The organism is Enterobacter sp. SST3 (genome assembly GCF_000286655.1).
GTDB lineage: Bacteria > Pseudomonadota > Gammaproteobacteria > Enterobacterales > Enterobacteriaceae > Enterobacter > Enterobacter roggenkampii.
The window spans coordinates 172,192-228,903 of record NZ_ALNS01000014.1; the positions used below are offsets into that span (position 1 = coordinate 172,192).

Below are 56,712 nucleotides of genomic sequence, written 5' to 3' on the forward strand. Positions count from 1 at the left end.
GCAGTCCGCGCTGCGTATTCGTATTCAGGCATCAGACGTCTCGCTGGTGCTGCAGCCGCCGCTGCAAACCAGTATTCGAAATATCCTGCGCGCCAAAGTCGCGGAGTGTTTTGATGATAACGGCCAGGTGGAAGTGAAGCTCGAGGTGGGAAGCCGGACGCTCTGGGCGCGCATCAGCCCGTGGGCCAGGGATGAGTTAGGGATCAAACCCGGCCTGTGGCTTTACGCGCAAATTAAGAGCGTCTCGATCACCGCCTGATTACAGCAGGTGGGTATAAATATACTGCGCGATGCTGTCGGTGGTGTTGTCGCCAATCACCACGTTAGCGCGCGCTTTTACCGCGTCGTCGGCATTGCCCATCGCCACGCCCGTACCGACGGCTTCCAGCATGCTGATGTCGTTGTAGTTGTCGCCGAAGGCGATCGCGTCCTGCATTGACCAGCCCTGTGATTCCACATACTGCGTCAGACGCTTGCCTTTGCTGTTGCCTTTGCGGGCAATATCTACCTGATCGTGCCAGGACCACTCGCACTCCAGCCCCAGCGTTTCCTCGACGTGCTTCGCGAAGGTATTCAGTTTGGTCGTGTCTTCATCCGTCAGGGCGAATTTCCAGATAGCCTCAACGTCCTGGGCTGCCTGACGCAGGGAGGATACCTGGGTAAAGACCGGACGCTGCGCTTCAGGCAGGGACAACGCCCAGTTGCTGGTGCGCACCACGTGGCCGGTAGGGCGCTCGTAGACCATTGCGTTATCCACATACATCAGGCCGTGAATGGCATGCTCATCCAGCAGATCAATCAGTTGCAGCGCCTGAGGAACCGGCAGCGGGTCGGAGGCTAAAACCTTTTTTGCCTGATAATCATACAAATAAGTGCCATTACAACAAATTGCAGGTGTATCTAACGCCAGTGCCTGATAAAAAGGGTGAATGGCTACGTGATGTCGACCCGTTACGATAAGGAGTTGATATCCCGCTTCCTGCGCGCGTTTAAGCGCTTCAAGGGAGGAGGGGAGAAGGGTTTTTTGCGGCGTCAGTAAGGTACCGTCTAAATCCAGAGCAATCACACGCGAGGTCATCTGTTTTCCCGGGTTAATATTGAATTTACGTTTTGATGGGATGGTACACCGAGAGGCGAATGCTTCAAAATTCCTGTCGACAATTCAGCATTCACCGTCAAAAGTTAATTACTTTCATGCGCAGTGAGGAGTGAATATTCATGAAACAAACCGTTTATACCGCCAGTCCTGAAAGCCAGCAGATCCACGTCTGGCGCTTAAATACCGAAGGGACACTCACGCTGGTTCAGGTTGTTGATGTGCCAGGCCAGGTACAGCCGATGGTCATCAGCCCGGATAAACGTTTCTTGTACGTGGGTGTGCGCCCGGAGTTTCGCGTGCTGGCCTATCGCATCTCTCCGGACGACGGCGCGCTGACTTACACTGCCGAAGCGCCGCTGCCGGGCAGTCCAACCCATATCTCAACCGATCGTAAAGGCAACTTTGTCTTCAGCGGCTCGTATAATGCGGGCTGCGTCAGCGTAACGCGTCTGGAAGATGGCATTCCGGTCGAAACCGTGGATGTGGTGGAAGGGCTGGAAGGCTGCCACTCGGCGAATATCTCTCCGGATAACCGCACGCTGTGGGTGCCTGCCCTGAAGCAGGATCGTATCTGCCTGTTCACCCTGAGCGACGATGGTCACCTGGTGGCGCAGAATCCGGCTGAAGTCACGACGGTAGAAGGCGCGGGCCCGCGTCATATGGTCTTCCATCCGAACCAGCAGTACGCCTACGTGGTCAACGAACTGAACAGCTCCGTGGACGTATGGGAGCTGAAAGATCCAAACGGTCAGATTGAGTGCGTGCAGACGCTGGATATGATGCCGTCTGATTTCTCCGACACCCGCTGGGCGGCGGATATTCACATTACGCCAGATGGTCGTCATCTGTACGCCTGTGACCGTACCTCCAGCCTGATCACCGTATTTAGCGTTTCTGAAGACGGCAGCGTGCTGGCGATTGAAGGCTTCCAGCCGACGGAAACCCAGCCGCGCGGCTTTAATATCGATCACAGCGGCAAATACCTGATTGCGGCGGGGCAGAAATCCCACCACATCGCGCTGTATGAAATTAAAGGCGAGCAGGGGCTGCTGGAAGAGAAAGGGCGCTACGCCGTAGGCCAGGGGCCGATGTGGGTGGTGGTTAACGCTCACTAAGCGGCTTAAACAAAAAACCTCGCGAATGCGAGGTTTTTTTATGCCCGGTGGCACTGCGTTTACCGGGCCTACATAACCTGTAGGCCGGGTAAGGCGAAGCCGCCACCCGGCAAAAGGACTGCTTACTGCTTCGGCTCAGCAACCACTTTGCTGCCCAGACCGCGGTTGTTGTACTCCCACATGCGGTTGAAGTTAGCGTCGTTCAGGTTGCGCTGCACGTTCCCTTTATCGTCCACCGCACCGGTATTGCCGGAGAACGGACGTTTAGAGATCGCCGCATCCGCCCACGGCTTCGCCATGTTGAAGCCTTCGTTGATCACGCTGTCGCGGATCACCACCTGACCGTTGGTGGCCGCGTCCACGTCCAGGGAGCGTCCCAGTTGCGCCACGCCGTCACCGGCAGCGTTAAAGCGGCTGTTCACGGCCAGGAAGCCGAAGAAGAGGTTCGACGGGGTTGCCGGAGCAAACACGTAACCTTCCTGCTGGGTACGTGAGTTCACTACGCGGAAATCGGTGTTATCAAATACCACCGCGCCGCGGCCGGAGACCAGATCCACGTCACCTTCAACGTAGCTGTTGGTTACCAGCGTACGGGTCAGACGGTTATTCTGCAGGGTGTTCTGCACGCCGCTGTTGGTCACGAAGAAGGTGTTCTGACGACCCAAAATGTTGACGTTGTTAATCTGCACCTTATCGCCATCGCTGCGCAGCGCGACGGCCTGGTGGTTACCGGCGTCAACGCTGTCGCCCAGGGTATTCTGGATGGTCAGGTTCTGCAGCTGCAGACCGTTATTCTGGGACCAGAACACCGCAGAGCACATCACGCCAACCGTGGCGGAACGCTTGCTCTGGCAGTTATCAAACATGTACCACGCCGGTTTGCCCGGCATATATTTACCGGCCGGGTTCACCAGGTGACGCCAGGTGTTGCTGTCGATTTCAGAATCAATCGCCAGGCCAATTTTTACGTCGATTGCTTTTTCGCCCAGACCGTAAAGCGTAATGCTGCCCGGTGCCGCCGGAACATACACGGTGCCTTCATATTCGCCTGGCAGGATCGCGATGTACTGGCGAGACGCGCTGTGTTTAGTGATGGCAGCATCTACCGCAGCCTGAATCGAGGTATGCGTTACGCCCTGCGCACCTGCCGGGCCAACCACGAAGTCAGGCTGTTTCGGCAGGTTAATCGAAGACGGGGTCCACGGCGCAGCGTTAGGATCCATCGACGAGAAGTAGTGCGCACGGTCGAAGTTCTTCGCTTCATCAGCGGACAAAATCGGGCGGGAGGCGGTACCGGGCGCGACCTGCTCAGAAGGGCGCTGATCCGGTGGGGTTGAACTGCATGCGGATAAGGTCACGCCAAAGGCGAGCGCTAACGCCAGACGGGAAATCCTGGAAATGTTCAAGGTGAAGCTCCTGGGTATGCAAGTCTTTACGGGATAGACGAAATAGCCTGCTTTTTTATACTAAGTTGAGCGAAACGGGAAGATAAAAAGGGTAAAAGTTGCATTTTTAGCCCTGGAGCGGCGGGTAAGTGATCACAAATAAATAACATTTTCCGCAAAGTCGGTTGACAGCAGACAACAGATGAAAATAAATGTCTATACAACCCATGACAAGTGGAAAGCCCATGCAGCAGATTCATCCTGACGATGTGATATGGCGAAATGCGCGACTGGCTACGATGGCGCCGGACGTCCGTGCGCCCTATGGACTGAAAGATCAACACGCCCTGGTTATACGGGGTCAAACTATCCTGGCCGTGATACCTGAATCTGACATTCCGGCCGGACACACTCACTGTGTCGATCTTCAGGGTCGTCTGGTTACCCCGGGCCTGATTGACTGCCATACCCACCTGGTGTTTGGCGGCGATCGCGCGGCGGAGTGGGAGAAGCGTCTGAACGGTGTCTCTTATCAAACCATCAGCGCCCAGGGGGGCGGGATTAACGCGACCGTGACGGCGACGCGCAGCAGTTCACCCGAAACCCTGCTTAAGCTGGCACAGCAGCGGCTTCAGCGTCTGATAAATGAAGGCGTCACCACGGTTGAAATCAAATCGGGATACGGCCTCAACGCCGAGGCCGAAGAGAAAATGCTGCAGGTCGCACGCCAGCTGAGCCTCAATAATCCGATCGATATCAGCCCAACGCTGCTGGCGGCCCATGCGGTTCCGCCGGAATACCGACAGGATCCGGATGCCTACCTCACGCTGGTCTGCGAGCAAATATTGCCCACGCTGTGGCAAAAAGAGTTGTTTGAAGCTGTCGACGTGTTCTGTGAAAACGTCGGCTTTACCCCGTCGCAAACCGAGCGCCTCTTCAAGGCGGCAACCGCGCTCGGTATTCCGGTGAAAGGGCACGTCGAGCAGCTGTCGAATCAGGGCGGTGCGGCATTGGTCAGCCGGTATAAAGGACGCTCTGCCGATCATATCGAATATCTCGACGACGCAGGCGTTCAGGCGATGGCGCAAAGCGGTACGGTTGCGGTTCTGCTTCCCGGCGCGTTCTATTTTCTGCAGGAGCGCCAGCGTCCGCCGGTGGAACAGCTCAGAAAACACGGCGTGCCGATGGCGGTCGCCACCGACTATAACCCCGGCACCAGCCCGTTTGCCAGCCTGCACCTGGCGATGAACATGGCCTGCGTCCAGTTTGGCCTGACGCCCGAGGAAGCCTGGGCTGGCGTCACGCGCCATGCCGCGCAGGCGCTGGGCCGCGGTGAAACCCACGGACAGCTGCGGGCCGGGTTTGTCGCTGATTTCATCGTCTGGGATGCGCATCATCCGGTAGAGATGGTCTACGAGCCGGGACGCAATCCGCTGTATCAACGTATTTTCCGTGGGGAGGCAGTATGAGGTTATGGCGGCCCGTCGCCGAAACGGTCTGGCAGGGGCGCGACGACAGCGCCGAGGCCAGCAACGCAACGCGCATTTTCCAGACGATACGGCAGCAGGGGGCGTTCACGCCGCTGGCATCCGGCATTGCGATGATAGGCTTTGAATGTGATGCAGGGGTAAAACGCAATCAGGGCAGGCCCGGCGCCGTGCAGGCGCCTGATGTGCTGCGCAAGGCGCTGGCAAATATGGCAAGCCATCTGGGACACGAGCGGCTGGCGGATATGGGGTCGGTTTACGTTGAAGGTGACGACCTGGAAGCGGCACAGCAGGCGTTAAGCGATGCCGTGACAGCCTGCCAGCGCTCCGGGATGCGCACGCTGGTCTTTGGCGGCGGACACGAAACCGCGTGGGCGCACGGTCGCGGCGTGCTGGACGCCTTCCCGAACGAGCGGGTGGTCATTATCAACCTGGATGCCCATCTCGATCTGCGCAAGGCCGACCGGGCGACGTCCGGCACGCCGTTTCGCCAGCTGGCGCACTACTGCGATGAGCGCGGGCGGGCATTTCAGTACGCCTGCTTTGGCGTGAGCCGGGCGGCGAACACGCAGGCGCTGTGGGATGAGGCTGAACGCCTGAACGTCACGCTGGTGGAGGATCTCCATTTCAGGCGCGATGCGCTATCCGCGCTGGAAAAGGTGCTGGCCCAGGCCGATCGCGTCTACCTGACAATCGATCTGGACGTCCTGCCCGCCAGCGAAATGCCTGCCGTTTCCGCTCCGGCTGCGTTAGGCATACCGGCACTGGATCTCCTCCCCGTTATCGAACAAATCTGCCGTAGCGGTAAGCTACAGGCCGCCGATCTGGTAGAGTTTAACCCGCAGTTCGATCGGGACGGGCAGGGCGCAAAGCTTGCCGCCCGTCTGGCCTGGCAAATTGCTCACTGGTGGGCATAACACTATTCAAGGAGTCACGATGTTTTCACGCTCACCCCTGCCGCCGTCGAGCCCTCCCGCGCCTTTCTACGAAAAGGTGAAGCAGGCGATCAGCGAAAAAATCGCCACCGGCGTCTGGCGGCCGCACGACCGCATTCCCTCGGAGGCCGATCTGGTGGCCCAGTTTGGCTTTAGCCGGATGACCATCAACCGGGCGCTGCGCGAGCTGACCGACGAAGGGCTTCTGGTGCGCCTGCAGGGCGTCGGGACGTTTGTGGCGGAGCCGAAAGGACAGTCCGCCCTGTTTGAAATCCGCAGCATTGCGGACGAGATTGCCGCGCGTAATCATCAGCACCGCTGTGAGGTGCTGGTGCTCGAAGAGACCCAGGCCAGCGCCGAGCAGGCGGTAGAGCTGAACGTCAAAGAAGGCAGCCGCATCTTCCACTCCGTGATGGTGCATTTTGAGAACGACATTCCGGTGCAGATTGAAGATCGCTGCGTGAACGCTGAACGGATACCGGACTATCTGAATCAGGATTACACCCAGACCACGCCGCATGCCTATCTCTCGCTCGTCGCACCGCTGACGGAAGGGGAGCACATTGTGGAAGCCGTGCGCGCCACGCCGCAGGAGTGCGAACGGCTGCGCATTAAAGAGCACGACCCGTGCCTGCTGATCCGCCGTCGAACCTGGTCCTCGTCGCACATCGTGTCACATGCCCGGCTGCTTTTCCCGGGGAACCGTTACCGGCTGCAGGGCCACTTTATGTCATAAGTTTTATAAGCGTGATCGCTAACGCAATATAACAAAATTGTATCTTTTTTGTTAAATCCGACCTTGTGTGTGCTTGTCTATACAAGTATATCTAAATGCATCATCTGTCCCGTATAGGAGCACACAATGTCGTCAGGTAAATACCGCCAGCAGGACGTCCGCGCCGCGCGCGGCACCACCCTTACCGCCAAAAGCTGGCTCACCGAAGCCCCGCTGCGCATGTTGATGAACAACCTTGATCCTGAGGTGGCGGAAAACCCCCACGAGCTGGTGGTCTACGGCGGCATAGGCCGCGCCGCGCGCAACTGGGAATGCTATGACGCCATTGTTAAGGCACTGACCGAACTCGAAAACGACGAAACCCTGCTGGTGCAGTCCGGCAAGCCGGTTGGCGTGTTTAAAACCCACAAAAACGCCCCGCGCGTGCTGATCGCCAACTCTAACCTCGTGCCGCATTGGGCCACCTGGGAACACTTCAACGAACTCGACGCGAAAGGGCTGGCGATGTATGGCCAGATGACCGCCGGGAGCTGGATCTACATCGGCAGCCAGGGGATCGTGCAGGGCACCTACGAAACCTTCGTGGAGGCCGGTCGCCAGCACTACAACGGCTCGCTGAAAGGCCGCTGGGTATTGACCGCCGGTCTTGGCGGGATGGGCGGCGCGCAGCCGCTGGCCGCCACGCTGGCCGGCGCGTGCTCGCTGAACATTGAGTGCCAGCAGAGCCGCATTGATTTCCGTCTGCGTACCCGTTACGTCGACGAACAGGCCGAGAATCTCGATGACGCGCTGGCGCGCATCAAAAAATACACGTCCGAAGGCAAAGCGGTGTCGATTGCCCTGTGCGGCAACGCGGCGGACATTCTTCCTGAACTCGTTGCCCGCGGCGTGCGCCCGGATCTGGTCACCGACCAGACCAGCGCCCATGACCCGCTGCACGGCTACCTGCCAAAAGGCTGGTCGTGGGAAGACTATCAGCAAAAAGCGGAGATCGACCCGGAAGGCACGGTGCTTGCCGCGAAACGCGCCATGGCGGAACACGTCTCTGCGATGCTGGCCTTCAGCCAGATGGGCATTCCGACCTTTGACTACGGCAACAACATTCGCCAGATGGCGAAAGAGATGGGCGTGAGTAACGCCTTCGACTTCCCCGGCTTCGTCCCGGCCTATATCCGCCCGCTGTTCTGCCGCGGCATCGGACCGTTCCGCTGGGTTGCCCTGTCCGGCGACCCGGAGGACATCTACAAGACCGACGCCAAAGTGAAGGAGATCGTCGCCGATGACGAACACCTGCACCACTGGCTGGACATGGCCCGCGAGCGCATTAACTTCCAGGGCCTGCCGGCGCGTATCTGCTGGGTAGGGCTGGAGTGGCGTCAAAAACTGGGCCTCGCCTTCAACGAAATGGTGCGCAGCGGTGAAGTTTCCGCGCCGATCGTCATCGGCCGAGACCACCTGGACTCCGGCTCCGTCGCCAGCCCGAACCGCGAAACCGAAGCCATGCGCGACGGCTCGGACGCGGTCTCCGACTGGCCATTGCTGAACGCCCTGCTCAACACCGCCAGCGGCGCGACCTGGGTGTCGCTGCACCACGGCGGCGGCGTGGGAATGGGCTTCTCCCAGCATTCCGGGATGGTCATCGTCTGCGACGGTACCGATGAAGCCGCCGCGCGTATCGCCCGCGTGCTCCACAACGACCCGGCCACCGGCGTGATGCGTCACGCGGATGCGGGTTACGAGATTGCCATTGACTGTGCCAAAGAGCAGGGACTTAACCTGCCGATGATCCCTGCCACACAAGGAAAGCATGAATGAACGCGTTAACACTCACTCCCGGCTCACTGACGCTCAAGCAGCTGCGTAACGTCTGGCGTCAGCCGGTCACCCTGTCGCTTGATGAAAGCGCCCACGCCGCCATTAACGACAGCGTGGCCTGCGTTGAAGCCATCGTTGCCGAAGGGCGCACGGCTTACGGGATTAATACCGGCTTTGGGCTGCTGGCGCAGACCCGCATCGCGACGCACGATCTGGAAAACCTGCAGCGTTCGCTGGTGCTGTCGCACGCGGCGGGCGTCGGTCAGCCGCTTGACGATGAGATTGTCCGTCTGATGATGGTGCTCAAAATCAACAGCCTGGCGCGCGGTTTCTCCGGTATTCGCCTGAGCGTGATCCAGGCGCTGATGGCGCTGGTGAATGCGGAGGTCTATCCGTGGATCCCGGCGAAGGGCTCCGTCGGTGCCTCCGGCGATCTCGCGCCGCTGGCGCACATGTCGCTGCTGCTGCTGGGCGAAGGCAAAGCGCGCTGGCAGGGCGAGTGGCTGCCTGCGAAAGAGGCGCTGAAAAAAGCCGGACTAACGCCAATAACGCTGGCGGCGAAAGAGGGGCTGGCGCTGCTGAACGGCACTCAGGCATCGACCGCCTTCGCGCTGCGCGGCCTGTTTGAAGCGGAAGATCTGTTTGCCTCGGCGGTGGTGTGCGGCGCGCTGACCACCGAAGCGGTGCTGGGCTCGCGTCGCCCGTTCGATGCCCGCATCCACGAGGTGCGCGGTCAGCGCGGGCAGATCGATGCTGCCGCGATGTACCGTCACGTGCTTACCGACACCAGCGAGATCGCGGAGTCACACCACAACTGTGAGAAGGTGCAGGATCCGTATTCCCTGCGCTGCCAGCCGCAGGTGATGGGCGCGTGCCTGACGCAGCTGCGCCAGGCGGCGGAGGTGCTGCTGGTGGAGGCCAACGCGGTGTCCGATAACCCGCTGGTGTTCGCCCAGGAAAACGAGGTGGTCTCCGGCGGTAATTTCCACGCCGAGCCGGTGGCAATGGCGGCGGATAATATCGCGCTGGCGATTGCCGAAGTCGGCGCGTTGTCCGAGCGCCGCATCGCGCTGATGATGGATAAACATATGTCCCAGCTGCCACCGTTCCTGGTGCGTAACGGCGGGGTTAACTCGGGCTTTATGATTGCTCAGGTGACGGCCGCAGCGCTGGCAAGTGAGAACAAGGCGCTGTCGCACCCGCACAGCGTGGACAGCCTGCCAACGTCTGCAAACCAGGAAGATCACGTTTCGATGGCACCGGCTGCCGGGCGTCGTCTCTGGGAGATGGCCTCCAACACCCGCGGCGTGCTGGCGGTGGAATGGCTGGCGGCAAGTCAGGGTATCGATCTGCGTGAAGGGCTCAAATCCAGCCCGCTGCTGGAGCAGGCGCGTCATGCGCTGCGCGAGCACGTCACGCATTACGATGATGACCGCTTCTTTGCCCCGGATATTGATAAGGCGATGCAGCTTCTGGAAGAAGGGCGGCTGGTGGGGCTGTTACCTTCGGTGCTGTGATTTTTTTGCCCGGTGGCGCTGCGCTTACCGGGCCTACGAGTGCGAAATCCAGGCCGGGTAAGGCGTAGCCGCCACCCGGCTTTTTTTACGAATACATCGCCGTAATCGACGCGCTCCCCAGGGAATGGAAATGCACGTTAAACCCGACCATCGCGCCGCTCGCCCCTTCATCGACCTCAATCTTCTCCACATCCAGCGCGTGCACCGTGAAGATATAGCGGTGGGTTTCCCCTTTTGGCGGCGCCGCGCCGCCGTAGCCCGCTTTACCGAAGTCAGTACGCGTCTGAATGGCACCTTCAGGCAGGGCAACCAGGTCTGAACCGGAACCCTGCGGCAGCACGCGCGTGTCGGCAGGCAGGTTCGCCACGATCCAGTGCCACCATCCGGAACCGGTTGGCGCATCCGGGTCATAGCAGGTCACGACAAAGCTTTTGGTGCCTGCCGGAACCTCGTCCCACGCCAGGTGCGGGGAGATGTTATCGCCCTGATACCCCATGCCGTTGAAAACGTGCCGTTCCGGCAGCTTTTCGCCGTCGCGCAGATCTTTACTGATGATTTTCATACGGTTTACCCTCGTTGATCGCTCGTTCAGCAAGTGTAATGCATTGGGTTAAATCGTGAAATGCGCGGGAATGTTAACGGCTGTTACAACCGCGTCGGTTAGTTTTCGAAGCTGCTCTGGCGTGATGCTGTACGGCGGCATCAGATAGATAAGCTTGCCGAAAGGCCGGACCCACACGCCCTGGTCCACGAAGAAGCGCTGCAGCGCCGCCATATTCACCGGATGGGTGGTTTCAATCACCCCGATGGCGCCCAGCACGCGCACGTCCGCCACGAAATTCGCGCCCGAGGCGGCGCTCAGTTCCGCTTTCAGCTGCGCTTCTATCGCCGCAACCTGCGTCTGCCACCCGCCGCTCTCCAGAATCGCAAGGCTTTCACTCGCCACGGCGCAGGCCAGCGGGTTACCCATAAACGTCGGGCCGTGCATAAAGCAGCCGGCTTCACCGTCGCTGATGGTGTCGGCCACCTGGCGGGTCGTGAGCGTGGCGGAGAGCGTCATGGTGCCGCCCGTCAGCGCTTTACCGAGGCACAGAATATCCGGCGCAATACCCGCATGTTCGCAGGCAAACAGCTTGCCGGTGCGGCCAAAGCCGGTGGCGATCTCATCGGCAATCAGCAGAATGCCCTCGCGGTCGCACATCCTGCGAATACGCTTCAGCCATTCCGGGTGGTACATCCGCATCCCGCCCGCGCCCTGCACGATCGGTTCAAGAATGACGGCAGCAATCTCGTGACGATGTGCCGCCATCAGCCGCGCGAAGCCGACCATGTCCATCTCGTTCCACTCGCCGTCGAAGCGGCTCTGCGGCGCCGGGGCGAACAGGTTTTCCGGCAGATACCCCTTCCACAGGCTGTGCATGGAGTTGTCCGGATCGCACACCGACATCGCTCCGAAGGTATCCCCGTGATAGCCGTTGCGGAAGGTGAGGAAACGCTGGCGCGTTTCGCCTTTAGCGTGCCAGTACTGCAGCGCCATTTTCATCGCCACTTCCACCGCCACGGAGCCGGAATCCGCCAGGAAGACGCACTCCAGCGATGCAGGCGTCATCGCCACCAGGCGACGGCATAAATCCACCGCGGGCTGATGGGTGATCCCGCCAAACATCACGTGCGACATCTGGTCAATCTGCGCCTTCATCGCCGCGTTCAGGCGCGGGTGGTTGTACCCGTGAATGGCCGCCCACCAGGAGGACATCCCGTCAACGAGCCGCTCGCCGCTGGCGAGGTGCAGCTCGCAGCCGTGGGCGCAGGCCACCGGATAAACGGGAAGGGGGCGGGTGGTGGAGGTGTAAGGGTGCCAGATATGCTGCTTGTCGAAGGCGAGATCGTCCTGGGTCATAATCGACTTGTAAACCATTTTGAAAAGTTTTAGGTTTACGAGTATAAACCGAACCGAAAATTAACAAAACCCTTTGGAGAAGCCCGATGGCTCACCACGCACGCTGGACGATGTCGCAAGTTACTGAATTATTCAACAAACCTTTCCTTGAGCTGATGTTCGAAGCCCAACAGGTGCATCGTCAGCACTTCGATCCCCGCCATGTTCAGGTCAGCACGCTGCTGTCGATCAAGACCGGCGCCTGCCCCGAAGACTGCAAATACTGCCCGCAGAGCGCGCGCTATAAAACCGGCCTGGAGTCAGAACGCCTGATGGAGGTCGAGCAGGTCCTCGACTCCGCGCGCAAGGCCAAAAACGCCGGTTCAACCCGCTTCTGCATGGGCGCGGCGTGGAAGAACCCGCACGATCGCGACATGCCGTATCTGGAGCAGATGGTGAAGGGCGTGAAGGAGATGGGCCTCGAAGCCTGCATGACCCTCGGCACGCTCAACGAAGAGCAGGCGCAGCGCCTCTCGGCGGCGGGGCTGGATTACTACAACCACAACCTCGACACCTCGCCGGAATTTTACGGCAATATCATCACCACGCGTACCTACCAGGAGCGTCTGGATACGCTGGATAAGGTGCGTGACGCGGGGATCAAGGTCTGCTCCGGCGGCATCGTGGGCTTAGGCGAGACGGTGAAAGACCGCGCGGGCCTGCTGCTGCAGCTGGCGAACCTGCCGACCCCGCCGGAAAGCGTGCCGATCAACATGCTGGTGAAGGTCAAGGGCACGCCGCTGGCGGATAACGAGGACGTGGATGCGTTTGATTTTATCCGCACCATCGCGGTGGCGCGCATCATGATGCCAACGTCTTACGTTCGCCTCTCAGCGGGCCGCGAGCAGATGAACGAGCAGACCCAGGCGATGTGCTTTATGGCCGGAGCCAACTCCATCTTCTACGGCTGCAAGCTGCTGACCACGCCGAACCCGGAAGAGGACAAAGACGTTCAGCTGTTCCGCAAGCTGGGGCTGAACCCGCACCAGACCGAGGTGCTGACGGGCGATAACGAGCAACAGCAGCAGCTGGAGCAGCAGATTTTCAACGCCGACACCGACCAGTTCTACAACGCGGCAGCCGTATGACCTGGCAGGCACGTATCAACTCTGCGCTCGACGACCGTCGGGCGGCAGAGGCATTTCGCGTTCGCAGGGTGGTGGAAAACGGCGCGGGTCGTTTTCTTACCCGTGAAGGCCAGCAGTTCTGCAATTTCTCCAGCAACGACTATCTCGGGCTGAGCCAGCATCCGGCCATTATCCGCGCCTGGCAGCAGGGCGCGGAGCGGTTTGGCGTGGGCAGCGGCGGATCGGGACACGTCAGCGGATACACCACGGCGCATCAGGCGCTGGAAGAGGCGCTTGCCGACTGGCTGGGCTACCCGCGCGCGCTGCTGTTTATCTCTGGGTTTGCCGCCAACCAGGCGGTCATCACGGCCCTGATGGGCAAGGACGATCGCATTGTCGCCGACCGCCTGAGCCACGCCTCCCTGCTGGAGGCGGCAAATTTAAGCCCGGCGCAGCTGCGGCGTTTTGCCCATAACGATGCGGGGCAGCTTGCTGCGCTGCTGGATAAACCCTGCGACGGACAACAGCTGGCGGTCACGGAAGGGGTGTTCAGCATGGACGGCGACAGCGCGCCGCTTGCCGCGCTGCACGAGGCCGCAAAGCGGCAAAACGCCTGGCTGCTGGTGGACGATGCCCACGGCACTGGCGTGATGGGCGACGAAGGGCGCGGGAGCGCATACCAGCAAAACGTGAAGCCGGAGCTGTTGATTGTCACCTTCGGCAAAGGCTTTGGCGTCAGCGGCGCCGCCGTGCTGTGCAGCGAATCCGTCGCCGACTATCTGCTGCAGTTTGCCCGACACCTGATTTACAGCACCAGCATGCCCCCGGCGCAGGCCGTGGCGCTGTCGGCGTCGCTGGCTGTCATCCGCAGCGCAGAAGGGGAGGAGCGTCGCCAGCGGCTGGCAGAGCATATCTCCCGCTTCCGTCAGGGGCTTGCGGCGCTGCCTTTCCACAGTCCCGATTCGCAGAGCGCTATTCAGCCGGTGATTGTCGGTGAAAACGGCCGCGCGCTGGCACTGGCACAGGCGCTGCGCCAGCGGGGCATGTGGGTCACGGCCATCCGCCCGCCCACCGTCCCACCGGGCACGGCGCGGCTGCGCTTAACCCTGACGGCGGCGCATGAAGCACAGGATATTGAGACGTTGCTGGAGGCGCTCCATGATGCCGGTGAATAAGCAGGCCATCGCGGCGGCATTCGGCCGCGCCGCGCAGAGCTATTCGCAGCATGATGAGCTGCAGCGTCTGAGCGCGCAGGGGCTTCTGGCCGCCCTTGGCGAGAACGGTTTTCCACAGGTGCTGGACGCCGGGTGTGGTCCCGGCAGCAACAGCCGCTACTGGCGCGGGGCGGGAAGCCAGGTGACGGCTATCGATCTCTCCGCCCGGATGCTGGAAGAGGCACGCCTGCGGCAGGCGGCAGATCGTTATCTGCTGGCCGATATCGAGGCGATCCCGCTGGCGGACGCGCAGTTCGATCTGGTCTGGAGCCATCTGGCGGTTCAGTGGTGCAGCAGCCTGCCGCAGGCCCTGCGCGAGCTTTATCGCGTGGCGCGACCGGGCGGGAAGGTGGCCTTTACCACCCTGCTGGAAAGTTCGCTGCCGGAGCTGAATCAGGCCTGGCGGGCAGTCGATGAACAGCCGCACGCTAACCGGTTTTTATCGCATGAGCAGGTGACGCAGGCGCTGGCAGGCTGGCGCTATCGCAGCACGGTGCAGACCATCACGCTCAATTTTAGCGATGCGTTCAGCGCCATGCGTTCGCTGAAGGGTATCGGCGCCACGCACCTGCATACCGGACGCGAGAAAAAACCGCTTACCCGGGGTCAACTGCAGCGCCTTGAGCTGGCCTGGCCGCAGCAGCGGAGGCATTTCCCGCTCTCCTATCAACTTTTTCATGGGGTTATCGAACGTGACTGAACGTTATTTTGTCACCGGCACGGACACAGAAGTGGGCAAAACGGTTGCCAGCACGGCATTGCTGCAGGCGGCACGGCTGCTCGGGAAAAACACCGCCGGGTATAAGCCCGTGGCGTCCGGCAGCGAGATGACGGCGGAAGGGTTACGCAACACCGACGCGCTGGCGCTCCAGCGTAACAGCACGCGTGAACTCGCCTATTCTGCAGTGAATCCGTACACCTTTGCCGAACCGACCTCGCCGCACATTGTCAGCGCTGACGAAGGTCGTCCGATTGATTTTGCCGTGCTGTCTGCCGGACTGCGGACGCTGGAAAATCAGGCCGACTGGGTGCTGGTGGAAGGGGCCGGCGGCTGGTTTACGCCGCTTTCAGACACGCAGACGTTTGCTGACTGGGTGCAGGCCGAGCAGCTTCCGGTCATTCTTGTCGTCGGCGTCAAGCTGGGCTGCATCAATCACGCCATGTTGACCGCACAGGCCGTACAGCAGGCAGGGCTGCGTCTTGCGGGCTGGATAGCCAACGACGTGGTTGCGCCGGGTAAACGCCATCAGGCGTATCTGGCGACGCTCAGGCGCGTCCTTCCCGCGCCGTGCCTCGGGGAAATTCCCTGGCTGGCTGACGGCGCGGAAAATGCCGAAATCGGACGTTATCTCGATCTCAGCGTTTTGCTTCCCGCGACATCCAGTGAGCGATAAGCTCGTCATCCAGTTCGTTAACGTGGCCCTGCGCCACGTTACGCCCGCGATAGAGCAGACAGAAACGGTCCGCTACCCGGCGGATAAACGACAGCTGCTGCTCGGCTAATAGCACCGTCATCCCTAACTCCCGGTTTAAGCGCCCCAGCAGCTGCACCAGCTTCTGGGCAACGCTGTGCCCCGCGCCGTGCAGCGGTTCATCCAGGATCAGCAGGTGAGGGCGGTTCACCAGCGCATTAGCCAGCGCCAGCTGATACTGGTCGTCCGGAGAGAGCGTGTTGGCGCGGGTTCGTCGCAAGGCATAGAGCGCCGGGAACAGGTCGTAAACGTCATTTTTCGCCTCCGGGTTCGGTTTCCCCGTCGCCCGCATGGCGATATGCAGGTTCTCCTCAATCGTGAGCTGGGAGAAGATCCGCCTGTCCTGCGAGACATAGCCTATCCCCGGCCCGGAACGCTGTTCTGGCGGCGGGTTGAGCAAATCGCGCGGCGGCGCGCCCGCCTCATACCAGATGATGCTGCCGCTTTCGACGGGCACTTTCCCGGCGATGCAATTCATGAGGGTGGTTTTCCCCATCCCCGGCAGGCCAACGACGCCTGTACACATCCCTTGCGGAAAATCTAAATCCACATTCCATAGCGTATGTTGACTTCCGTAAAACTGATTCACTGCACGCAGGCTCAACATCTTTCTCTCCTTAAAAATGTGTGTAGGTGTGGCTCGTTGTTAAACTGCAAAACCCCTGCCATAAAGCGGAAAGTGATTAAAAAAGCGTCTTTTTTAGGAATAAGCCACAGAAGCGCGGGGGTTAAAAAGGGGGATTGCACATCGACGGTGCCGACGGTGTTGAGTTGTGGTGCAGAGCCAGAAATGATGGAGATGTGAGCAAGATCTCGTCAGTTGGTTATGAATGACGCGACTGTTAATCAGCAAAAAAGAGCTATAAAAATTTTTTGCTGCCGCCTCGTGGGAAAATCCGGGAATTTGCAGAGCGCCAGTCTGTATGGGCTGGAAGCAGTTATCCACTATTCCTGTGGATAACCATGTGCATTAGAGTTAGAAAACACGCGATAAGCGAGAGAAGACGCGGCTTACGCCCAAATTGACGCGAAACGCGGCTTTAGAAAATATCGTTTATTTTTTAACTGGTTAGATAAAATCAATTCCCGTCATGAAAGTGTCACCCGTTGCCATAAAACTATCATTACCTGGCTTGACAAATGTTAAAAAAGAAAAAGTTCTGGGGATAACCTGACCTGACTGGTGTTTTATGTTGCCACTGTCCAAATTTTGGCCGCTATCGCGCTAATCATTCAGGCGCTATGCTAAATATCCTGACATGCTACTGGTTTTTCATCCAGTGTTTTTTACTGGCATTCCTGGCAACAAGGAGTAAAATTATTCACCTGCCGCTTATAACGTCATCAGGTTGTCGCCCATGAGTAAACCGTTCAAATTGAATTCTGCTTTCCGTCCGTCTGGCGATCAGCCTGAAGCGATCCGTCGTCTGGAAGAGGGGCTGGAAGATGGGCTGGCGCACCAGACGCTGCTCGGGGTTACCGGCTCGGGTAAAACCTTTACCATTGCCAACGTGATTGCGGATCTCCAGCGCCCTACGATGGTGCTGGCGCCCAACAAAACCCTGGCGGCGCAGCTTTACGGCGAGATGAAAGAGTTCTTCCCGGAAAACGCCGTTGAGTATTTCGTCTCCTACTACGATTACTACCAGCCAGAAGCCTATGTGCCGAGCTCTGATACCTTCATCGAGAAAGATGCGTCGGTGAACGAACACATTGAGCAGATGCGACTGTCGGCCACTAAGGCGCTGCTGGAGCGTCGCGATGTGGTTGTGGTGGCCTCTGTTTCGGCGATTTACGGCCTGGGCGATCCGGATCTCTATCTCAAGATGATGCTGCACCTGACGCAGGGGATGATTATCGACCAGCGCGCGATTTTGCGCCGCCTGGCGGAGCTGCAGTACACCCGCAACGACCAGGCCTTCCAGCGTGGTACGTTCCGCGTGCGCGGCGAAGTGATCGACATCTTCCCGGCGGAATCGGACGATATGGCGCTGCGCGTTGAGCTGTTTGACGAGGAGGTCGAACGCCTGTCGCTCTTCGACCCGCTGACAGGACACGTTGAGTCGGTGATCCAGCGCTTCACCATCTACCCGAAAACGCACTACGTGACGCCGCGCGAGCGTATCGTGCAGGCGATGGAAGAGATCAAAGTTGAGCTGGCCGAGCGCCGCAAAGTGCTGCTGGCGAACAATAAGCTGCTGGAAGAGCAGCGCCTCAGCCAGCGTACTCAGTTCGACCTGGAGATGATGAACGAGCTGGGCTACTGCTCCGGCATCGAAAACTACTCCCGCTTCCTCTCCGGGCGCGGGCCGGGCGAGCCGCCGCCGACGCTGTTTGATTACCTTCCGGCCGACGGTTTGCTGGTGATCGACGAATCCCACGTCACGATCCCGCAGATCGGTGGTATGTACCGTGGCGACCGGGCGCGTAAGGAGACGCTGGTGGAGTACGGTTTCCGCCTGCCGTCAGCGCTGGATAACCGTCCGATGAAGTTTGAAGAGTTTGAGGCGCTGGCGCCGCAAACCATCTACGTCTCGGCCACGCCGGGCAACTATGAGCTGGAAAAATCGGGCGATGAGGTGGTTGACCAGGTAGTGCGTCCGACCGGGCTTCTGGACCCGATTATCGAGGTGCGTCCGGTGGCGACGCAGGTAGACGACCTGCTCTCTGAGATCCGTGCCCGTTCCGCCATTAACGAGCGCGTGCTGGTGACCACGCTCACCAAGCGTATGGCGGAAGACCTGACCGAGTATCTCGAAGAGCACGGCGAGAAGGTGCGTTATCTGCACTCGGATATCGATACCGTGGAGCGCATGGAGATTATTCGCGACCTGCGCCTGGGCGAGTTTGACGTGCTGGTAGGGATTAACCTGCTGCGGGAAGGTCTGGATATGCCGGAAGTCTCGCTGGTGGCGATTCTGGACGCGGATAAAGAGGGCTTCCTGCGCTCTGAACGCTCCCTGATCCAGACCATTGGCCGCGCCGCGCGTAACGTCAACGGGAAAGCGATTCTGTACGGTGACAAAATTACCCCGTCGATGGCGAAAGCGATCGGTGAGACGGAGCGCCGCCGCGAGAAGCAGCAGCGCTACAACGAAGAGCACGGCATTACCCCGCAGGGGCTGAACAAGAAGGTGGTGGATATTCTGGCGCTGGGCCAGAACATTGCCAAAACCAAAGCGAAAGGCCGCGGCAAGGCGCGTTCAGTGGTGGAAGAAGATACCGTCGTGCTGACGCCGAAGGCGCTGCAGCAGAAGATCCACGAGCTGGAAGGGCAGATGATGCAGCACGCGCAGAACCTGGAGTTCGAAGAGGCGGCGCAGATCCGCGACCAGCTTCATCAGCTGCGGGATCTGTTTATCGCGGCATCGTGAGTTTTTTGCCCGGTGGCGCTGCGCTTACCGGGCCTACAGGTTTAGCGTCTTTTGTCGCCCCGGTAAGCGCAGCGCCACCGGGGTTTTTGTTAACCCAACGCCTGAATCGCTTTCTCCAGCGCCTCGCGCAGCAGGTGGCGGTCGTGACGATATTTAATATCGCTGGCTTCCAGCGGCTCCTGCACCACCACGCGATCGCCAATCCCTGTCACATCCACTTTTGGCCCAACCACGACACCGTCGATAATTTTCTTACCGACGTACTGCTCCATCAGGTCCAGCTTGTCCGCCAGCGACAGGCTCGCCGCTGCCGGGCTCAGCTCACGGCCCAGGTTACCGATATAGACCATCGGCGCCGGGGTGCGGCGCAGTGCCTGCGCCAGCTCTTTCACCAGCAGGATCGGCATCAGGCTGGTGTAAAAGCTGCCCGGGCCGATCAGAATTAAATCCGCATCGCCAATTGCTTCTACGGCTTCACGCGTCGCCGGCACGCTCGGGTAAGTCATCAGCTCTTTGGGCGGCAGCAGAAGCTGGTCAATATTCACCTCGCCGTACACTTCATGCCCTTCGGCGTCGATGGCCATCAAATCGACCGGTTGTTCAGACATCGGGATCAGGAATGCGTCCACTTTGAGCAGGTTACGGATCAGATTGATGGCTTCAAGAGGCCTTACGCTCAGGTGATCCAGCGCCTTTAACATCAGATTTCCGAGGTTATGCCCGGAAAGTTCGCCATTGCCGCCAAAACGGTACTCAAACATCGCCGATGCGACGCTCGGCTCGGTAATTAACTGGTTCAGGCAGTTGCGCATATCTCCCCAGGCAATGCCGCCTTCGGCACGTCTGATCCGCCCGGTTGAGCCGCCGTTATCGGTGGTGGTCACTATCCCTGTCAGCCTTGAGCCGAGTGACGACAAAGAGGACATAACGCGGCCCAGGCCGTGGCCTCCGCCAAGAGCGACCACTCGGTCAAGATCCGCAAAAGTGCGATTGCGCATACGTATTCCTTATCACGTTCGATCGCGTAACAGTAACCTAACTACCCCTAAAAGACGATGCCTCACCCGAAGCAAAATGACGTATATCAATGTGAAAGTGCAGTTTTTAGGTATTCTGTAGCGAAAATGCAGGATTGATTCGCTATATACGCAATTATATAGCGAAAAGCGATAATGGCGCTGTCAGACTTTCCGCGCTACTATCGCCTTAACCACGTTTTCAACACTGAAAACATACACTCTAGCCCTTGTGCCTGTGTCGAAAGATATGGCGCTCTGGCCGTGGCGAATTTGCCACCAGGGTACAGAAAGAAATGACTGTGCCTCCCGTATCTGGAAAGGTGTACATGGCTTCACAACTTACTGATGCTTTCGCGCGTAAGTTTTATTACTTACGTCTGTCGATTACCGATGTGTGCAACTTCCGTTGCACCTACTGCCTGCCCGACGGCTACAAACCGGGCAGCGTCACCAATAACGGCTTTCTCTCCGTGGATGAAGTGCGCCGCGTCACGCGCGCCTTCTCTGAGCTCGGCACCGAAAAAGTGCGTCTGACCGGCGGTGAACCCTCTCTGCGCCGTGATTTCCCGGACATCATTGCCGCCGTGCGTGAAAACGACCGCATTCGCCAGATTGCCGTGACCACCAACGGTTACCGCATGGCGCGCGACGTGGCCACCTGGCGCGATGCGGGCTTAACCGCCATTAACGTCAGCGTGGACAGTCTCGACGCCCGCCAGTTTCACGCCATTACCGGCCAGGATAAATTCCGCCAGGTGATGGACGGCATCGACGCGGCGTTCAGCGCCGGGTTCGAGAAGGTCAAAGTCAATACGGTGCTGATGCGCGACGTCAACCACCATCAGCTGGACACCTTCCTCGCCTGGATCAAATCCCGCCCCATTCAGCTGCGCTTTATTGAGCTGATGGAAACCGGCGAGGGCAGCGAGCTGTTCCGCCGTCATCACATCTCCGGCATGGTGCTGCGCGACGCGCTGCTGAAACGCGGCTGGATCCACCAGATCCGCCAGCGCAGCGACGGCCCGGCGCAGGTCTTCTGCCATCCTGATTACGAAGGCGAAATTGGGCTTATCATGCCTTACGAGAAAGACTTCTGCGCCAGCTGCAACCGCCTGCGCGTCTCTTCCGTCGGCAAACTCCATCTCTGCCTGTTCGGGGACGGCGGCGTGGACCTGCGCGATCTGCTGGCAGACGATGCCCAGCAGGAGGCACTTGAAGCGCGCATTTCTGAAGCGCTGACGCATAAAAAACAGACCCACTTCCTGCATCAGGGCAATACCGGCATTACTCAGAACCTGTCTTACATCGGCGGGTAATCAGGCTTAAGAAGGAATCAGAAGATGAGTCAGGTAAGCGCAGAATTTATCCCGACACGCATTGCTATCCTTACCGTTTCCGACCGCCGTGGCGAAGAGGATGATACCTCCGGCCACTGGCTGCGCGAGGCGGCCCATGACGCGGGGCATCACATCGTCGATAAAGCGATCGTGAAGGAGAACCGCTACGCCATTCGCGCGCAGGTCTCTCAGTGGATCGCCAGCGATGAGGTGCAGGTGGTGCTGCTCACCGGCGGCACCGGCTTTACCGCAGGCGATCAGGCCCCCGAAGCGCTGATCCCGCTGTTCGATCGCGAGGTGGAAGGCTTCGGCGAGGTGTTCCGCATGCTCTCCTTTGAAGAGATTGGCACCTCCACGCTCCAGTCGCGCGCCGTTGCCGGGGTGGCGAACAACACCCTGATTTTCGCCATGCCGGGCTCGACCAAAGCCTGCCGCACCGCGTGGGAAAACATCATCGCCCCGCAGTTGGATGCCCGTACCCGTCCGTGTAATTTCCATCCCCATTTAAAGAAATAAGCTATGTCACAACTGACCCACATTAACGCCGCTGGCGAAGCGCATATGGTGGATGTCTCCGCCAAAGCGGAAACGGTGCGCGAAGCGCGCGCCGAAGCGTTCGTCACCATGCTGCCGGAAACGCTGGCGATGATCATCGACGGCAGCCATCACAAGGGTGATGTCTTTGCCACCGCCCGCATCGCAGGGATTCAGGCCGCCAAGCGCACCTGGGACTTAATTCCGCTGTGCCATCCGCTGATGCTGAGCAAGGTGGAGGTAAACCTGCAGGCGCAGCCGGAGCACAATCGCGTGCGCATTGAATCGCTGTGCCGCTTAACCGGCAAAACCGGCGTGGAGATGGAGGCGCTGACGGCAGCGTCCGTGGCCGCGCTGACCATCTACGACATGTGCAAAGCGGTGCAGAAAGACATGGTGATTGGCCCGGTTCGCCTGCTGGCAAAAAGCGGCGGCAAATCCGGAGATTTTAAGGTGGACAGCCATGATTAAGGTGCTCTTTTTTGCGCAGGTGCGCGAGCTGGTGAATACCGACAGCCTGACGCTGGATGCGTCTTTTGAAAACGTTGCGGCCCTGCGTGCGCATCTGGCGGCACAGAGCGACCGCTGGGCGCTGGCGCTCGACGAAGGCAAGCTGCTGGCCGCCGTTAACCAGACGCTGGTGGAGCTTACCCATCCGCTGAAGGCCGGGGATGAAGTGGCCTTCTTCCCGCCGGTCACAGGGGGCTAATATGAGTGAAACCCGCATTCTGGTTGGCCCTGAGCGCTTTAACGTAGGGACGGAATACAGCTGGCTGGCGGAACGCGACGAAGACGGTGCGGTCGTGACCTTTACCGGCAAAGTGCGCAATCACAACCTCGGTGACAGCGTGAAGGCGCTGACGCTGGAGCACTATCCCGGCATGACCGAAAAATCGCTGGCGGAGATAGTGGTCGAGGCGCGAGGCCGCTGGCCGCTCGGACGCGTCACGGTGATTCACCGTATCGGCGAGATGTGGCCCGGCGAGGAGATTGTCTTTGTCGGGGTGACCAGCGCGCACCGCGGCAGCGCGTTTGCGGCAGGGGAGTTCATTATGGATTACCTCAAAACCAAAGCGCCGTTCTGGAAGCGCGAAGCCACGCCGGAAGGCGATCGCTGGGTAGAATCTCGCGATAGCGATAAACAGGCCGCCAGCCGTTGGTAGTCGGTTTACGTGGATGTGTTACTCTTAACGAGTGTGTCTACTTAATCTTAATCAGGAGTGAATCATGGACCGATTTCCGCGTTCCGATTCAATAGTGCAGCAGACCCGTAGCGGCCTGCAGACGTATATGGCTCAGGTGTACGGCTGGATGACGGTTGGCCTGCTGCTTACCGCGTTTATCGCGTGGTATGCGGCGAATACGCCGGAGCTGATGATGTTTATCTTCTCCAGCAAGATCACCTTCTTTGGGCTGATTATCGCGCAGCTGGCGCTGGTGTTTGTGCTTTCGGGTCTGGTGCACAAGCTGAGTGCCGGCATGGCAACGACCCTGTTTATGCTCTATTCGGCGCTAACGGGGCTGACGCTTTCCAGCATCTTTATCGTTTACACCTACTCCTCCATCGCCAGCACCTTCGTGGTCACCGGCGGGATGTTTGGCGCGATGAGCCTGTACGGCTACACCACGAAGCGCGATCTGAGCGGTTTCGGCAGCATGCTGTTTATGGGGCTGATTGGGATTGTGCTGGCGTCGCTGGTGAACCTGTGGCTGAAGAGCGACGCGCTGATGTGGGCCGTGACCTATATCGGGGTGGTGCTCTTCGTCGGGTTGACGGCCTATGACACCCAGAAGCTGAAAAACATCGGCGAGCAGATCGACGTGCGCGACAGTTCAAACCTGCGCAAATACTCGATTCTGGGCGCGCTGACGCTTTATCTGGACTTCATCAACCTGTTCCTGATGCTGCTGCGGATTTTAGGCAACCGTCGTTAAGATTGCTTTGCCGGGTGGCGGCTTCGCCTTGCCCGTCCTGCGAAGCGCGAACCGTAGGTCGGGTAAGGCGAAGCCGCCACCCGACTTATTCACTTCGCTAGCATCCTCTCATTCTTCGCCCGCAGCTTTTTCGCCCGACTTTCCAGCACCAGATAGCAGACCGTTGCCAGCGCCAGCGGCAGGAAGTAATACAGCATCCTGTACGCCAGCAGGGCGGCGATAATCGTTCCCTGAGAAACATGCTCCCCGGCCAGCAGGGCAATAAACACCGCCTCCAGCACGCCGATCCCCGCCGGAATGTGCACAATCACCCCGGCAATGCTGCTCACCAGCAGCACGCCCAGCACGAAGAAGTAATTGACGTCCTCGCCAATCAGCAGCCAGATAATCGCCCCCATGGCCATCCAGTTGGCGCTGGAGACCGCCATCTGCAGCACCGCAAACTTCCACGAGGGCAGGACCAGCTTTTGCCCTTTGATGGTCATATGGCGGCGCTTTGCAAACGCGCAGGCCCAGAGATAAACGGCGATAATCAGCAGCAGCACGATGCCCAGAATGCGCAGCGTGGCCTCGTCGATATACCAGTGCGCGGGCAGCTGCACGACGCCGATGGTGAAGATCACCCCGCCGAGCAGGATATAGCCCAGCCAGTTGGTGGTAATGCTCAGGGAAAAAATACGCGTGATGGTCCCGCCCGGCAGGCCGAGCCGCGAGTAGAGGCGATAGCGCATGCCAATCCCCCCGACCCAAGTGCTCAGCGTCAGGTTAAAGGCGTAGCAGATAAACGACACCAGCATCACCTGACGTTTGGCCAGCTTGTGGCCGCAGTAGGCCCGACCCAGCAGATCATAGCAGCCGTACATCAGGTAGCTCACGATAACCAGCCCCGTCGCGCCCAGCAGCACCATCCGGTTATAGTTGCGGATGACCTTCCACACCTCTTCCCAGTCCACTTTCTGCGCGTAGACCACCAGCAGCACCGCGACGGCAATAAAGAATACCCAGGTGAGGATCTTTTTTGCCAGACGCCAGCGTGGATGCGATTTTGACATCAGGGTTTGCCTCCGTCTTCCGCTTCAATGCGGTCCTGGGTTTCCATTTCGGGTTGTACCGGCGGGTCCACCTGCGCCAGCTTCGGCGTATGCGCCGGCAGCCAGCCGACCATCGCCGGGAAATGCCGCAGGAAGTGGAACACCACCACGCTGATGCCCAGGTTCCACCAGGTGCGTTTGGGAACCATAGACTCATCCACGCGCACGCAGTCGTTAACGATCAACGCCTGCAGGTTATCCCGCAGGGTCTGGTTAAACTGGCGGTCGTGAATGATCAGGTTGGCTTCAAGGTTAAGCGACAGGCTCAGCGGATCGAGGTTGCTGGAGCCTACGGTGGCCCAGTGATCGTCCATCAGCGCGACTTTGCCGTGCAGCGGCCGACGGCGGTATTCGTAGATCTGAACGCCGCCCTTCACCAGGTAGTTGTACAGCAGCCGCGCCCCGACTTTGACGATCGGCATATCCGGCTCGCCCTGGACAATCAGCTTCACGCGCACGCCGCGTCTTGCAGCATTTCGCATGGCATGCAGCAGTCGATAGCCCGGGAAAAAGTAGGCGTTAGCAATAATCACTTCGCGCTTCGCGTTGGCGAGCATCTTAAGGTAGTGGCGTTCAATGTCGTCCCGGTGCTCGCCGTTGTCGCGCCAGACGAAAAGCGCCTGCGCTTCGCCGGGCTTCCGGTTCTCTTCCGGGCGATGGCGGCGTCGCCACCAGCGGCGTACGGCCTCTTTCCCCGGCAGGTTCTCCAGCTCAAACAGCAAGATGTCCTGCACCACCGGGCCTTCAATGCGAATGGCGTAATCCTGCTTCGCTTCCGGGCCGTAGTCGGACATATGTTCCGCCGAGTAGTTAATGCCGCCGACAAACGCTACCGTCTCATCCACCACCACAATTTTGCGGTGCATTCGGCGGAAAAGATTGGTCCGCATGCCGAACAGGCGAGGGCCGGGATCGTAGTAGCGGAATACCACGCCTGCGGCGGTCAGTTCATTGACGAACCCATCGCTGAGGTCCGGCGAGCCGTAGCCATCCAGCAGTACTTCAATTTTGACGCCGCGCTGTGCGGCGCGCAGGAGCACGCTGTGCAGCTGCTTGCCGACGTTGTCTTCGAACCAGATAAAGGTTTCGAGGATCACCTTCTGCTGGGCGTTATCAATTGCCTTAAACACGGCCGGGTAATACTCGTCCCCGTTGACCAGCAGCGTGATCCGGTTGCCTTCCTGCCAGGAACATTTCATAAGTGGATCTCCGCGCTGAGCGGGGCATGGTCGGAAAGATGCCGCCAGTTGAGAAGCGCCAGGGCGGTCGGGCTGCTGGCGTGGGCATTTTTAACGTAGATGCGGTCAAGCCGCAGCAGCGGGAAACGGACCGGGAACGTGCGCGCAGGCCTGCCGTTCGCCCGGGTGAAGATCTCCTCCAGCCCGGCATCCACCTTCAACGGATGGTTTGCCCGCTGGCGCCAGTCGTTGAAATCGCCTGCCACGACAACAGGTTCACCGTCAGGCAGCGCGTTGGCCCATTCGGCCAGCATTTTCAGCTGCGCCTGACGATGGGCTTCGCGCAGTCCCAGATGAACGCAGCCGACGTGGATGGGCAGCTCAAGGTCGGGCGGGGTAATGCGGCAGTAGAGCAGGCCGCGTTTTTCGCTCTCCCCGACGGAAACGTCGCGGTTTTCATAATGTTCAATGGGATAACGCGACAGCACCGCGTTGCCGTGATGACCTTCAGGATAGACCGCGTTGCGGCCGTAGGCGTAATCGCTCCACATGGTATCGGCCAGAAATTCATAGTGCGGCGTGTCGGGCCAGTTCTCAAAGTGAAGCGGATGTACTTCGTGCGCGCCCATCACCTCCTGCAGGCAGACAATATCCGCGCTGACGGTGCGCACCGCGTCGCGCAGCTCCGGTAAAATGAAGCGGCGGTTAAATGCTGTGAAGCCCTTATGAATGTTTATCGTCAGCACTTTAAGCGAGAAATGCTGCATTTTTTTCGTCATAAGCTCCTTCCTGAGTGACTATCCCGATGAAAATAAAGTGTAGTCGTCGTCACAAAAAGATGCGGCGTTACGGAATTTTCCGTAAAGTGCGGTAGTCTGATTAAGCAGAGAAAAATCCTTCAGGAGAGAAGCCATGAAGTGGCAACAACGTGTTCGTGTCGCAACTGGCCTGAGTTGCTGGCAGATAATGTTGCATTTACTGGTCGTGGCCGTACTGGTGATGGGCTGGATGAGCGGCACGCTGGTACGTGTTGGCCTGGGGCTATGCGTCCTTTACGGCGTCACCGTGCTGTCGATGCTGTTTTTACAGCGCCACCATGACGCGCGCTGGCGCGAGGTGGGTGACGTGCTCGAAGAGCTCACCACCACATGGTACTTTGGTGCGGCGATGATTGTTCTGTGGCTGCTGTCACGCGTGCTGCAAAACAACCTGCTGCTGGCCCTGGCGGGTCTGGCAATCCTCGCAGGGCCTGCGGTGGTCTCGTTGCTGACCAAAGAGAAAAAGCTACGCGATGTTGCGTCTAAACATCGCATAGGCCACTGAGCCTGTCGTGGCCGCGATGACCAGTAGCGGCCACAAACTTCCCCAGACAATATCCAGACTCGCATCCTTCAGATAGATCTGCTTGGTGATATCCGTAAAGTGGCGTATCGGGTTTATCCACGTCAGATCCTGGAGCCACACCGGCATATTCTCAACCGGCGAGACGTACCCGGAGAGCAGGATCGCGGGCATCATAAAGACGAATACCCCGATAAACGCCTGCTGCTGCGTCGAGCAGAGTGCGGAAATCAGCAGCCCAAACCCCACCAGCGACAGCCCGTAAATCACCATCGTGAAGTAAAACAGCGCCAGCGATCCGGCGAACGGGATCTGGTAGGCCCATATTCCCACGCCCAGCACGATGGTCGCCTGGAAGGTGGCGACAATCAGCGCCGGCACCGCTTTGCCGACGAAAATTTGCCAGGTGGCGAGCGGAGAGACCAGCAGCTGATCCAGCGTGCCCTGTTCGCGCTCGCGGGCGACGGAGAGAGAGGTCACAATCATCACCCCGATGGTGGTGATCATGGCGATCAGCGACGGCACCACAAACCACTTGTAGTCCAGATTTGGGTTATACCAGTTGCGCACCACCAGTTCGCTGTTGTTGGGCTTCGGTTTGCCGTCCATCAGCTCCTGCTGGTAATCCTTAACCACCTGCTGGAGGTAGTTGGCCGCAATCTGGGCGCTGTTGGAGTTGCGCCCGTCGAGGATCAGCTGCATCGGCGCGGTCTGGAAGGTATCCAGATTGCGGGAGAAATCCGCCGGGAACCGCACCAGCAGCAGCGCTTTTTGCGTGTCGATGGTGGGCTGAATGTCCTGCGGGCTTTTCAGCAGCAGGATGTGGGTAAAGGCCTTCGCACGCGCAAAGCGCTGCGTCAGCTCGACGGAATGTTTGCCGTTGTCTTCGTTGTAAATGGCAATGGTGGCGTTGGTCACCTCAAGGGTGGCGGCAAACGGGAACAGTAAAACCTGGATCAGCACCGGCAACACCAGAATGGCGCGGGTTTGCGGCTCGCGCAGCAGGGATTGCAGCTCTTTGCGTATTAACGTCCATAAACGGTGAAACATGCGCGCTCCTTAATCTAACCGCCGTTTGGTTTTCATCCACGTCAACCCGATAAACATCACCGCCGACGCCATTAAAAACAGCGTGTTGATAATCAGCACTACCGGAATATTCCCCGCCAGGAACAGGCTTTGCAGCGTGCTCACGAAGTAGCGCGCCGGGATAATGTAGGTCACGGCGCGGATGACGGCAGGCATGCTGTCTATCTGGAAGATAAACCCGGACAGCATAATCGACGGCAGGAAAGCGGCGTTCAGCGCCACCTGCGCGGCGTTAAACTGGTTGCGGGTGATGGTGGAGATGAGCAGCCCCATCCCCAGCGTGCTGAGTAAAAACAGGCTGGTGATAAAGAACAGCACCACCAGCGAGCCGCGGTACGGCACGCCGAGGATAAAGACGGACACCAGCATGCAGAGCAGCATCGCCAGCATGCCGAGGAAGTAGTAGGGAATAAGCTTGCACAGCAGCAGCTCGACGCGCGTCACTTCGGTGGAAAGCAGCGCCTCCATGGTGCCGCGCTCCCACTCGCGGGCGATAACCAGCGAGGTCAGAATCGCGCCGATCACCGTCATAATAATCGTCACCGCGCCCGGAATAATAAAGTGCTGGCTGATGGCGGCGGGGTTAAACCAGTAGCGCGTCTGCACGTCGATAAGCGGTTCAAACGTCTCGCCCCGGTCTTCCGCGCGCTGCATCTGCCAGAGTTGCCAGATCCCCTCCGCGTAGCCCTGCACGAAGTTCGCGGTGTTCGGCTCGCTGCCGTCGGTGATGACCTGGATCGGCGCATCGGTATTTGCCCGCGCCATGTTGGCGGCAAAATCCACAGGAATGACGATAAGACCGCGAATCTTCCCGGCCTGCATCTTCTGGATCAGCTCCTGGCGGTTGTCGCTGATGGTGGCATCAATGTAGGGCGAACCGGTCATGGCGTGGGTAAAGTCCAGCGCCTCTTCGCTCTGCTGTTCGAGTAAAATCCCGACCCGCAGCTTGCTGGAGTCCAGGTTAATGCCGTAACCAAAGATAAACAGCAGCAGCAGGGGGATCACCACCGCAATCAGCCAGCTGCTGGGATCGCGCACGATCTGCCGCGTCTCTTTTACGCACAGGGCGCGCACCCGGCGCCAGGAAATGGCGTTACTGCGCATGGGCATTCTCCTTATCCCAGTCGTGGATGAGGGTGATAAACGCCTGCTCCATGGTCGGGTCCGGCACCGCGTCGTCGGCGGCCTGGTTTTTCAGGTCGTCCGGCGTGCCGTGGGCAATCAGCTTGCCGCGATACACCAGCCCGATGCGGTCGCAGTACTCCGCCTCGTCCATGAAGTGGGTGGTCACCATCACGGTTACCCCTTTTTCCACCATGCTGTTGATATGCAGCCAGAACTCGCGGCGGGTGAGGGGATCAACGCCGGAGGTCGGCTCGTCCAGAAACAGAATATCCGGCTCGTGCATCAGCGAGCAGGCCAGCGCCAGCCGCTGCTTAAAGCCGAGCGGCAGTTCGTCGGTGGCGTGGGAAGCAATCGTCGTTAACCCGAAGGCGTCGCTCATGCGGCGGATTTTCTCGTTCTGCGCGCGTCCGCGCAGGCCGTACACGCCGGAGAAAAAGCGCAGATTCTGCTCGACCGTCAGGTTGCCGTACAGCGAGAACTTCTGCGCCATATAGCCCAGGTGCTGGCGCGCCTTGCCGGAGCTGACTTTGAGATCCATATCCAGCACCAGCGCTTTGCCGGACGTCGGCACCAGCAGGCCGCACATCATCTTAAAGGTGGTGGATTTTCCCGCGCCGTTTGGTCCGAGCAGGCCAAAAATCTCGCCGCGCTTCACGGCAAAATTCACGTTGTCAGTGGCGGCGAAATCCCCGAACTTTTTGGTGAGGGATTTGGCTTCGATCACCGTTTCGCCTGGCGTACCTTCCACCGTGTGCAGGATCGCCCCAAGCGGCGACTCGGAGGTCCCCGCGCCGCCCAGCAGGTCGATGAACGCATCTTCAAAACGCGGCGCCGTCTCTTCTATCTCAATCGTCGGCATCCCAGGCGCCCGGCGAATATCGTCGACGGTGGCCTCTTTTTTGAGGATGACCCGCACCGAGCGGCCCTGAATCATCCCGTCGCTGACCTGCGGCAGCCTGAGCACCCGCTGCAGCAGCGAGCGGTTGGACGCCTGCGGGCTGTGCAGCAGGAAGCTGCGCCCGGCCATGCTCTGCGTCAGCGTCGTCGGCTCGCCCTGATAGAGCAGCTCGCCTTCGTTCATCAGCAGCACGTCCCGGCACTGCTCCGCTTCGTCGAGGTAGGAGGTGCTCCAGAGGATTAGCATCCCGTCGCCCGCCAGCTCGTGCACCATCTGCCACAGTTCTCGTCGCGATATCGGGTCGACGCCGACGCCGGGCTCGTCCAGCAGCAGCACCTTCGGCTCGCCCACCAGCGTGCAGGCCAGCCCCAGCTTCTGCTTCATCCCGCCGGAGAGCTTGCCCGCCAGCCGGTCGGTGAACGGGCCGAGCGAGGTAAATTCCAGCAGGCGGGCGAAGGTTTTCTCCCGGGTTTCTCCGGTGACGCTGCGCAGGTCGGCGTACAGGTTCAGGTTTTCCATCACCGTCAGGTCTTCATACAGGCCAAACTTCTGCGGCATATAGCCGAGCATGGCGTGGAGCGGGCCGTCGTCTTTTATCGGATCCAGGCCCAGCACGCGGGCCGATCCTTCATCCGGCTTCAGCAACCCCGCCAGCATCCGCATCAGCGTGGTTTTCCCCGCGCCGTCCGGACCGACCAGCCCGGTCACGTAGCCTTTCCGGATGGTGCAGTTCAGCGGCGCGACCGCAGGCTTATCCATCCCCTTAAAGCGTTTAACCAGACTGTTGAGCTGAATAACCGCGTCATTCATGTCGTTCCCCGCTGTTCACTTTTACGGTGACGGGCATGCCCTGGCGCAGGGCGTCGTCCGCATCGGTCACGATGATGCGCAGGCGATACACCAGGTCGGTACGCAGGTCCGGCGTTTCAACCGTTTTCGGCGTGAATTCGGCGGTAGGGGAGACAAAGCCCACCTTGCCGTGATACGGCTTGTCCGGGCGACCGTCGGTATAGAGCAGCAGCTCGCGGCCCGGCTGCATCTGGCCGAGATTGGGCTCATCAATGTAGGCGCGCACCCACACCGGACGGGTGAGCGACAGGGTTAAAACGGTGCTTCCGGCGCTGAGCATGCTGCCCGGCTCGACGGCGCGGGTCATCAGCGTGCCGTCAGACGGTGCGATGAGCGTGGTGTCGTGCAGATCCAGCTCTGCCTGCGCCAGCTGGGCCTGCGCCTGTTCAAGGCTGGCTTTCGCCTGGGCGATATCCTGCGGGCGGTTACCGGTGTGGTACTGGCTTAATTTATCCTGCGCGGACTTCAGGGTTGCCTGCGCCTGGTCGCGGGAGGAGCGCGCATTTTCCAGGTCATTCGCGGAAATGGTGCGGCTTTTCCAGAGCCCCTGCTGACGAGCGTAGAAGTTCTGCGCGTAGTCATAGGCCGCCTGCGCCTGTTTGACGGCGGCAGCGGCCTGGGCGATCTCTTCGTCGCGATAGCCGGCCAGCATCAGGTCATACTGCGCCTGCGCAACGGAGACGCCCGCTTTGGCCTGCAGCAGCGCGTTCTCATAGGGCGCTTTGTCCAGCATCCCCAGCGTCTGCCCGCTTTTAATGGCATCGCCTTCGTCCACGTTCAGCGAGGCGAGACGTCCGCCCACGCGGAAGCTCATGTTCACCGTGCGAATATCCACGTTACCGTACAGCGTCAGGCCTTTATCCTGATGGCTCTGGTACCACAGCCATCCACCGACGCCCGCGGCAAGCAACACAACGACCACCAGAATGATGGCGACAGGTTTTTTCATGACTTCAGGCTCCTTTGCGTTAAGCCTTGCAGGATCAGATCGAGATGACAGGCGATCACCTCACCGATCTGCGCGGCTTTATCCTCATCAAATTGTGTCCAGCCGGTGCGTAACAGGATGGTTTCCCGGCCCAGACGGAAGGCAAGGATTTCACCCAGCAGGGCGTGGGTATGCAAAATTGTCGCGGTATCGTTGGCATCCCGCCCGGTATAGGCGGCGATCAGCCGGGTCAGGTGGGTATGCATCGGGGCAATGACCCGATCGTGTACCCGCTGGTAGGCGGCAGTGGGGGAGAGCTGCTCGCGGGAGATAAACTTGCTCAGGTTGAGCGTATCGTCGTGCGTCAGCACGCGGATCATGTTGTGGCAGGCACTCAGGATCAGCTGGCGGATGGCCTCGCGATCGGGCGACGGCTGGCCGAGCAGCGCGGTGGCCTCCTCGACGTGCGGGTGAAACTGCGTGCCGATAAAATCGGCAATCCACTCGGCGCAGGCGAGATATAAATCCTCTTTTGAGCCAAAATAGTAGGTAATCGCCGCAATGTTCTGCCCCGCCAGCGCCGCGATATCCCGGGTGGTCGCGTGCAGCCCGTACTCGCCAAACTGCGCCAGCGCGGCGGCAATAAGCTGGTTTTTGGCCTGTTCACCTTTGGTTGTTGTGGGTGTTGTATTCATGGCGGCATTAAAAATTAATCAATCGATTGATTAAGATTATGCTTGATTTGCATCCCCGTCGAGGGAACGCGGAGGGATATTTTATGCGCCACGTCACAAAAGCTGCTACACTCCGCCCCTTCGCGACATTGTGGTTTTTGTCCTCTCAATTGTTATATCTCCCTGAAAACTACACCTGTGATGGTCGGGGCGGTTCGGAGTTTTTATGTCTTTTGATTCCCTTGGCCTGAACCCGGAAATTCTGCGCGCGATCGCAGAGCAGGGCTACGTTGAGCCAACCCCAATCCAGCAACAGGCTATTCCTGCCGTTCTTCAGGGCCGTGACCTGATGGCCAGCGCCCAGACCGGCACCGGTAAAACCGCGGGCTTTACGCTGCCGCTGTTAGAACTGCTGGTAAAAAATCAGCCGCACGCCAAAGGCCGTCGTCCGGTTCGTGCGCTGATCCTCACCCCAACCCGCGAGCTGGCCGCGCAGATTGGCGAGAACGTGCGTGACTACAGCCGCTATCTCAACATTCGCTCGCTGGTGGTGTTCGGCGGGGTCAGCATCAACCCGCAGATGATGAAGCTGCGCGGCGGCGTGGACGTGCTGGTGGCAACGCCGGGCCGTCTGCTGGATCTGGAACACCAGAACGCGGTGAAGCTGGATAACATCGAAATTCTGGTACTGGACGAAGCCGACCGCATGCTCGACATGGGCTTTATTCACGACATTCGCCGCGTGCTGGCCAAGCTGCCGCCGCGTCGTCAGAACCTGCTCTTCTCCGCGACCTTCTCCGACGAGATCAAGGCGCTGGCGGAAAAGCTGCTGCATAACCCGCTGGAAGTGGAAGTGGCGCGCCGCAACACCGCCTCTGAGCAGGTGACGCAGCACGTTCACTTTGTGGATAAAAAGCGCAAGCGCGAACTGCTCTCCCAGATGATCGGCCAGGGTAACTGGCAGCAGGTGCTGGTCTTTACCCGCACCAAGCACGGCGCGAACCACCTGGCGGAACAGCTGAACAAAGACGGCATCCGCAGTGCGGCGATCCACGGCAACAAGAGCCAGGGGGCGCGTACCCGTGCGCTGGCGGACTTCAAGTCTGGCGACATCCGCGTGCTGGTGGCGACCGACATCGCCGCCCGTGGCCTCGACATTGAAGAGCTGCCGCACGTGGTGAACTACGAGCTGCCAAACGTGCCGGAAGACTACGTGCACCGTATCGGCCGTACCGGTCGTGCGGCGGCCACCGGTGAAGCGCTCTCTCTGGTGTGCGTGGACGAGCACAAGCTCCTGCGCGACATCGAACGCCTGCTGAAGAAAGAGATCCCGCGCATCGAAACCCCGGGTTATGAAGTGGATCCGTCGATCAAAGCCGAGCCGATTCAGAACGGTCGCCAGGGCGGTCGCGGTCAGGGCGGCGGTGGTCGCGGCCAGCAGCCGCGTCGTGCCGAAGGTGGCGCGCCGAAGACAGCGGGCAAACCGCCGCGTCGTGGCAACGACAGCAAACCGGCCGGTGACAATCCGTGGCGCAGCGGCGAAGGCAAGCCGGCAGGGGAAGGGCAGCGCCGACGCCGCCCGCGCAAGCCTGCTAACCCGCAGTAATCTGGAAGCCCGGTCGTAAAGCCGGGCTTTTCTTTTTGCGGCAGCGAAGAGAAAGTGCCACAATAGTGGCTGTTTATACAGTATTTCAGGTTTTCCAATGGCTTTAACCGCGGCGCTGAAAGCGCAAATAGGCGCCTGGTATAAGGCGCTACAGCAGCAGATCCCCGATTTTATCCCCCGAGCGCCGCAGCGGCAGATGATTGCCGACGTGGCAAAAACGCTCGCCGGGGACGACGGGCGACATCTGGCGATTGAAGCCCCGACCGGCGTCGGGAAAACCCTGTCGTATCTCATTCCCGGCATCGCCATCGCGCGGGAGGAAGACAAAACGCTGGTGGTCAGCACTGCCAACGTGGCCTTGCAGGACCAGATCTTCAGCAAAGATTTGCCCCTGCTGCGCAAAATCATCCCCGACCTGCGGTTTACGGCCGCCTTTGGTCGCGGGCGCTACGTCTGCCCGCGTAACCTGGCAGGGCTTGCCAGCAGCGAGGCGTCGCAACAGGATCTGCTGGCGTTCCTCGACGACGATCTCACGCCAAACAACAAAGCCGAGCAGGAGCTCTGCGCAACGCTGAAAGGCGATCTCGATGGCTATAAATGGGATGGCCTGCGCGATCACACCGATAAAGCCATCAGCGACGATTTGTGGCGCAGGCTCAGCACGGACAAAGCCAGCTGTCTGAACCGCAACTGTCACTATTATCGCGAATGCCCGTTCTTCGTCGCCCGGCGTGAAATTCAGGAAGCCGAAGTGGTGGTGGCTAACCACGCCCTGGTGATGGCGGCGCTGGAGAGTGAAGCGGTGCTGCCGGAGCCGAAAAACCTGCTGCTGGTGCTCGACGAAGGCCACCATCTGCCCGACGTGGCGCGCGACGCGCTGGAGATGAGCGCAGAAATTACCGCCCCCTGGTTCCGCCTGCAGCTGGATCTCTTCTGCAAGCTTGTCGCCACCTGCATGGAGCAGTTCCGGCCGAAAACCACGCCGCCGCTGGCGGTGCCGGAGCGTCTGAGCGACCACTGCGAAGAGGTTTACAGCCTTATCTCGTCGCTGAACAACATCCTGAATCTTTATCTTCCCGCAACCCAGGAGGCGGAACACCGCTTTGCGATGGGCGAACTGCCGGAGGAGGTGATGGAGATTTGCCAGCAGCTGGCGAAGCATCTGGAAAAGCTGCGCGGGCTGGCGGAGATGTTCTTAAACGATCTCAGCGAGAAAACCGGCACCCATGACGTTGTTCGCCTGCACCGCATTCTGCTGCAAATGAACCGTGCGCTCGGCATGTTCGAAGCCCAGAGCAAGCTCTGGCGGCTGGCCTCGATGGCGCAGGCGTCGGGCGCGCCGGTCACCAAATGGGCCACCCGTGAAATGCGCGACGGCCAGGTCCACCTGTTTTTCCACTGCGTGGGCATCCGTGTGGCCGATCAGCTGGAAAAGCTCATCTGGCGCAGCGTGCCGCACGTGGTCGTGACCTCCGCCACGCTGCGCTCCCTGAACAGCTTCTCGCGGCTGCAGGAGATGAGCGGCCTGAAAGAGAAAGCGGGCGATCGTTTTGTCGCGCTGGATTCGCCGTTTAACCACTGCGAGCAGGGGAAGCTGGTGATCCCGCGCATGAAGTATGAGCCGCTTATTGACAACGAAGAGCAGCACATTGCGGAGATGGCGGCCTACTTCCGCGAACAGGTTGAGAGCAGAAAGTACCCCGGCATGCTGGTGCTGTTTGCCAGCGGACGGGCGATGCAGCGTTTTCTGGAACATGTGACCGACCTGCGCCTGCTTCTGCTGGTCCAGGGCGACCAGCCCCGTTACCGGCTGGTGGAAACCCATCGCAAGCGCATCGATAACGGCGAGCGCAGCGTGCTGGTAGGATTGCAGTCCTTCGCGGAAGGTCTGGATTTGAAGGGCGATTACCTGACGCAGGTGCATATTCATAAAATTGCTTTCCCGCCCATCGACAGCCCGGTCGTTATCACCGAGGGCGAGTGGCTGAAGAGCCTCAACCGTTATCCGTTTGAGGTGCAGAGTTTACCTGCGGCGTCGTTTAATCTTATTCAGCAGGTCGGGCGTCTGATCCGTAGCCACGGCTGCTGGGGGGAGGTGGTGATTTATGACAAGCGTCTGCTCACTAAAAATTACGGCCAACGGTTGTTAAACGCGCTGCCGATCTTTCCGATTGAACAGCCAGAGGTCCCCGAGGTAAAAAAACGCCCGGCAACACTGACCGCCGGGCGCAGGAAAAGCATCCGTGCTAAGGGGCGCGGTCCTACTGGTAAGTGAAGGTCACCTGCACCACGCTGCTGAACGTCCCCGCGCTCACCGGCATGGAGGTGGCGTAGTAGCGTGCGGCGAGTGGGAAGGTGGCCGTGTGATCGTTTTGATTAATCACCGCGTTAAAGCTCGCCTGCGGAGCGATGAGAATATTGTCCTGCCGGTCTGCCAGCTCCAGCGCCAGCCCCTTTGCGCTGCCGATATTGGCGAATTTAGTGGGGTGCGTGCTGTCCGCCTGGCCATAGAAGTAGGCGGTGGCAAGCGCGAGGCTTGGCGGGCAGTGGGATACTGACAGGGAAAAGTCTTTCCACTCGCCGGTATCGCCCACGTCTTTAAAATCACCGGATGCCGCCTGACCTAAATCCACCGTCAGGTTCCGGCTGGCGCTGTCGATGATGCAGGTATTGGCGTAAATGTTGCCCGTCATCTGGATCTGAATATCCTCGGCGTGTGCCTGGGCGATCAGCCCCAGCGCCAGAAACGCAATTATCTTCTTCATGTCAGTTACTTATAAGCAAGCGTGATGGTGGCAACGGTGTTGGCCGGACCGGGAGTGACCACGTCGCTGACCTGCTCGTAGCGCACCTCAAACGGTATGGTCAGCGTTTCGTTGGCAATGGCTTCGCTTCGGGTGTTAACGTAGGTATCAAAGGTGGCGATATTGTCGTCGAACAGCATTCGGACACCGACGCCCGTCGCGGCGCCAGTCTGCTGCGTGAGTTTCAGCACCCCTTCGAAGGCCGTTTCATAGCCGTTTGAGCTGGTAATTTTCACTTCAGGCTGTACGGTGCTGTTGCAGTTCACCGTGACGTCAAAGTTTCGTGCCGGGGAAGAGAGCATCCCCACGCTGATAAAATCGCTGACCGGGAAATCCCCCAGATTGACCGTCAGGTTTTTCGGCAGGACGGAGCAGGTGACCTCTTTCAGAATAACGTTGCCAGCATAGGAGATGGTGTTGGGATCGCCCAGCCCTTCGTGGTGATAAACCCCGATCCCAAAACGGGTCTGACTTTGATTCAGCGTGCCTGACGCTACGGTATCGCTGGTTTTGACCAACTCCAGCGTAACGTCGAAATTAAAGGTCTGTTTGCCATCGCTGGAAACATAACCCAACGGCGTTCCTGTGGAAATGCAGTTAACGCCTCCGGCTCCGCTGATGCGCTGCCCCTGATCGTTCATCAGGGCCACACCGATCCCAGGGACTCCGGAATCGTAAACACCTTTCAGGCCTGGAATCTCAGACCCTGTGCCGTAGTAACAAGAGACAATTTCCAGCCCCTTATCTTCCGCATTGTCACAATTACCGGCGATATGGGCGATTTGCTCTGTACCCGGGATCGTTTCGCCAACGGCCAGCGTCGTGGGAACGGAGATAGAGGCCACGTTGATCATTTTCGGCAGGTCTGGCGTAGTACAGGTCGCCTTCGCATGCGGCATAAATAACGCGGCGGTTCCCAGAACCAGTAAGAAAAAGCACTGTTTAATCATTTGCATAATCGTTAGCCTGAACGGTGGATCAGTGACACTGCGCGGCAGCGTTAATGATGCTGGTTTTCTCTTTCTCATCCGTTAGCGCATAGTCAGCGACGCAGTGCTCGTTCGCCCCCTGTCCCCAGGAAACGTAGAGATGCCCTTGCTGCGGCAGACCAGAGAGGTAGGTCTGGCCGTCATTCCCGACAATAAATTCGCTGTCCTTATCCTCGGTGGTGACCGTTGCGCCGAAGGGCAGCGGTTTACCCTTTTGCGTAAGCGTCATCAGGACGCGGTTACCCACGCGGGTGTTAAAGCTGGCGCGCACCACGGCCCCGCGGGTTGGCGTCACGATCTGCGCCGCGTGGGTGACGTCGGCGTTGTCCGGTAGCGTTTCGGTATCCAGCGCGATGGTGTTGTGGCGATACGCGGTAACAAAAGGCACGACGGTGTAGCCGCGGAAGTCGGTCTCGACGCCCGTCTGGTTCGTGATATGGGTTCCGTGCGTGCCCGGCGCTTTCACCAGCGCGATGGTGTCACCGAGCGGCTGGCTCAGGGTTATTCCGTTCGCATGGGCAACCACGCCGCCCTGCAAACCGACGTTCACGGTCTGCTGATATTTATCCTGACTGACGCCTGCGCTCACTTCGCCATAGGTCGCTTTATAATCGGCGTTGATGCTGGTGGAGTTACCGCTGCCGGTGCTGCTCAGCCCTTCCTGGATGTTCCAGTTCAGGTTGTCCTCTTTCAGCGCCGTGCCGTTCAGGCCGATGTTCTGCGTCGTGCCGTCTTTGGTGTTGTTCAGGTTGTAGGTGGCCCAGGTGTTATGCATCCAGCGGTCCAGCGGCACCGAGACGCTCAGCGAGAACTGGTTGTCGTTTGTCACCTCGTTACCGTCTTCATCGCTGTCCTGGGTGTTTTTGTTCATGCTGTAGCTGAGGCTGTAGCTCACCCCGTGCCAGCTATTGTTGTAGCTGACGCTCATCGAGGTCATGTTCTGGCTCTGACTCCAGTACGTCTCTTTCACCATGCTCAGGGTGACGGATCCCTAGCCTTCCGGCAGCGTCTGGTCGATGGTGGCTTCGGTTCGGGCGCGGCGCTGCTGCGGTGCAGACCAGTCGTCGGAGCGGGTATATGACTCCATGGTGTCTTCAAGGGTGTAAAACCCTTTGCTGTTATAGCGATAGCCGGCCAGCGAGAAGTTGGTGCCTGACCGGGCGATGTCTTTGCTATAGCGCACGCGCCACGACTGGCCTTTGCTGGCCTGCTGTTTTTTCAACAGGGCCTTCGCGCGGGTCACGTCAATGGAAAAGGCGCCTAAATCGCCCATGTTTTTCCCGACGCCAGCCGCCTGAGACTGGTAATGGCTGCTCTGCTGCACGCCACCGTAGGCGGTGAAACCGTAGGGTAAACCGTAGATGGCGCTGCCCTGGGCAAACGGGGTCTTCTCGACGTCGTTGTCATAAGAACGGTAGCGTCCGGCAGTCACGCTGTAGCGCAGATTTTTTTCACGCTGCAATACCGGCACGGAGGCAAACGGCACGACGAAATGGCTTTCGCTGCCATCGGTCTCTTTCACGGTGACCTGAAGATCGCCGCTGCTGCCGGTGGGGTAGAGATCGTTAATTTCGAACGCGCCGGGGGCGACCGTGTTCTGATAAATGATGTAACCGTTCTGGCGTACCACCACCTGCGCGTTACTGTGGGCGGTGCCGCGAATAATGGGGGCGTAGCCTTTTTCACTGTCCGGCAGCATGTCGTTATCGGATTTCAGCTCCACGCCGGTGTAGGGTACGCTGTCAAAAACGTCGGAAGGCGAGGAACTCTGGCCGACGGTGAGGTCGCTTTTCATCGCCACAATATCGCGTTGCGCGTAGGTATATACGGAGGTGAATTTTTGGTCCTCCTCGTTACCCGTGGTGCTGCGATTCCAGGTGGAATAGTTGCGAATGCGCCATGCGCCAATGTTCAAACCCGGACGCAGGTTAACGTACTGGCTGCTGTTATCCTGTTCACCCGGCTGGCGCGCATGGCTTTGGCTGGCATTTGCACTGTAGTTAAGCAGGCCCGCGTTAATTCCTTCGTCAAACTCTTTTGGGTCAATGTAGCCGCGAGGCACCTGACCGAGCGCCGACTGGGGAATGCTCAGCAGCAGTTGCTGGTTGCGAACGCGGAAGGTCGCGGATGCCGCAGGGATGGCGTGTAAATCGGCGCACTGGCCTTTGGCTTTCAGCTGCGGATATTTTTGGGTCTTGATCCCGAGGCTTTTTAAATCGTCCACGGTAAAGCAAGGTTGCAGCGTGCTGTTGCCGTGATCGTCTTTCTGCAGCGTAAAGGTGACATCGCGGGTATCAATTTTATTATTATTGATAAACACCGTAACCTGATATTTACCCGGCGCCTGGCCTGGGCCTTTTTCATAGACGGATAAATCGGTTTTTCCCTGCTGGGGATTATCAATATCCAGCAGGGCAGGGTTAAAATAATCATCAGCCATAACCTGATGCGCAAAGATCGCCATCGCCAGGCCAAAAAGAATGACCAGCAATGACGAAAATCGGCAGATGAACGGCTTTTTATGGCTGTACATGATTATTTTATTACCGGGGAAAAGTATTAATGAACGGATTTCGACCAGGTATGGCTGATGCTACCGTAATCAGTAATAATGGAATACGTCACGTTCGAGCCTCTGACATTACCCGGTATGGCAAAATGCGTTTCTGTTTTTGGAACGGCCCAGGTCGCTTTCGTCACTTTCTGACCATTCAGGGTGACCGCCTGGAAATTCATATAAAACGGCGTGGGGTTATTCACCACCAGCTCGTTACCTTCGCGACGCCATTCAAGCTTATCGGCCACGTCTTCTGGTCTGCCTTTTACCGCAGACGGGCGATACAGCAATTTAATACGGGTATTAATCGCAATTTGCAGCGTATTCACGCCTTCCACCTGCTTTGAGGAAGGGATCGCTTTAATATTCAACCAGTACAGGGATTCCCTGTCTTCAGGCAAATTTCCGCCCGTGCGTACCACGCGCAGAACGTTATCTTCTTTGGCATCCAGACGGAAAAGCGGCGGGGTGATGAGGAACGGGGCTTTGGCCAGGTTTTTACCGCCGGAATCAACCCAGGACTGCACCAGATAATCCGTCGCATCTGGATTTGAAAGACCAAGAGATGATTCCTTTTTATCTCCCTGGTAGACCAGACGGGTGCCATTAATAATGACGCCCGCATGTGCAGTGGCGGCTACCAGTAAAAGCGTGCTCAGTAAATAACCGTGGCGCATACAGATTTCTCAATAAATAGATGAGATATTAATGCCCGCAAAAGCATTAATATCTCAGGATTGATAAGATCAGTTATAAATAACGGTGAAGGTCGATACAGAGTTAGCAGGGCCTGCGGTGATCGCAGCGCCGGTTTGGATATAACGGGCACCAAATTCCAGATCGTTAACCGCCGTACCGGAGGTTAATTGATACTGCTGCGATGGCGTATACAGGCTGACAGGCTGCTCTAAGGCATCAACCAGCTGAATTGCCACACCGGTCGCCGCATCGCTATCTGGCGTTAAGGCCAGCGTAGCGTTGTTATTCGCATCTGGCGTACCGCCGAAATTAATGGCTGCGGAGGTGACCGTGTCAGGACAATTCGTTAACTGAATATCAAACTTCGTTAATGTGCTGGTAGAGCCAGCGCCGGTAAATACCGTTTTAGACACTTTTCCCAGCTGAACATTTAATGGATTACTTAATCCATTCACGACCTGACAAGCAGAATCGATAATTTCACCGGTGAAATTGATCTGACCTTCACCGTTTGTTGCCGCAAACGTGGATGCAGAACATCCCACCGCTGCGGCGATGATTAAACCTAAAGCAACCTTGTTCATAACAAATCCTGATATGTTTCTGGTGAGAGCGTTGCCTGGACGTTTTCACCGTTGACCCTTAATGACTTTCCGCTGGTTATTTAAACAAATAATGGTGCATTAAGAATCTTCTGCAGGAATCACAAATAATTGAAATAATGCTTGAGTTTCTTTTTTATCCTTAAAAACAGAACGTTGATGATGTAGAAAAAAACTAACGTCCGAACGTTTAACAGGGCTATATTGTTACCAGAAGGATATTTTCAGGAGAGATGTCGTGGATTATCGCAAAATTATCAAAGAGGTAGGCAGGGGCAAAAACCACGCCCGCGATCTGGACCATGAAACTGCTCGCGCCCTGTATACCCGAATGCTCGATGGCGAGGTACCTGACCTGGAGATGGGCGGCATCCTGATTGCGCTGCGTATCAAAGGCGAAGGCGAAGCGGAGATGCGCGGTTTTTACGAGGCGATGCAGGCGCAAACGCTGCGCCTGACGCCGCCGGTGGCAAAACCGATGCCGATTGTCATCCCGAGCTATAACGGCGCGCGCAAGCAGGCAAACCTCACTCCGCTGCTGGCGATCTTATTGCATAAGCTGGGGTTCCCGGTGGTGGTTCACGGGGTCAGCGAAGATCCCACCCGCGTGTTGACGGAGACCATTTTCGGCATGTTGGGGATTGAGCCAACGCGTCATGCAGGACAGGCGCAGGCGAAGCTGGATGGCCATCAGCCGGTTTACATCCCCGTCGGAGCCCTGTGCCCGCCGCTGGAAAAGCAGCTGGATATGCGCTGGCGGATGGGCGTGCGCAACAGCGCCCACACCCTGGCGAAGCTGGCGACGCCGTTTGCAGAAGATGCCGCATTGCGCCTTTCCAGCGTATCGCACCCGGAATACGTGGGGCGTGTCGGGAAATTTTTTGAGGAGATTGGCGGCAGGGCGCTGCTGATGCACGGTACAGAAGGTGAGGTGTATGCCAATCCACTCCGCTGCCCTCAGCTGATGCTGATCGATTCTGCCGGTACGCGCGCTGTTCTGGCGCGCGGGGAAGAGAATACGGACGTCATTCTCCCTGAAGCGAAAGACCCGCACACCACCGCGCACTGGATTGAACAGTGCCTCGCCGGAAACGTGCCTGTGCCGCAGTCCATTAAGCTGCAGATGGCCTGCTGCCTGCTGGCAACCGGGGAAGTTGATACGGTCGAGGCCGGTCTCAAACGCGTGGACGCGGCGTTTTAGGCAAAAAAAAGCCCGTCCAGTGGCGGACGGGCAAGCAAGGGTAACAAACAACAGGGTCAATGAGGGTTGGAGCAGCTCACCAGAGGGTTTGGCGAGGGGACAGCATTCATTCAGGCGATTATTTGTAGATAACCGCGGTACCGCTCAGCTTGTTATTGCCGTTAGCGGAGGTAATGGTGTATCCGATTGCACCGGCAGCAGCCGCTTTCTCAGCCAGTTTGGCTTCCAGACCGTCCAGGGTGGTCGCGCCATCAGCACTCACCACACCGACTTTGTTCATGTTCTGTGCCTGAGCAGAAGAGACTGGCTCTACGGCGAAAGCGCCGAAAGACAGAGCGGACAGGGCAACAGCAGCTACAGCATATTTGATGGTTTTCATAAGTAATCTCTCGCAGGTGTTTCTGTTAAGGGGACGATGTTCCGTCGATGTGATGAGTATCACGTTTTTTCTTGAGAGATAAAATCGAAGAGAATTGACGTGGTCAATCAAAAAAATTGAATGACAAATAACTTATTGATTACTAATAAATTCAAAGTGGCGCTTTACACTTCTTGTGGATGCGCTTTACAGAACAAAAATGAAGGGCACATTTTGCTACGCGGTTCGCTAAAAATCGTGAGCGTAAAGGTAAGCGCCCCGGCGGTTAACTTAGGAAAAGGAAAGTCAACGTAACTGGCTGTCTTTCGAACCTCTGCGATTATAACCTGAATGTGAAGCATTTTTTGAATCTTTATTCTGCTGACAGGTAATGCATAACCTTACCCCTGGCATGGCTTTTCGCCGCGCCTCCGGGATAGGTTCTCCACACTCTTCGCACTCCTTCAGGCTTTCGCCGCGTGGGATTTCACCGCGAGCGCGCGCAACCGCATCTTCAATCGTACTGTTGATCTGTTCGTTTACGGCGTCATCATTCGCCCAACCGGAAGCCATAGCATCCTCCTGAAATGGTGTCATGCCCTGCTTTTAATGTGGGGTTAAAAAATGAACAATCAAGGCGAGGAAGAGAGCAAACTGCATCTGGCAGGCAGATGCAGTCATGGGGTGGGGCAGATTATTTATAGATGGTCGCTGTGCCGTACATATGGTTATCTCCGCCAGCGGAATTCACCACGAAGCCTTTTGCACCTTCCTGGCGGGCTTTTTCCGCCAGTTTATTCTGCAGATCGTCCAGGTTACTGGCGCGGCTTACGGAGACGGTGCCTGCAGGTTGAAGCTGGCTGGTGTCGGTACTCTGGGTCAGCGACTGAACGGCCATCGCAGAAAATGACGCGGTCGTCAGGGCGGAGGCGATAACAACAAGGGTCAGGTACTTTTTCATAATCACATCCTCATGAGGAAACAACAGGTGATTCCCCTTAAGTTTAGAAGCCTGACGAGTGTGACTTAGCGCAAATATTTGATGATGATCTGCTTATTTTTTGAACGATAAAAATTGACATTACGCTGACAGATCATAGACATAAAGGTGTTTGATTTATGGCGGCTTTTTCAGCGCCGCAGAGAAAGATTTACCGTTAGGCCAGCAAAGGGTATCTTACGCCGCTGTTTAAAGGAGAACGCCATGACTTCCCAAAAGCCGGGATTGCACCCACGAAACCGCCACCGCAGCCGCTACGACATGAATGCGTTATGCCTGAGCTGCCCGCCGTTAAAGGACTACATTGTCCAGACCCCCGCGGGTGAACCTTCGGTCAACTTTGCTGACCCCCAGGCGGTTAAAATGTTGAACAAAGCGCTGCTCGCACACTACTACGGTGTGGCGAACTGGGATATTCCGGAAGGCTTTCTCTGCCCACCCGTTCCGGGCCGCGCGGATTACCTTCATCACCTTGCCGATCTTCTGGCTGAAGACCGTGATGGCATTATTCCTCAGCAGGCGACCGTGCTGGATATCGGCACCGGGGCGAACCTGATTTACCCGCTGATCGGCGCGCATGAGTATCACTGGCGCTTTACCGGAAGCGAAATCGGTGCTGAGGCCTTCGCCAGCGCCCAGGCGATTATCAACGCTAACCCGGGATTAAGCCGCGCCATTCGCCTGCGTCGTCAGAAAGAGGCCGCCTCAATCTTCAACGGCATTATTCATAAAAATGAAACCTATGACGCCACGATGTGCAACCCGCCGTTCCACGATTCGGCGGCAGCAGCCCGCGCGGGCAGCGAGCGCAAGCGCCGCAACCTGGGTCAGGCTGAAGACGCCGCGCTGAACTTCGGCGGTCAGCAGCAGGAGCTGTGGTGTGAAGGCGGCGAGGTGGCCTTTATCCTGCGCATGATTGCGGAAAGCAAACAGTTTGGCCGTCAGGTGAAGTGGTTTACGACGCTGGTTTCCCGCGGAGATAACCTGCCGCCACTTTACCGCGCGCTCACCGAAGCGGGCGCGGTGAAAGTAGTGAAAAAAGAGATGGCGCAGGGCCAGAAGCAAAGCCGCTTTATCGCCTGGTCATTTATGGACGATAACAAACGCCGCAAATAGCGCTGCGTCGCAGGCCGGGTCAGGCGAAGCCGCCACCCGGCAACCCGGCTACAGCGTCGGCTCCTGCGGAGGGAGCGGCGCTGCGGGCGGCGGCAGGACCTGATACGTCTGTACCGGCATCCGCACGTTCGCCAGATCGAAGTGCTTTTTCACCATGCTGTCGAGCGCAAAGCGCACCGTCCACTGCTTCAGCGGCTGGGTGGTGAACGACACGCGTAGGGTAAAGGCCGTGTTCGTCAGCCCGACAATGCCGGCAAATGACGGCTCGCCAATCACCAGTCCGCGAATATCTTCCATCTGCATCAGCTCTTCTACCGCATCGCGCAGCGCCTGCTTCGCTTTATCGGCATCCTCATGACGGTCCACATCGTAGTTCGCCACCACGGAACCAATGCCGCGCACAAAGTTGGCAAAGGTGGTGATCGAGGACCAGGGGATGATGTGGTACGCCCCGGTATCCTGACGCACGCCCACCGAGCGAATCGACATCCGCTCCACCGTGCCGGTCAGCGGCCCGATGGTCACCAGATCGCCCGTGTTCATCCCGTTCTCAAACTGGATAAAGATGCCGGTAATAATATCCTTCACCAGCGTTTGCGACCCGAAGGAGATCGCCAGCCCCAGGGCACCTGCACCGGCCAGCAGCGGGGCGATATTCACCCCGATTTCTGACAGCACAATCATGATGGTGATGGTACTGATGATGACCGCCAGCGCGTTGCGGAACAGCGTCAGCAAGGTGCGGGCCCGCGCGCTGGGCAGGGGCCTGCCGTGAATATCCGACACCAGACGGTTCTCGATGAGGCTCGCCAGCAGCGTCCAGCCGACGGCAGAGAAGAACAAAATCAGCGCGATGCGAATCAGAATGTCGACCGTTTTTTCACCTGCGCCGTTGTGCAGCCAGTTCCAGAAATCAAACAGGCTCCACGCGTTAAGGAGCAGCATGATCGCCACGCAGACGGTGAGAATGCGCGCTACCTTGAGGGATACCGACATCCAGCCGTTCACCCGTTTTTGCAGTTCCGGGTAATTACGCTGTACCTGCGGCGACAGGGTGATGGTTTTCGAGATCCAGCGCGACAGCAGCCCCGAGACAAATGCCGCGATGCCGATAATGGCCAGGCTTTTGAATGTTGCCCCCATCATAAATTTCAGGCTGTTTCCCGGGTCGAACAGCGAGAAGAAGCACAATACGATGAAGTAGGCGCTTGCCAGCCAGTGCCACACCAGGGCGAATGCGCGAATAAACAGGCTGAAGAACGAGAGGGAACGATCGGCCAGATGCAGCAGGCTCTCGGTGATGGTCTTTTTATTGTGGAAGATAAGGTACAGCGACCAGACGGTAATGCAGAGCATGATAATGACGTTTGCCAGCGCGCCAAACTGGACGTTCACCTGGTTGGAGATGATCGGCACGGCAACCAGCAGACCGTAGCCAATCAGCCCGCTGAGCACGCTCAGGCGCAGCGCCCAGTATGTTGCGCTCTCGTCCCTAATGGAGAAGGGACGCAGCGCCGGCACGTGAGGGCAAAAGAGTAACCGCAGCAGCGCCTTGAAGAACTCAATCAGGGCAAAGGCATTCAGGAAAAGCGACTGCTGGAAGGCGATGGTTTTGTTGCCCGCGTTCAGCCTGTCGGCCAGCATCTGGCCTAAGAACAGCGTCAGCGCCAGCAGCAGTAAATCGATGATAAACGCTGAGGCGATCATCAGCGGCAGGTGCAGCCAGCTGCTTTTCTGCTGATTCTTTCTGCGTCCCCATTGCCCCATTTTGCGGTACAGCGGCCACGCGCACAGGCGCACCAGCCAGTAAAAAAGGAAGACTGCACCGGCCAGCATCAGGAACTGCATGGCGGCGGCGGTAAACGTTTGTGGGTTAAACGGCTTATGCGGTGAGCCAATCAGGTTGCGGTAGAGCTGGGCAAAGCGCGAGGAGAGCGCTTCCCCATAGTGGCGGCTCACGTCGGTGACATTTTCCAGCACCGTTTTTTGCTCCTCCTCCTGCGGAGGGGTGAGGGTCGGAACGGTTTCCTGGGGCGGCGTGGCGGCGGCTTTGCGCAACTGCTCGATTAATTCCTTTCGGGAGGTGTCGTTCTCAAGAACGTCGGCAAGCGCGCCGTAAGCCGCTTTCTTCTGTTCAACATCCGGTTCCGGAGAGGGCGTATTTTGCTGGCTGGCGGTTGTTCCGGTGGTCACACCGGGGATCGCGACGGCGAACGATGGCGCACTAAACAGGCTAATCAACAGCAACAGGATCCACGGCACGGCGTCCTCCGGTGAAAATGTCGAACAAAATGATAAGTATAGAAGTCGGGACGCGGAGGGGGATTTTTGGGAACAATCTGGCGTAAAAAAGCCGGGCAGGCCCGGCTTAGCGTAACGCGAGGGATCAGGAGACGTGCTGCAGGAACTCCTGCAAACGCGGGCTCGGCGGATTCGCAATCAACTCCTGCGGGTTACCGTCTTCCGCGATACGGCCTTTATCAATAAAGATCAGGCGGGACGCCACTTTCTCCGCGAAGCCGATTTCGTGGGTCACGATAACCATCGTCATCCCTTCTTCCGCCAGATCCTGCATGACCTTCAGCACCTCGTGACGCAGCTCCGGGTCGAGTGCGGACGTAGGCTCATCAAACAGCATCAGCTTCGGTTTGACCGCCAGCGCACGGGCAATCGCCACGCGCTGCTGTTGACCACCGGACAGCTCGGAAGGGTAATGATGGGCGCGTTCTGCGAGGCCGACTTTCGCCAGCAGATCTTTCGCCAGCGCTTCTGCCGCCGCTTTGTTGGCACCGCGCACGCGCAGCGGGCCAAACATCACGTTCTCCAGCGCCGTCAGGTGCGGGAACAGGTAGAACTGCTGGAACACCATGCCCGCTTCCTGACGAATCAGACGGTCATCCACTTTCGGGTCATTCACCTTCAGACCGTCGACAATCAGATCGCCGCTGGTGATCTCTTCCAGCTTGTTGATGCAGCGCAGCAGGGTCGACTTACCGGAGCCGGATGGCCCGATAATCACCACCACTTCACCCTGTTTGATGTTCAGATCGATATTGTGCAGCACCTGGGTTGGGCCAAAATGCTTGGAAACGTTTTTAAATTCAATCACAGGATTTTCATCCTTCTTTCAAGACGACGCAGAACGAAGCTCAGAACCAGAGTAATGATCAGGTAGACAACGGCCACCGCACTCCAGATTTCCAGCGCGCGGAAGTTGCCAGCAATGATCTCCTGCCCCTGACGGGTCAGTTCGGCCACGCCGATAACAATGAACAGCGACGTATCTTTAATGCTGATGATCCACTGGTTACCCAGCGGTGGCAGCATGCGACGCAGCGCCAGCGGCAGAATAACGTGGCGGATCGTTTCGCGACGTGAAAGGCCTAATGCCAGACCGGCTTCACTGAACCCTTTATGAATCGACAGCACCGCACCGCGGGTAATTTCCGCAATGTAGGCGCCCGAGTTGATCATAATGGTGACGACGGCGGCGCTGAACGGGTCGATGCGCAGGTCGGTGAATGCCATAGGCAGGGCGAAGTAGATGAACATGACCTGCACGACAATGGGGGTGCCGCGGATCACTTCGATGAAAACCAGTGCGATGTGGTTTGCAATCCAGCCACCGTAGGTGCGGGCGAAACCGGCGACAAGACCGATAATCAACCCGCCAACCAGACCCAGGACCGAAATCCACAGGGTCATTTTAGCGCCTTCAAGCAAGAGTGGAATGGCAGGCCAGATGGCGCTCCAGTCAAACTGCATGATGTATTCCTGTATACCGTGGTGAAAAACGAAAAATGTAGGCCCGGTAAGCGGCAGCGCCACCGGGCGTTACAAACCTGAATTCAGGTGAAATTATTTAGGCTCGGTACCGAACCATTTTTTGTAGATTTCGTTATAGGTGCCGTTCTCTTTCAGCGTTTTCAGCGCGCCGTTAACTTTCGTGCGCAGGTCGTCGCTGCCTTTCGGGAAGGCGATACCGTACTGCTGAGCTTCCAGAGATTCGCCCACAGATTTGAACTTGCCGTTGCCCGCGGTTTTGATGAAGTACAGGATGTTTGGCGTGTCGTGCAGCACTGCGTCAGCGCGGCCGGTACCCAGCTCCATGTACGCATTGTCGATGTTCGGGAACTGGCGCAGGTCTTTGGTTTTGATATTCGCTTTCGCGTAATCAACTGACCCGGTGCCGCTCTTCACTGCCACCACTTTGCCGTCGAGATCTTTCACGCTTTTTACGTCGTTATTATCGGCTTTGACCATCACCAGCAGGCCGCTTTTGTAGTAGCCGTCAGAGAAGTCGATCGCTTTTTTACGCTCGTCGGTAATGGTGATACCCGCCAGCGCCAGATCAACGTTCTTGGTTTGCAGCGCCGGGATGATGCCGCTGAAGTCCATCGGCTTCAGGGTGTAATCCAGCTTGAGTTCTTTTGCGACTGCGGCCCACAGATCCACATCAAAACCAACGTATTTATCACCCTGTTTGAATTCAAACGGAACGAACGCCGTGTCGGTCGCCACAACCAGTTTGTCGGCAGCCTGAGAGGACACCGCAAAAGCCAGGGTAAGTGCAGCCAGTGAAACTTTTAATACAGACTTCATAGCATTTCCTTTTATATCCACGGGGCGATCCCCTGCGAGAACAGGTGGCACAATGAAAAAATCGTGCCAACTTTACAAGCTGTTGTTTTGCAAAGGGGATGATGTCATGCATTGCACAATAAATGGGGCAATGAGGTTTTATTGCACCAAAGTGGAGCACTGTTTTGGTGCGCCTCGTTTGGCTCAACTGACGGGGAGATATTTAGCGTAAATTCTGACGAAAAAACAATCTTCCGTTAACGGTTGTGTGAGGTGATTATTACAATTTCTTCACTTTTGCACGTTCTCAGGCAAAAAACGTGCACCATAGATGTGCAAAACCCTCACCGGAAGGCGAGGGTTTGATAGAAAATTCGTATGAATTATTCGATGTTAGATTCGATGAACCACAGGAACTGATCCAGATCGCGGGACGCGGCGGTGAAGATATCTGCGGTATCTTCATCTTTCGCTTCGCTAATCGCTTTGCGCACATCGTTCGCCACAATCGCGTAGCGGTCCGCCAGCTCTTTCAGGTGATCCTGAACGGTATGGATATCCAGCGGATAGCTTTTCAGCGGGGTTTTGCTGTTGATCACCTGTGTGGTACCCAGCGCCACGCCGCCTAACTGAACGGCACGTTCAGCCATCGTATCGAGGTGGGTAACCAGTGCTGTGCGGAAGCCATCCAGCATTTCATGAACGGCAATAAAGTTTGCACCGCGCATATTCCAGTGGGCCTGTTTGGTGATCAGCGAAAGATCGATGAACTGGATCACCTGGCGATTCAGCAACTCAATGGTCGCTTTTTTGTCGCTGTCCGATACATCGTTACGGGTATAAAGCAGATTAGACGCTTTCGTTTTCACCAGTTTAGCGGTACTCATAATCTCATATCCTCTTGATGTTTATGTCCCAGGTAATTACGGAACTAAGTATAGCACCGGATTTTTTCTCTGCGGTTTGGCTGTGCCTATCGGTTTAATAGCGAGAAGGAGGTTGAGAAATTAATGTATTGAAAATATTGAATAATTTTTAAATTGATACAGATCAATCTTAATTGCTGAATGAGGAAGTCAGCGCAGAGGGATATTTAGCTGGCAGGAATCAGAGTGTAAGAAATTATAACGACTGTCTTTTTGGCCTTTATTCTGCATGGCGTGGAAGCCATGCAGAATATATGGCCTTAGTTGATATCCACTTTCTCAACTTTAGGTTCGGGGCGCATGGTGAGCGTCGATCCCATTGATGCCGCGATAATCGAGCAGAGCGCCAGCGTCTGGGTCAATGTCAGGGTTTCACCGAGAAACACCATCCCGGAAATGGCTGCAAGCGCAGGCTCCATGCTCATCAGGGTGCCAAATATGCGCGTCGGCAGACGCGTAAGGGCAATCATCTCCAGAGAGTAGGGGAGTGCGGTAGAGAGAATCGCAACCGCCAGCCCGATGGGCATGACGGACCATTGCCAGATCGATTCTGTCGCCTGCGCCATGCCGATGGGCACAAACACGATGGCCGCAATCAGGGAACCCAGCGCCACCGTTGCCGGTCCGTGCTCTTCCCCTGCGCGCTGGCCGGTGAGGATATAGACAGCCCAGCAGGCACCTGCGCCCAGCGCCAGCGCTGCGCCCGTCAGGTCAATCTCAGAAACACTCTGGCCCAGCGGCAGCAGGAACCATAAGCCCAGTACGGCCAACACAACCCAGATAAAATCGACCGGACGTCGGGAGGAGAACAGCGCCACCGCCAGCGGGCCGGTAAACTCCAGCGCGACGGCAATACCCAGCGGTATCGTCTGGATGGAGAGGTAGAACAGGTAGTTCATCGCCCCCAGGGAGAGTCCATAAAACAGCAGCGGTAAACGCTGCTCCTTTTTAAAGCGCAGTCGCCACGGTTTAAAAATGACCACCAGTATCGCCGTGCCCAGAACAATACGCAGGGCGGTCACCCCGGGCGCGCCAACCAGTGGAAAAAGCGATTTTGCCAGCGAGGCGCCGCTTTGAATGGACAACATGGCAATGAGTATGACTGCAACCGGCAACCAGACCGACGACGTGCGGGATAACCCAGGCATCCTTTCTCCTGTCAGCTTATGTCAAATGAGGTAAAGGTTGCAGTGTAAAGGAAATATGCGGCGACGGTTGAGGCGCTGTTGAAAAAAAAGCAGGTGAAATCCGTAAAATGGATAAGCGCTGGTGGATTTATCGCCTGTCAGATTAGGAATAATCTGGATGAATGTAACGGCGCAGACGCGCACTATGCGCATTTAGTAGTGAAAATTGCATGTGATTTGAAAGAGATAGCTTACGCTGGAAACGTTCTGTTACAGGAAAGGTTTCATTAGACATCACGAATCACAAAGAGTTTCGCAAATTTTTTTGATATATTTAAAACTTACGGACTTACTTGGATCACATTTGAGGTGGTTATGAAAAAAATTGCATGTCTTTCAGCACTGGCCGCTGTACTGGCTGTTTCCGCAGGTACCGCTGTAGCTGCTACTTCTACTGTTACTGGTGGTTACGCTCAGAGCGACTATCAGGGCGTGATGAACAAAGCTAACGGTTTCAACCTGAAGTATCGTTACGAGCAGGATAACAACCCACTGGGCGTGATCGGTTCTTTCACCTACACCGAGAAAGATCGTTCTGAAAACGGCGCATACAACAAAGGCCAGTACTACGGTATCACTGCTGGTCCAGCTTACCGTCTGAACGACTGGGCAAGCATCTACGGTGTTGTAGGTGTTGGCTACGGTAAATTCCAGCAGACCGAAAACGAAGGTCTGAACCGCACTGCAAGCAACAGCGACTACGGCTTCTCCTATGGCGCAGGCCTGCAGTTCAACCCAATCCAGGACGTTGCTCTGGACTTCTCCTATGAGCAGAGCCGTATCCGCAACGTTGACGTTGGCACCTGGATCGCGGGCGTAGGTTACCGCTTCTAATCACTTCGGTGATTAAATAAAAAATCCGCCCACTGTGGCGGATTTTTTTTGTCGAAGATAAAAGCAAAACGGCAACCTGAGGTTGCCGTTTTGAGTGTTGGTTCCCTCTCCCCGTGGGAGAGGGCATCGGTCCGCACGAGACGGCAATTACTTATTCTTAATATCAAAAATATCCGTACCCAGATGGTTGTAGTCAACTTTCTGTAACTTGAAGTTGGTAACGTATACTGGGGGAGCTTTCTTGTTAGAGACAAACGGATAAACATTTTTTATCTGCCCGGCGGTAATCCCCGTCCACTGCGAGAAAAACTGCAGGAAATCATTTGCTGAACGGCGTGCTTTAATGACGCGATGCGTTTTATCGTCACTCGACAGCACCATAAACGGCACCTGGAAGTTCTGCTGGAACTTGTCATCGTGCGCCAGATACTGCACCTCTTTACCGCGCTCTTTAAACGCCAGCCCGTGATCCGAGAAATAGACCATGGAGAAGCTGTCGCCCGTATTGCGCAGCTGATCGTACAGCTTGCTCAGCAGGTCGTCGGTTTGCGTCATGGTGTAGAGATAGCAGGAGGTCTCTTTGGACTGCACAAACTCCGCGTACTTTCCGCCTGTCCGATCGCAGGCCTGTGGGTGCGACCCCATGAGGTGCAGGACGATCAGCTGCGGCTGGGTGCGCGGGGTGGCGAAGACCTGCGCCGTCATTTTCAGCAGCGCTTCGTCTTTAGTGTTTTTGTCAGCTTCAAAGTCGCCATTTTTCAGGAACTGCACTTCGTCAGCCCGTTTGGCGATGCTGGCAATCGCCGTATCGTATTCGCCAATTTGCCCCTGATTAGAGAACCACCACGTCTGAAAACCCGCGCGGTTTGCCAGGGTGACGAAATTATCCTGATACTGCGGTTTGCCATCCACCACCCGGTTAAGGGTCAGACCGAGTGATTTCTGCGTCGAGCCGCTGGCCGCGACATAATCGGTAAACAGGGTGCCTTTGACCGAACTCGCAAACGGGGTGTTATCCCAGTGGCCGCCAAACGCGCCCATTGCATCGCGACGCGCGCTTTCGCCAATCACCACCACATAGGTGTGATATTTCGGCTTCACGGCCAGCACGTTCCAGGTGTCTTTCATATTGGAAAGCTCAGCCATGCGGGCCTGTTCGTCGAGAACCTCTTTATTATTGACAACGACGTCTTTCACGAAGCGGAAAACCGGATAGCCGATGTTAATAAGTCTTAGCTTACCGTCCCAGGGAATGTTCTGGATGGGGGCGACAAACGCCACGGCAACGCTGAACACCAGACAGAGTATGTCGATCTTACCCCAGGATTTTTTCTCGCCCGGCTGACGACGGATGGCGATAACGCCCAATGCGAAGATAAAGAGCCCGACCACGTAGCTGTACCACGGGAAGATCGTCAGGATCTCCGTCGACTCTTCCATATTGGTCGAGTGCAGCGCCAGCAGGGTATTAAAGTTTGGCGAGCCGTACGCCTGACCAAACGGGAAATAGAGTGCAGCAACCAGTGAACAGATGCCGATTAACGCTTTTTGCGCGCGCGGGGCGGCGCGCCATAGCACATGCAGAATGCAGGTGAAGGCCACCGCGTAGAGCAGACTAAAGGGATAACCCAGCGCAAAGTTAATCAGTAATGACTGCAAAAAGTAAAAACCCGTCCACGGGCTTAAGGCCCGGCTGCGGGTCACAACGGTATCTATCAGGGTTACATTCATAGGTCACTATCATGGATGAAAACGCCATGTGCTCACCCTGGCGTCAAGGGTCATAACCTGCCTGACAGTGCGTGGAGAGGGAATGAGGGTCCGCTTCAGCGAGCCGCAAATTGTGCAGGGCTGCAAGAAGATAGTGCGAGCGCTAAATAATATCAACAGTTGCTAAGCAGATGTTTTGCGAAGGGGATTGCAAATCCGTAAAAAAGATCGGGAATAAGGCGGCTGGAAGCCAGTTTAGAGCGAGATTGTGACGGGAAAATGAAGCGGCGTACCGCAACGCCGCTTAGTGGGAAGGTTTGTCATCCTGATGCGGTTTACCGTTAAACATGTCGCACAGCATGTTCAGCAGCATTAAGCGCACTTTAAAGGGGGAGTGGGTAAACACGGTCATGCACCTCTTGAATTCGTTCATAAGACCTCCTGATTTTTGATCCCTTCGATCCGTGAAGGGTGACTGCATTACATACAGATATAGCACAGGCTATATTGTATAGCTATGGCTATTTCGTTAATTTTTTGTGCTTGTGGAGGGATGGTTTACAATGTGCGCTCTCGATACCGGGCGCTGGAAGCGTCACCCCACTGAGGAAGTACAATGAACCGTCGCGCAGGTAAGCCAACCATTAAAAAAACGACGCAACTGGTGAATGTTGAAGAGCATGTCGAAGGTTTTCGCCAGGTCCGAGAAGCGCACCGGCGTGAACTGATTGATGATTATGTTGAACTCATTTCCGATCTGATTCGTGAGGTCGGGGAAGCGCGTCAGGTCGATATGGCCGCCAGGCTGGGGGTATCGCAGCCAACTGTCGCAAAAATGTTAAAACGTCTCGCCTCCGTGGGCCTAATTGAAATGATCCCCTGGCGCGGGGTCTTTCTGACGCCGGAAGGGGAGAAACTCGCGCAGGAGAGCCGCGAGCGCCACCAGCTTGTCGAGAATTTTTTACTGGTGCTGGGCGTCAGCCCGGAGATTGCCCGCCGGGATGCGGAAGGCATGGAACACCACGTCAGCGAAGAGACGCTGGTGAAGTTTCGCGAATTTACCCTTAAATATGGTCCCTCCGCTGAATGAAAATCCCTGGACTGCAGGCCCTGGCACGCGATCGTTTCTTCCATCTCTTATTACTCATTGGCGCAGGGTTAAGCCTCTTTGTGCCGTTTGCGCCGCAGGCCTGGCCCGCTGCCATTGACTGGCGCACCATCATTACCCTGAGCGGCCTGATGATGCTCACCAAAGGGGTTGAGCTGAGCGGCTATTTTGACGTTCTGGGCCGTAAAATGGTGCGCCGCTTTGCCACCGAGCGCAGGTTGTCCCTGTTTATGGTGTTCTCCGCCGCGGTGCTGTCGACGTTTCTGACCAACGACGTGGCG

General features: G+C 57.7%; 55 protein-coding genes, 1 pseudogene and 1 riboswitch (2 of these 57 cut by a window edge). Of the genes and pseudogenes, 26 read left to right on the forward strand and 30 right to left on the reverse strand.

What is annotated here, in order from left to right:
- Positions 1-259: the final stretch of a molybdenum ABC transporter ATP-binding protein ModC gene (gene modC, locus B498_RS12270; RefSeq protein ID WP_008501121.1), read on the forward strand. Its footprint begins 800 nt before the window's first position; only the last 259 of its 1,059 coding nucleotides appear in the window; the start codon falls outside the window, past its left edge; it ends in the stop codon at positions 257-259.
- Here modC and B498_RS12265 read toward each other — a convergent pair whose 3' ends face one another.
- Positions 260-1,078 (reverse strand): pyridoxal phosphatase, encoded by an 819-nt coding sequence (locus B498_RS12265; protein WP_008501122.1) that lies wholly within the window; start codon positions 1,076-1,078, stop codon positions 260-262.
- Positions 1,079-1,218: 140 nt separating this feature from the next.
- Between B498_RS12265 and pgl the strand changes: the two genes are divergently transcribed.
- Positions 1,219-2,214 carry a 6-phosphogluconolactonase gene (gene pgl / locus B498_RS12260; protein ID WP_008501123.1) on the forward strand — a complete coding sequence of 332 codons (996 nt, stop codon included), beginning with the start codon at positions 1,219-1,221 and terminating at the stop codon, positions 2,212-2,214.
- Positions 2,215-2,336: 122 nt separating this feature from the next.
- On the opposite strand, the gene B498_RS12255 is transcribed toward pgl, so the two are convergent.
- Entirely contained in the window at positions 2,337-3,620 is a 1,284-nt protein-coding gene (locus B498_RS12255; RefSeq protein ID WP_008501124.1) for a putative acyl-CoA thioester hydrolase, read from the reverse strand.
- Between the two features lie 224 nt (positions 3,621-3,844).
- Here B498_RS12255 and hutI point away from each other — a divergent pair, with 224 nt between their 5' ends.
- The 5 genes from hutI (at position 3,845) to hutH (ending at position 10,089) form a co-directional block, all read left to right on the forward strand.
- Entirely contained in the window at positions 3,845-5,068 is a 1,224-nt protein-coding gene (gene hutI / locus B498_RS12250; protein WP_008501125.1) for an imidazolonepropionase, read from the forward strand.
- Positions 5,065-6,003: a formimidoylglutamase gene (gene hutG, locus B498_RS12245; protein WP_008501126.1), complete on the forward strand. Its 939-nt coding sequence runs from the start codon at positions 5,065-5,067 to the stop codon at positions 6,001-6,003. The genes hutI and hutG overlap by 4 nt, the downstream gene beginning before the upstream one ends.
- A 19-nt stretch (positions 6,004-6,022) precedes the next feature.
- The gene (locus B498_RS12240; protein ID WP_008501127.1) at positions 6,023-6,757 is read left to right on the forward strand and encodes a histidine utilization repressor; all 735 of its coding nucleotides are present in this window, start codon (positions 6,023-6,025) and stop codon (positions 6,755-6,757) included.
- Between the two features lie 126 nt (positions 6,758-6,883).
- A complete protein-coding gene (gene hutU / locus B498_RS12235; RefSeq protein ID WP_008501128.1) occupies positions 6,884-8,572 on the forward strand; it encodes a urocanate hydratase in 1,689 nt (562 codons plus the stop codon).
- Entirely contained in the window at positions 8,569-10,089 is a 1,521-nt protein-coding gene (gene hutH / locus B498_RS12230) for a histidine ammonia-lyase (protein ID WP_008501129.1), read from the forward strand. Before hutU ends, hutH begins: the two co-directional genes overlap by 4 nt.
- A gap of 85 nt (positions 10,090-10,174) precedes the next feature.
- Here hutH and B498_RS12225 read toward each other — a convergent pair whose 3' ends face one another.
- Positions 10,175-10,651, reverse strand: coding sequence for a kinase inhibitor (locus B498_RS12225; protein WP_008501131.1), 477 nt, complete (start codon positions 10,649-10,651; stop codon positions 10,175-10,177).
- Positions 10,652-10,699: 48 nt separating this feature from the next.
- On the reverse strand, positions 10,700-11,989 hold the full coding sequence (bioA, locus tag B498_RS12220) for an adenosylmethionine--8-amino-7-oxononanoate transaminase (protein ID WP_032622893.1): 1,290 nt from the start codon (positions 11,987-11,989) through the stop codon (positions 10,700-10,702).
- A gap of 86 nt (positions 11,990-12,075) precedes the next feature.
- Between bioA and bioB the strand changes: the two genes are divergently transcribed.
- Genes bioB through bioD form a run of 4 tightly spaced genes read left to right on the forward strand, consistent with a single transcriptional unit; the run spans position 12,076 to position 15,703 of the window.
- Positions 12,076-13,116 (forward strand): biotin synthase BioB, encoded by a 1,041-nt coding sequence (gene bioB / locus B498_RS12215; protein WP_008501133.1) that lies wholly within the window; start codon positions 12,076-12,078, stop codon positions 13,114-13,116.
- Positions 13,113-14,270, forward strand: coding sequence for an 8-amino-7-oxononanoate synthase (bioF, locus tag B498_RS12210; RefSeq protein WP_008501134.1), 1,158 nt, complete (start codon positions 13,113-13,115; stop codon positions 14,268-14,270). The genes bioB and bioF overlap by 4 nt, the downstream gene beginning before the upstream one ends.
- Entirely contained in the window at positions 14,254-15,009 is a 756-nt protein-coding gene (gene bioC / locus B498_RS12205) for a malonyl-ACP O-methyltransferase BioC (protein WP_008501135.1), read from the forward strand. Before bioF ends, bioC begins: the two co-directional genes overlap by 17 nt.
- A complete protein-coding gene (bioD, locus tag B498_RS12200; RefSeq protein ID WP_021240995.1) occupies positions 15,002-15,703 on the forward strand; it encodes a dethiobiotin synthase in 702 nt (233 codons plus the stop codon). The genes bioC and bioD overlap by 8 nt, the downstream gene beginning before the upstream one ends.
- Here bioD and B498_RS12195 read toward each other — a convergent pair.
- The gene (locus tag B498_RS12195; RefSeq protein WP_008501137.1) at positions 15,666-16,388 is read right to left on the reverse strand and encodes an ABC transporter ATP-binding protein; all 723 of its coding nucleotides are present in this window, start codon (positions 16,386-16,388) and stop codon (positions 15,666-15,668) included. The two genes, bioD and B498_RS12195, sit on opposite strands and share 38 nt — an antisense overlap.
- A 751-nt stretch (positions 16,389-17,139) precedes the next feature.
- Here B498_RS12195 and uvrB point away from each other — a divergent pair.
- Complete coding sequence (gene uvrB, locus B498_RS12190) at positions 17,140-19,155, forward strand: excinuclease ABC subunit UvrB (RefSeq protein ID WP_008501138.1); 2,016 nt, start codon at positions 17,140-17,142, stop codon at positions 19,153-19,155.
- Between the two features lie 89 nt (positions 19,156-19,244).
- On the opposite strand, the gene yvcK is transcribed toward uvrB, so the two are convergent.
- Positions 19,245-20,153: a uridine diphosphate-N-acetylglucosamine-binding protein YvcK gene (gene yvcK, locus B498_RS12185; protein ID WP_008501139.1), complete on the reverse strand. Its 909-nt coding sequence runs from the start codon at positions 20,151-20,153 to the stop codon at positions 19,245-19,247.
- 225 nt (positions 20,154-20,378) lie between these two features.
- Positions 20,379-20,513, forward strand: a riboswitch (molybdenum cofactor riboswitch).
- Here yvcK and moaA point away from each other — a divergent pair.
- From moaA to B498_RS12155, 6 genes are all read left to right on the forward strand, one after another.
- On the forward strand, positions 20,501-21,490 hold the full coding sequence (moaA, locus tag B498_RS12180) for a GTP 3',8-cyclase MoaA (RefSeq protein WP_008501140.1): 990 nt from the start codon (positions 20,501-20,503) through the stop codon (positions 21,488-21,490). Its footprint overlaps the riboswitch before it by 13 nt.
- A 24-nt stretch (positions 21,491-21,514) precedes the next feature.
- On the forward strand, positions 21,515-22,027 hold the full coding sequence (moaB, locus tag B498_RS12175) for a molybdenum cofactor biosynthesis protein B (RefSeq protein ID WP_008501141.1): 513 nt from the start codon (positions 21,515-21,517) through the stop codon (positions 22,025-22,027).
- A 3-nt stretch (positions 22,028-22,030) separates the two neighbouring features.
- On the forward strand, positions 22,031-22,516 hold the full coding sequence (moaC, locus tag B498_RS12170) for a cyclic pyranopterin monophosphate synthase MoaC (protein ID WP_008501142.1): 486 nt from the start codon (positions 22,031-22,033) through the stop codon (positions 22,514-22,516).
- Positions 22,509-22,754 carry a molybdopterin synthase sulfur carrier subunit gene (gene moaD / locus B498_RS12165; RefSeq protein WP_008501143.1) on the forward strand — a complete coding sequence of 82 codons (246 nt, stop codon included), beginning with the start codon at positions 22,509-22,511 and terminating at the stop codon, positions 22,752-22,754. Before moaC ends, moaD begins: the two co-directional genes overlap by 8 nt.
- A gap of 1 nt (position 22,755) precedes the next feature.
- The gene (gene moaE / locus B498_RS12160; protein WP_008501144.1) at positions 22,756-23,208 is read left to right on the forward strand and encodes a molybdopterin synthase catalytic subunit MoaE; all 453 of its coding nucleotides are present in this window, start codon (positions 22,756-22,758) and stop codon (positions 23,206-23,208) included.
- 64 nt (positions 23,209-23,272) lie between these two features.
- Complete coding sequence (locus B498_RS12155; RefSeq protein WP_008501145.1) at positions 23,273-23,980, forward strand: Bax inhibitor-1 family protein; 708 nt, start codon at positions 23,273-23,275, stop codon at positions 23,978-23,980.
- An 89-nt stretch (positions 23,981-24,069) separates the two neighbouring features.
- On the opposite strand, the gene B498_RS12150 is transcribed toward B498_RS12155, so the two are convergent.
- From B498_RS12150 to B498_RS12140, 3 genes are read right to left on the reverse strand one after another with little or no spacing between them, the layout of a single operon-like run.
- The gene (locus B498_RS12150) at positions 24,070-25,032 is read right to left on the reverse strand and encodes a lysylphosphatidylglycerol synthase transmembrane domain-containing protein (protein WP_008501146.1); all 963 of its coding nucleotides are present in this window, start codon (positions 25,030-25,032) and stop codon (positions 24,070-24,072) included.
- The gene (gene clsB / locus B498_RS12145) at positions 25,032-26,270 is read right to left on the reverse strand and encodes a cardiolipin synthase ClsB (RefSeq protein ID WP_008501147.1); all 1,239 of its coding nucleotides are present in this window, start codon (positions 26,268-26,270) and stop codon (positions 25,032-25,034) included. The genes B498_RS12150 and clsB overlap by 1 nt, the downstream gene beginning before the upstream one ends.
- Positions 26,267-27,028 (reverse strand): endonuclease/exonuclease/phosphatase family protein, encoded by a 762-nt coding sequence (locus tag B498_RS12140; RefSeq protein WP_008501148.1) that lies wholly within the window; start codon positions 27,026-27,028, stop codon positions 26,267-26,269. Before B498_RS12140 ends, clsB begins: the two co-directional genes overlap by 4 nt.
- A gap of 133 nt (positions 27,029-27,161) precedes the next feature.
- Between B498_RS12140 and B498_RS12135 the strand changes: the two genes are divergently transcribed.
- Entirely contained in the window at positions 27,162-27,572 is a 411-nt protein-coding gene (locus B498_RS12135) for a YbhQ family protein (RefSeq protein ID WP_008501149.1), read from the forward strand.
- Here B498_RS12135 and B498_RS12130 read toward each other — a convergent pair.
- The 5 genes from B498_RS12130 to cecR are packed head-to-tail and all read right to left on the reverse strand — an operon-like array spanning position 27,534 to position 33,174.
- Positions 27,534-28,640, reverse strand: a complete 1,107-nt coding sequence (locus B498_RS12130; RefSeq protein WP_008501150.1) for an ABC transporter permease — start codon at positions 28,638-28,640, stop codon at positions 27,534-27,536. The two genes, B498_RS12135 and B498_RS12130, sit on opposite strands and share 39 nt — an antisense overlap.
- A gap of 9 nt (positions 28,641-28,649) precedes the next feature.
- Entirely contained in the window at positions 28,650-29,783 is a 1,134-nt protein-coding gene (locus tag B498_RS12125) for an ABC transporter permease (protein ID WP_008501151.1), read from the reverse strand.
- Positions 29,773-31,512, reverse strand: coding sequence for an ATP-binding cassette domain-containing protein (locus B498_RS12120; protein ID WP_008501152.1), 1,740 nt, complete (start codon positions 31,510-31,512; stop codon positions 29,773-29,775). The genes B498_RS12125 and B498_RS12120 overlap by 11 nt, the downstream gene beginning before the upstream one ends.
- Positions 31,505-32,500, reverse strand: a complete 996-nt coding sequence (hlyD, locus tag B498_RS12115; protein ID WP_008501153.1) for a secretion protein HlyD — start codon at positions 32,498-32,500, stop codon at positions 31,505-31,507. The genes B498_RS12120 and hlyD overlap by 8 nt, the downstream gene beginning before the upstream one ends.
- Positions 32,497-33,174, reverse strand: a complete 678-nt coding sequence (gene cecR, locus B498_RS12110) for a transcriptional regulator CecR (RefSeq protein WP_008501154.1) — start codon at positions 33,172-33,174, stop codon at positions 32,497-32,499. The genes hlyD and cecR overlap by 4 nt, the downstream gene beginning before the upstream one ends.
- A gap of 205 nt (positions 33,175-33,379) precedes the next feature.
- Between cecR and rhlE the strand changes: the two genes are divergently transcribed.
- Together rhlE and dinG are read left to right on the forward strand one after the other, a co-directional pair.
- Positions 33,380-34,759 (forward strand): ATP-dependent RNA helicase RhlE, encoded by a 1,380-nt coding sequence (rhlE, locus tag B498_RS12105; RefSeq protein ID WP_008501155.1) that lies wholly within the window; start codon positions 33,380-33,382, stop codon positions 34,757-34,759.
- A 97-nt stretch (positions 34,760-34,856) separates the two neighbouring features.
- Positions 34,857-37,034 (forward strand): ATP-dependent DNA helicase DinG, encoded by a 2,178-nt coding sequence (gene dinG, locus B498_RS12100; protein ID WP_008501156.1) that lies wholly within the window; start codon positions 34,857-34,859, stop codon positions 37,032-37,034.
- On the opposite strand, the gene B498_RS12095 is transcribed toward dinG, so the two are convergent.
- The 5 genes and pseudogenes from B498_RS12095 to B498_RS12080 form a co-directional block, all read right to left on the reverse strand.
- On the reverse strand, positions 37,021-37,524 hold the full coding sequence (locus B498_RS12095) for a fimbrial protein (protein ID WP_008501157.1): 504 nt from the start codon (positions 37,522-37,524) through the stop codon (positions 37,021-37,023). The genes dinG and B498_RS12095 overlap by 14 nt on opposite strands.
- 5 nt (positions 37,525-37,529) lie before the next feature.
- Positions 37,530-38,519: a fimbrial protein gene (locus tag B498_RS12090; protein ID WP_008501158.1), complete on the reverse strand. Its 990-nt coding sequence runs from the start codon at positions 38,517-38,519 to the stop codon at positions 37,530-37,532.
- A gap of 22 nt (positions 38,520-38,541) precedes the next feature.
- Positions 38,542-41,085 (reverse strand): annotated as a pseudogene (locus B498_RS0121425) (fimbria/pilus outer membrane usher protein).
- A 26-nt stretch (positions 41,086-41,111) separates the two neighbouring features.
- The gene (locus B498_RS12085; protein WP_008501161.1) at positions 41,112-41,786 is read right to left on the reverse strand and encodes a molecular chaperone; all 675 of its coding nucleotides are present in this window, start codon (positions 41,784-41,786) and stop codon (positions 41,112-41,114) included.
- 69 nt (positions 41,787-41,855) lie between these two features.
- Entirely contained in the window at positions 41,856-42,392 is a 537-nt protein-coding gene (locus tag B498_RS12080; RefSeq protein ID WP_008501162.1) for a fimbrial protein, read from the reverse strand.
- Between the two features lie 256 nt (positions 42,393-42,648).
- Between B498_RS12080 and ybiB the strand changes: the two genes are divergently transcribed.
- Complete coding sequence (gene ybiB, locus B498_RS12075; protein WP_008501163.1) at positions 42,649-43,611, forward strand: DNA-binding protein YbiB; 963 nt, start codon at positions 42,649-42,651, stop codon at positions 43,609-43,611.
- Positions 43,612-43,729: 118 nt separating this feature from the next.
- Here ybiB and ybiJ read toward each other — a convergent pair whose 3' ends face one another.
- The 3 genes from ybiJ to mcbA all read right to left on the reverse strand — a co-directional run bounded on the left by ybiJ (position 43,730) and on the right by mcbA (position 44,930).
- Positions 43,730-43,990 (reverse strand): DUF1471 family protein YbiJ, encoded by a 261-nt coding sequence (ybiJ, locus tag B498_RS12070; protein ID WP_008501164.1) that lies wholly within the window; start codon positions 43,988-43,990, stop codon positions 43,730-43,732.
- 285 nt (positions 43,991-44,275) lie between these two features.
- Positions 44,276-44,542 (reverse strand): DksA/TraR family C4-type zinc finger protein, encoded by a 267-nt coding sequence (locus B498_RS12065; RefSeq protein ID WP_008501165.1) that lies wholly within the window; start codon positions 44,540-44,542, stop codon positions 44,276-44,278.
- Positions 44,543-44,663: 121 nt separating this feature from the next.
- A complete protein-coding gene (gene mcbA, locus B498_RS12060; RefSeq protein WP_008501166.1) occupies positions 44,664-44,930 on the reverse strand; it encodes a DUF1471 family periplasmic protein McbA in 267 nt (88 codons plus the stop codon).
- A 243-nt stretch (positions 44,931-45,173) separates the two neighbouring features.
- Between mcbA and rlmF the strand changes: the two genes are divergently transcribed.
- Positions 45,174-46,085 carry a 23S rRNA (adenine(1618)-N(6))-methyltransferase RlmF gene (gene rlmF, locus B498_RS12055; protein WP_008501167.1) on the forward strand — a complete coding sequence of 304 codons (912 nt, stop codon included), beginning with the start codon at positions 45,174-45,176 and terminating at the stop codon, positions 46,083-46,085.
- 48 nt (positions 46,086-46,133) lie between these two features.
- On the opposite strand, the gene ybiO is transcribed toward rlmF, so the two are convergent.
- The 6 genes from ybiO to rhtA form a co-directional block, all read right to left on the reverse strand.
- Complete coding sequence (gene ybiO / locus B498_RS12050) at positions 46,134-48,347, reverse strand: mechanosensitive channel protein (protein WP_008501168.1); 2,214 nt, start codon at positions 48,345-48,347, stop codon at positions 46,134-46,136.
- 124 nt (positions 48,348-48,471) lie between these two features.
- Positions 48,472-49,194 carry a glutamine ABC transporter ATP-binding protein GlnQ gene (glnQ, locus tag B498_RS12045; RefSeq protein ID WP_008501169.1) on the reverse strand — a complete coding sequence of 241 codons (723 nt, stop codon included), beginning with the start codon at positions 49,192-49,194 and terminating at the stop codon, positions 48,472-48,474.
- Positions 49,191-49,850 carry a glutamine ABC transporter permease GlnP gene (gene glnP, locus B498_RS12040; protein ID WP_003858462.1) on the reverse strand — a complete coding sequence of 220 codons (660 nt, stop codon included), beginning with the start codon at positions 49,848-49,850 and terminating at the stop codon, positions 49,191-49,193. Before glnP ends, glnQ begins: the two co-directional genes overlap by 4 nt.
- Before the next feature lie 93 nt (positions 49,851-49,943).
- Positions 49,944-50,687 (reverse strand): glutamine ABC transporter substrate-binding protein GlnH, encoded by a 744-nt coding sequence (glnH, locus tag B498_RS12035; protein ID WP_008501170.1) that lies wholly within the window; start codon positions 50,685-50,687, stop codon positions 49,944-49,946.
- A gap of 362 nt (positions 50,688-51,049) precedes the next feature.
- Positions 51,050-51,553 carry a DNA starvation/stationary phase protection protein Dps gene (gene dps, locus B498_RS12030; protein ID WP_008501171.1) on the reverse strand — a complete coding sequence of 168 codons (504 nt, stop codon included), beginning with the start codon at positions 51,551-51,553 and terminating at the stop codon, positions 51,050-51,052.
- Positions 51,554-51,852: 299 nt separating this feature from the next.
- Complete coding sequence (gene rhtA, locus B498_RS12025) at positions 51,853-52,740, reverse strand: threonine/homoserine exporter RhtA (protein WP_008501172.1); 888 nt, start codon at positions 52,738-52,740, stop codon at positions 51,853-51,855.
- A 354-nt stretch (positions 52,741-53,094) separates the two neighbouring features.
- Here rhtA and ompX point away from each other — a divergent pair, with 354 nt between their 5' ends.
- Positions 53,095-53,613 carry an outer membrane protein OmpX gene (ompX, locus tag B498_RS12020; RefSeq protein WP_008501173.1) on the forward strand — a complete coding sequence of 173 codons (519 nt, stop codon included), beginning with the start codon at positions 53,095-53,097 and terminating at the stop codon, positions 53,611-53,613.
- Between the two features lie 147 nt (positions 53,614-53,760).
- Here the strand turns inward: ompX and B498_RS12015 are convergent, their stop codons facing one another.
- Together B498_RS12015 and mntS are read right to left on the reverse strand one after the other, a co-directional pair.
- Positions 53,761-55,344, reverse strand: a complete 1,584-nt coding sequence (locus tag B498_RS12015) for a phosphoethanolamine transferase (RefSeq protein WP_008501174.1) — start codon at positions 55,342-55,344, stop codon at positions 53,761-53,763.
- A 283-nt stretch (positions 55,345-55,627) separates the two neighbouring features.
- Complete coding sequence (mntS, locus tag B498_RS12010) at positions 55,628-55,756, reverse strand: manganase accumulation protein MntS (protein ID WP_008501175.1); 129 nt, start codon at positions 55,754-55,756, stop codon at positions 55,628-55,630.
- 183 nt (positions 55,757-55,939) lie between these two features.
- Between mntS and mntR the strand changes: the two genes are divergently transcribed.
- Positions 55,940-56,413 (forward strand): manganese-binding transcriptional regulator MntR, encoded by a 474-nt coding sequence (gene mntR / locus B498_RS12005; protein ID WP_008501176.1) that lies wholly within the window; start codon positions 55,940-55,942, stop codon positions 56,411-56,413.
- A protein-coding gene (locus B498_RS12000; protein WP_008501177.1) for an anion transporter crosses the window boundary here: on the forward strand, positions 56,410-56,712 show its 5' end (the start). It continues 807 nt past the right edge of the window; the window shows 303 of its 1,110 coding nt (coding positions 1-303); it begins with the start codon at positions 56,410-56,412; its stop codon lies off the right edge, out of view. The genes mntR and B498_RS12000 overlap by 4 nt, the downstream gene beginning before the upstream one ends.

Bases quoted from the DNA above. Each gene is read 5' to 3' on its own strand.
- B498_RS12265 (WP_008501122.1), bottom strand. From the start codon at position 1,078: ATGACCTCGCGTGTGATTGCTCTGGATTTAGACGGTACCTTACTGACG.
- pgl (WP_008501123.1), top strand. From the start codon at position 1,219: ATGAAACAAACCGTTTATACCGCCAGTCCTGAAAGCCAGCAGATCCAC.
- hutI (WP_008501125.1), top strand. From the start codon at position 3,845: ATGCAGCAGATTCATCCTGACGATGTGATATGGCGAAATGCGCGACTG.
- hutG (WP_008501126.1), top strand. From the start codon at position 5,065: ATGAGGTTATGGCGGCCCGTCGCCGAAACGGTCTGGCAGGGGCGCGAC.
- B498_RS12240 (WP_008501127.1), top strand. From the start codon at position 6,023: ATGTTTTCACGCTCACCCCTGCCGCCGTCGAGCCCTCCCGCGCCTTTC.
- hutU (WP_008501128.1), top strand. From the start codon at position 6,884: ATGTCGTCAGGTAAATACCGCCAGCAGGACGTCCGCGCCGCGCGCGGC.
- hutH (WP_008501129.1), top strand. From the start codon at position 8,569: ATGAACGCGTTAACACTCACTCCCGGCTCACTGACGCTCAAGCAGCTG.
- B498_RS12225 (WP_008501131.1), bottom strand. From the start codon at position 10,651: ATGAAAATCATCAGTAAAGATCTGCGCGACGGCGAAAAGCTGCCGGAA.
- bioA (WP_032622893.1), bottom strand. From the start codon at position 11,989: ATGACCCAGGACGATCTCGCCTTCGACAAGCAGCATATCTGGCACCCT.
- bioB (WP_008501133.1), top strand. From the start codon at position 12,076: ATGGCTCACCACGCACGCTGGACGATGTCGCAAGTTACTGAATTATTC.
- bioF (WP_008501134.1), top strand. From the start codon at position 13,113: ATGACCTGGCAGGCACGTATCAACTCTGCGCTCGACGACCGTCGGGCG.
- bioC (WP_008501135.1), top strand. From the start codon at position 14,254: ATGATGCCGGTGAATAAGCAGGCCATCGCGGCGGCATTCGGCCGCGCC.
- B498_RS12195 (WP_008501137.1), bottom strand. From the start codon at position 16,388: ATGTTGAGCCTGCGTGCAGTGAATCAGTTTTACGGAAGTCAACATACG.
- uvrB (WP_008501138.1), top strand. From the start codon at position 17,140: ATGAGTAAACCGTTCAAATTGAATTCTGCTTTCCGTCCGTCTGGCGAT.
- yvcK (WP_008501139.1), bottom strand. From the start codon at position 20,153: ATGCGCAATCGCACTTTTGCGGATCTTGACCGAGTGGTCGCTCTTGGC.
- moaA (WP_008501140.1), top strand. From the start codon at position 20,501: ATGGCTTCACAACTTACTGATGCTTTCGCGCGTAAGTTTTATTACTTA.
- moaB (WP_008501141.1), top strand. From the start codon at position 21,515: ATGAGTCAGGTAAGCGCAGAATTTATCCCGACACGCATTGCTATCCTT.
- moaC (WP_008501142.1), top strand. From the start codon at position 22,031: ATGTCACAACTGACCCACATTAACGCCGCTGGCGAAGCGCATATGGTG.
- moaD (WP_008501143.1), top strand. From the start codon at position 22,509: ATGATTAAGGTGCTCTTTTTTGCGCAGGTGCGCGAGCTGGTGAATACC.
- moaE (WP_008501144.1), top strand. From the start codon at position 22,756: ATGAGTGAAACCCGCATTCTGGTTGGCCCTGAGCGCTTTAACGTAGGG.
- B498_RS12155 (WP_008501145.1), top strand. From the start codon at position 23,273: ATGGACCGATTTCCGCGTTCCGATTCAATAGTGCAGCAGACCCGTAGC.
- B498_RS12150 (WP_008501146.1), bottom strand. From the start codon at position 25,032: ATGTCAAAATCGCATCCACGCTGGCGTCTGGCAAAAAAGATCCTCACC.
- clsB (WP_008501147.1), bottom strand. From the start codon at position 26,270: ATGAAATGTTCCTGGCAGGAAGGCAACCGGATCACGCTGCTGGTCAAC.
- B498_RS12140 (WP_008501148.1), bottom strand. From the start codon at position 27,028: ATGACGAAAAAAATGCAGCATTTCTCGCTTAAAGTGCTGACGATAAAC.
- B498_RS12135 (WP_008501149.1), top strand. From the start codon at position 27,162: ATGAAGTGGCAACAACGTGTTCGTGTCGCAACTGGCCTGAGTTGCTGG.
- B498_RS12130 (WP_008501150.1), bottom strand. From the start codon at position 28,640: ATGTTTCACCGTTTATGGACGTTAATACGCAAAGAGCTGCAATCCCTG.
- B498_RS12125 (WP_008501151.1), bottom strand. From the start codon at position 29,783: ATGCGCAGTAACGCCATTTCCTGGCGCCGGGTGCGCGCCCTGTGCGTA.
- B498_RS12120 (WP_008501152.1), bottom strand. From the start codon at position 31,512: ATGAATGACGCGGTTATTCAGCTCAACAGTCTGGTTAAACGCTTTAAG.
- hlyD (WP_008501153.1), bottom strand. From the start codon at position 32,500: ATGAAAAAACCTGTCGCCATCATTCTGGTGGTCGTTGTGTTGCTTGCC.
- cecR (WP_008501154.1), bottom strand. From the start codon at position 33,174: ATGAATACAACACCCACAACAACCAAAGGTGAACAGGCCAAAAACCAG.
- rhlE (WP_008501155.1), top strand. From the start codon at position 33,380: ATGTCTTTTGATTCCCTTGGCCTGAACCCGGAAATTCTGCGCGCGATC.
- dinG (WP_008501156.1), top strand. From the start codon at position 34,857: ATGGCTTTAACCGCGGCGCTGAAAGCGCAAATAGGCGCCTGGTATAAG.
- B498_RS12095 (WP_008501157.1), bottom strand. From the start codon at position 37,524: ATGAAGAAGATAATTGCGTTTCTGGCGCTGGGGCTGATCGCCCAGGCA.
- B498_RS12090 (WP_008501158.1), bottom strand. From the start codon at position 38,519: ATGCAAATGATTAAACAGTGCTTTTTCTTACTGGTTCTGGGAACCGCC.
- B498_RS12085 (WP_008501161.1), bottom strand. From the start codon at position 41,786: ATGCGCCACGGTTATTTACTGAGCACGCTTTTACTGGTAGCCGCCACT.
- B498_RS12080 (WP_008501162.1), bottom strand. From the start codon at position 42,392: ATGAACAAGGTTGCTTTAGGTTTAATCATCGCCGCAGCGGTGGGATGT.
- ybiJ (WP_008501164.1), bottom strand. From the start codon at position 43,990: ATGAAAACCATCAAATATGCTGTAGCTGCTGTTGCCCTGTCCGCTCTG.
- B498_RS12065 (WP_008501165.1), bottom strand. From the start codon at position 44,542: ATGGCTTCCGGTTGGGCGAATGATGACGCCGTAAACGAACAGATCAAC.
- mcbA (WP_008501166.1), bottom strand. From the start codon at position 44,930: ATGAAAAAGTACCTGACCCTTGTTGTTATCGCCTCCGCCCTGACGACC.
- rlmF (WP_008501167.1), top strand. From the start codon at position 45,174: ATGACTTCCCAAAAGCCGGGATTGCACCCACGAAACCGCCACCGCAGC.
- glnP (WP_003858462.1), bottom strand. From the start codon at position 49,850: ATGCAGTTTGACTGGAGCGCCATCTGGCCTGCCATTCCACTCTTGCTT.
- glnH (WP_008501170.1), bottom strand. From the start codon at position 50,687: ATGAAGTCTGTATTAAAAGTTTCACTGGCTGCACTTACCCTGGCTTTT.
- dps (WP_008501171.1), bottom strand. From the start codon at position 51,553: ATGAGTACCGCTAAACTGGTGAAAACGAAAGCGTCTAATCTGCTTTAT.
- rhtA (WP_008501172.1), bottom strand. From the start codon at position 52,740: ATGCCTGGGTTATCCCGCACGTCGTCGGTCTGGTTGCCGGTTGCAGTC.
- ompX (WP_008501173.1), top strand. From the start codon at position 53,095: ATGAAAAAAATTGCATGTCTTTCAGCACTGGCCGCTGTACTGGCTGTT.
- B498_RS12015 (WP_008501174.1), bottom strand. From the start codon at position 55,344: ATGAATGTAACCCTGATAGATACCGTTGTGACCCGCAGCCGGGCCTTA.
- mntS (WP_008501175.1), bottom strand. From the start codon at position 55,756: ATGAACGAATTCAAGAGGTGCATGACCGTGTTTACCCACTCCCCCTTT.
- mntR (WP_008501176.1), top strand. From the start codon at position 55,940: ATGAACCGTCGCGCAGGTAAGCCAACCATTAAAAAAACGACGCAACTG.